At 68.2% G+C, this 57,671-nt stretch carries 40 protein-coding genes (1 of these 40 running past the window's edge); 28 read left to right on the top strand and 12 right to left on the bottom strand.

Annotated elements, in window-relative coordinates; translation table 11 throughout:
- The 11 genes from LZ199_RS02935 to mxcL all read left to right on the top strand — a co-directional run.
- A protein-coding gene (locus LZ199_RS02935) for a (2,3-dihydroxybenzoyl)adenylate synthase (RefSeq protein ID WP_253992105.1) crosses the window boundary here: on the top strand, positions 1-625 show its final stretch. Its footprint begins 1,007 nt before the window's first position; only the last 625 of its 1,632 coding nucleotides appear in the window; its start codon lies beyond the left edge, outside the window; its stop codon occupies positions 623-625.
- 45 nt (positions 626-670) lie between these two features.
- Entirely contained in the window at positions 671-1,597 is a 927-nt protein-coding gene (locus LZ199_RS02930; protein WP_253992104.1) for an isochorismatase family protein, read from the top strand.
- Between the two features lie 67 nt (positions 1,598-1,664).
- A complete protein-coding gene (mxcG, locus tag LZ199_RS02925; protein WP_253992103.1) occupies positions 1,665-6,035 on the top strand; it encodes a myxochelin non-ribosomal peptide synthetase MxcG in 4,371 nt (1,456 codons plus the stop codon).
- Entirely contained in the window at positions 6,032-7,414 is a 1,383-nt protein-coding gene (locus tag LZ199_RS02920) for a class II 3-deoxy-7-phosphoheptulonate synthase (RefSeq protein WP_253992102.1), read from the top strand. Before mxcG ends, LZ199_RS02920 begins: the two co-directional genes overlap by 4 nt.
- A gap of 115 nt (positions 7,415-7,529) precedes the next feature.
- Positions 7,530-10,088, top strand: coding sequence for a TonB-dependent siderophore myxochelin receptor MxcH (mxcH, locus tag LZ199_RS02915; RefSeq protein ID WP_253992101.1), 2,559 nt, complete (start codon positions 7,530-7,532; stop codon positions 10,086-10,088).
- 41 nt (positions 10,089-10,129) lie between these two features.
- Positions 10,130-11,389, top strand: a complete 1,260-nt coding sequence (locus tag LZ199_RS02910) for a hypothetical protein (RefSeq protein ID WP_253992100.1) — start codon at positions 10,130-10,132, stop codon at positions 11,387-11,389.
- Positions 11,390-11,521: 132 nt separating this feature from the next.
- Positions 11,522-12,211: a MotA/TolQ/ExbB proton channel family protein gene (locus tag LZ199_RS02905; RefSeq protein WP_253992099.1), complete on the top strand. Its 690-nt coding sequence runs from the start codon at positions 11,522-11,524 to the stop codon at positions 12,209-12,211.
- A 2-nt stretch (positions 12,212-12,213) separates the two neighbouring features.
- Entirely contained in the window at positions 12,214-12,669 is a 456-nt protein-coding gene (locus LZ199_RS02900) for an ExbD/TolR family protein (RefSeq protein WP_253992098.1), read from the top strand.
- On the top strand, positions 12,656-13,492 hold the full coding sequence (locus LZ199_RS02895; RefSeq protein WP_253992097.1) for a TonB family protein: 837 nt from the start codon (positions 12,656-12,658) through the stop codon (positions 13,490-13,492). Before LZ199_RS02900 ends, LZ199_RS02895 begins: the two co-directional genes overlap by 14 nt.
- Before the next feature lie 38 nt (positions 13,493-13,530).
- Positions 13,531-14,763: a myxochelin export MFS transporter MxcK gene (mxcK, locus tag LZ199_RS02890; RefSeq protein WP_253992096.1), complete on the top strand. Its 1,233-nt coding sequence runs from the start codon at positions 13,531-13,533 to the stop codon at positions 14,761-14,763.
- Positions 14,764-14,830: 67 nt separating this feature from the next.
- Positions 14,831-16,099, top strand: coding sequence for a myxochelin B biosynthesis transaminase MxcL (gene mxcL / locus LZ199_RS02885; protein ID WP_253992095.1), 1,269 nt, complete (start codon positions 14,831-14,833; stop codon positions 16,097-16,099).
- Between the two features lie 57 nt (positions 16,100-16,156).
- On the opposite strand, the gene LZ199_RS02880 is transcribed toward mxcL, so the two are convergent.
- Complete coding sequence (locus tag LZ199_RS02880; protein WP_253992094.1) at positions 16,157-16,978, bottom strand: siderophore-interacting protein; 822 nt, start codon at positions 16,976-16,978, stop codon at positions 16,157-16,159.
- A gap of 294 nt (positions 16,979-17,272) precedes the next feature.
- Here LZ199_RS02880 and LZ199_RS02875 point away from each other — a divergent pair, with 294 nt between their 5' ends.
- The 3 genes from LZ199_RS02875 to LZ199_RS02865 all read left to right on the top strand — a co-directional run bounded on the left by LZ199_RS02875 (position 17,273) and on the right by LZ199_RS02865 (position 21,498).
- A complete protein-coding gene (locus LZ199_RS02875; RefSeq protein ID WP_253992093.1) occupies positions 17,273-18,970 on the top strand; it encodes an alpha/beta hydrolase in 1,698 nt (565 codons plus the stop codon).
- Positions 18,971-19,033: 63 nt separating this feature from the next.
- Positions 19,034-19,852 (top strand): DUF481 domain-containing protein, encoded by an 819-nt coding sequence (locus LZ199_RS02870; protein WP_253992092.1) that lies wholly within the window; start codon positions 19,034-19,036, stop codon positions 19,850-19,852.
- A 71-nt stretch (positions 19,853-19,923) separates the two neighbouring features.
- Positions 19,924-21,498 carry an AbgT family transporter gene (locus LZ199_RS02865; RefSeq protein ID WP_253992091.1) on the top strand — a complete coding sequence of 525 codons (1,575 nt, stop codon included), beginning with the start codon at positions 19,924-19,926 and terminating at the stop codon, positions 21,496-21,498.
- A gap of 4 nt (positions 21,499-21,502) precedes the next feature.
- Here LZ199_RS02865 and LZ199_RS02860 read toward each other — a convergent pair whose 3' ends face one another.
- A complete protein-coding gene (locus tag LZ199_RS02860) occupies positions 21,503-22,831 on the bottom strand; it encodes a DUF2254 domain-containing protein (protein ID WP_253992090.1) in 1,329 nt (442 codons plus the stop codon).
- Between the two features lie 95 nt (positions 22,832-22,926).
- The gene (locus LZ199_RS02855; protein ID WP_253992089.1) at positions 22,927-23,286 is read right to left on the bottom strand and encodes a hypothetical protein; all 360 of its coding nucleotides are present in this window, start codon (positions 23,284-23,286) and stop codon (positions 22,927-22,929) included.
- Positions 23,287-23,402: 116 nt separating this feature from the next.
- On the opposite strand from LZ199_RS02855, the gene LZ199_RS02850 reads away from it, so the two are divergent.
- Positions 23,403-24,845, top strand: coding sequence for a hypothetical protein (locus LZ199_RS02850; protein ID WP_253992088.1), 1,443 nt, complete (start codon positions 23,403-23,405; stop codon positions 24,843-24,845).
- An 18-nt stretch (positions 24,846-24,863) separates the two neighbouring features.
- On the opposite strand, the gene LZ199_RS02845 is transcribed toward LZ199_RS02850, so the two are convergent.
- Positions 24,864-26,231 (bottom strand): MFS transporter, encoded by a 1,368-nt coding sequence (locus LZ199_RS02845; RefSeq protein ID WP_253992087.1) that lies wholly within the window; start codon positions 26,229-26,231, stop codon positions 24,864-24,866.
- A 233-nt stretch (positions 26,232-26,464) separates the two neighbouring features.
- On the opposite strand from LZ199_RS02845, the gene LZ199_RS02840 reads away from it, so the two are divergent.
- The 7 genes from LZ199_RS02840 (at position 26,465) to LZ199_RS02810 (ending at position 38,754) form a co-directional block, all read left to right on the top strand.
- Positions 26,465-27,508, top strand: coding sequence for an LLM class flavin-dependent oxidoreductase (locus tag LZ199_RS02840; protein WP_253992086.1), 1,044 nt, complete (start codon positions 26,465-26,467; stop codon positions 27,506-27,508).
- 199 nt (positions 27,509-27,707) lie between these two features.
- On the top strand, positions 27,708-32,312 hold the full coding sequence (locus tag LZ199_RS02835; protein ID WP_253992085.1) for a type I polyketide synthase: 4,605 nt from the start codon (positions 27,708-27,710) through the stop codon (positions 32,310-32,312).
- 15 nt (positions 32,313-32,327) lie between these two features.
- Entirely contained in the window at positions 32,328-35,408 is a 3,081-nt protein-coding gene (locus tag LZ199_RS02830) for a type I polyketide synthase (protein ID WP_253992084.1), read from the top strand.
- A 32-nt stretch (positions 35,409-35,440) separates the two neighbouring features.
- Positions 35,441-36,748, top strand: coding sequence for a glycosyltransferase family 4 protein (locus tag LZ199_RS02825; protein ID WP_253992083.1), 1,308 nt, complete (start codon positions 35,441-35,443; stop codon positions 36,746-36,748).
- Positions 36,745-37,533 (top strand): thioesterase II family protein, encoded by a 789-nt coding sequence (locus LZ199_RS02820; protein WP_253992082.1) that lies wholly within the window; start codon positions 36,745-36,747, stop codon positions 37,531-37,533. The genes LZ199_RS02825 and LZ199_RS02820 overlap by 4 nt, the downstream gene beginning before the upstream one ends.
- Entirely contained in the window at positions 37,530-37,862 is a 333-nt protein-coding gene (locus LZ199_RS02815; protein ID WP_253992081.1) for a hypothetical protein, read from the top strand. Before LZ199_RS02820 ends, LZ199_RS02815 begins: the two co-directional genes overlap by 4 nt.
- 22 nt (positions 37,863-37,884) lie before the next feature.
- Complete coding sequence (locus LZ199_RS02810) at positions 37,885-38,754, top strand: cupin-like domain-containing protein (protein ID WP_253992080.1); 870 nt, start codon at positions 37,885-37,887, stop codon at positions 38,752-38,754.
- Between the two features lie 16 nt (positions 38,755-38,770).
- Here the strand turns inward: LZ199_RS02810 and LZ199_RS02805 are convergent, their stop codons facing one another.
- Complete coding sequence (locus tag LZ199_RS02805) at positions 38,771-40,210, bottom strand: hypothetical protein (protein WP_253992079.1); 1,440 nt, start codon at positions 40,208-40,210, stop codon at positions 38,771-38,773.
- Between the two features lie 55 nt (positions 40,211-40,265).
- The gene (locus tag LZ199_RS02800) at positions 40,266-42,569 is read right to left on the bottom strand and encodes a lantibiotic dehydratase (protein ID WP_253992078.1); all 2,304 of its coding nucleotides are present in this window, start codon (positions 42,567-42,569) and stop codon (positions 40,266-40,268) included.
- A 104-nt stretch (positions 42,570-42,673) separates the two neighbouring features.
- Between LZ199_RS02800 and LZ199_RS02795 the strand changes: the two genes are divergently transcribed.
- From LZ199_RS02795 to LZ199_RS02785, 3 genes are read left to right on the top strand one after another with little or no spacing between them, the layout of a single operon-like run.
- Complete coding sequence (locus tag LZ199_RS02795; protein ID WP_253992077.1) at positions 42,674-43,360, top strand: glutathione S-transferase; 687 nt, start codon at positions 42,674-42,676, stop codon at positions 43,358-43,360.
- Between the two features lie 31 nt (positions 43,361-43,391).
- Positions 43,392-44,633 (top strand): GNAT family N-acetyltransferase, encoded by a 1,242-nt coding sequence (locus LZ199_RS02790; RefSeq protein ID WP_253992076.1) that lies wholly within the window; start codon positions 43,392-43,394, stop codon positions 44,631-44,633.
- Positions 44,634-44,682: 49 nt separating this feature from the next.
- Positions 44,683-46,026: a glycosyltransferase family 87 protein gene (locus tag LZ199_RS02785; protein WP_253992075.1), complete on the top strand. Its 1,344-nt coding sequence runs from the start codon at positions 44,683-44,685 to the stop codon at positions 46,024-46,026.
- Between the two features lie 27 nt (positions 46,027-46,053).
- Here the strand turns inward: LZ199_RS02785 and LZ199_RS02780 are convergent, their stop codons facing one another.
- On the bottom strand, positions 46,054-47,175 hold the full coding sequence (locus LZ199_RS02780; RefSeq protein WP_253992074.1) for a hypothetical protein: 1,122 nt from the start codon (positions 47,173-47,175) through the stop codon (positions 46,054-46,056).
- A 119-nt stretch (positions 47,176-47,294) separates the two neighbouring features.
- Between LZ199_RS02780 and LZ199_RS02775 the strand changes: the two genes are divergently transcribed.
- Positions 47,295-47,912: an LURP-one-related/scramblase family protein gene (locus LZ199_RS02775; protein ID WP_253992073.1), complete on the top strand. Its 618-nt coding sequence runs from the start codon at positions 47,295-47,297 to the stop codon at positions 47,910-47,912.
- Between the two features lie 38 nt (positions 47,913-47,950).
- Here LZ199_RS02775 and LZ199_RS02770 read toward each other — a convergent pair whose 3' ends face one another.
- From LZ199_RS02770 to LZ199_RS02760, 3 genes are all read right to left on the bottom strand, one after another.
- Positions 47,951-49,027 (bottom strand): ATP-binding response regulator, encoded by a 1,077-nt coding sequence (locus LZ199_RS02770; protein WP_253992072.1) that lies wholly within the window; start codon positions 49,025-49,027, stop codon positions 47,951-47,953.
- Complete coding sequence (locus tag LZ199_RS02765) at positions 49,024-50,490, bottom strand: ATPase domain-containing protein (RefSeq protein WP_253992071.1); 1,467 nt, start codon at positions 50,488-50,490, stop codon at positions 49,024-49,026. The genes LZ199_RS02770 and LZ199_RS02765 overlap by 4 nt, the downstream gene beginning before the upstream one ends.
- Positions 50,491-50,718: 228 nt before the next feature.
- Complete coding sequence (locus LZ199_RS02760; RefSeq protein ID WP_253992070.1) at positions 50,719-52,227, bottom strand: hypothetical protein; 1,509 nt, start codon at positions 52,225-52,227, stop codon at positions 50,719-50,721.
- Between the two features lie 338 nt (positions 52,228-52,565).
- Here LZ199_RS02760 and LZ199_RS02755 point away from each other — a divergent pair, with 338 nt between their 5' ends.
- Together LZ199_RS02755 and LZ199_RS02750 are read left to right on the top strand one after the other, a co-directional pair.
- Complete coding sequence (locus LZ199_RS02755) at positions 52,566-53,261, top strand: hypothetical protein (RefSeq protein WP_253992069.1); 696 nt, start codon at positions 52,566-52,568, stop codon at positions 53,259-53,261.
- A 2-nt stretch (positions 53,262-53,263) separates the two neighbouring features.
- Positions 53,264-54,280, top strand: a complete 1,017-nt coding sequence (locus LZ199_RS02750; protein WP_253992068.1) for a hypothetical protein — start codon at positions 53,264-53,266, stop codon at positions 54,278-54,280.
- Positions 54,281-55,849: 1,569 nt separating this feature from the next.
- Here the strand turns inward: LZ199_RS02750 and LZ199_RS02745 are convergent.
- Complete coding sequence (locus LZ199_RS02745) at positions 55,850-57,025, bottom strand: DNA methyltransferase (RefSeq protein WP_253992067.1); 1,176 nt, start codon at positions 57,023-57,025, stop codon at positions 55,850-55,852.
- 1 nt (position 57,026) lies between these two features.
- Positions 57,027-57,557, bottom strand: a complete 531-nt coding sequence (locus LZ199_RS02740) for a hypothetical protein (RefSeq protein ID WP_253992066.1) — start codon at positions 57,555-57,557, stop codon at positions 57,027-57,029.
- Positions 57,558-57,671: the final 114 nt, after the last annotated feature.

Below are 57,671 nucleotides of genomic sequence, written 5' to 3'. Positions count from 1 at the left end.
CTTCGGCATGGCCGAGGGCCTGGTCAACTACACGCGCCTGGACGACTCCGAGGAGCGCATCGTCAACACCCAGGGCCGCCCCATCAGCGCCGACGACGAGCTTCGCATCGTCGACGAGGACGGCCACGACGTGGCGACGGGCGAGACGGGCCAGCTGCTCACGCGCGGGCCGTACACCATCCGCGGCTACTACAAGGCGGAGGCGCACAACGCGCGGGCCTTCACCTCGGACGGCTTCTACTGCACCGGAGACCTGGTGCGGATGACCGCGGACGGCTACCTCGTGGTGGAGGGCCGGGCGAAGGATCAGATCAACCGGGGCGGCGACAAGGTCGCGGCCGAGGAAGTGGAGAACCACCTCCTGGCTCACCCGGAGGTCCACGACGCCGCCGTCGTCTCCATGCCGGACGCCTTCCTGGGCGAGCGCACCTGCGCGTTCGTCATCCCCCGGGGCACGCCTCCCGCCGCCACGTCGCTGACCTCGTTCCTGCGGGAGCGGGGCCTGGCGGCCTTCAAGATTCCGGACCGGGTCGAGTTCGTCGAGACGTTCCCCAAGACGGGCGTCGGCAAGGTCAGCAAGAAGGCGCTCCGCGAGACGCTGAGCCGCCCCACCGCTCCCCGCTGACACGCACCCTCCCCCCTCTCCTTCGCTCCAGAAAAGGACCCCCTCATGGCGCTCCCCGCCATCACCCCCTACGCGATGCCCGGTGCCGCCGACCTGCCGAAGAACAAGGTCGCGTGGACGCCCGACCCCAAGCGGGCCGTGATGCTCATCCACGACATGCAGCGCTACTTCGTGGACGCGTTCACCCCTGGCCAGTCCCCCGTGAAGGAGCTGGTCCCCAACATCCAGCGCCTGCGCGCGCACTGCCTCTCGCTGGGAATCCCCATCGTCTACTCCGCGCAGCCGGGCGGCCAGACGCCGGAGCAGCGCGGCCTGCTGCTCGACTTCTGGGGCGGCGGCATCAACGGCGGTCCGCTCCAGAAGCAGATCATCGACGCGCTCACGCCCGGCGAAGGTGACATCCAGCTCACCAAGTGGACCTACAGCGCGTTCCGTCGCACGGACCTGATGGAGGTGATGCGCGCGCGCGGCAAGGACCAGCTCATCATCTGCGGCATCTATGCGCACATCGGCTGCCTGCAGACGGCCAGCGATGGCTTCATGAGCAACATCCAGCCCTTCCTCGTCGCGGATGCGCTGGGCGACTTCTCCCTGGCGCACCACCAGCTCGCGCTCAGCTACGCGTCGCAGCTGTGCGCCGTCACCACCACCACGCAGCAGGTCATCGACTCGCTGGGCGTGCCCGCCGTCAAGGGCGCTCCCGGCCTGAGCCAGCACCAGGTGCGCGCGGATGTCGCGGAGCTGATGCAGCAGTCCGTGCTGGAGCTCAACGAGGACGCGAACCTGCTCGAGCTGGGCCTCGACTCCATCCGGCTGATGAGCCTGGTGGAGCGCTGGCGGAGCGCGGGCGCCGAGGTCACCTTCGTGGAGCTGGCGGAGCGGCCGACCCTCACGGAGTGGTACGCGCTGCTGCGCGCCATGCCCCTTCCTCCGCCGGACGCGAACCCCGTCCACGCGGCCCTCCAGCGCTGAGCGCTGCCCTCGGAGCGAGGCGCCCCCACCTCGCTCCGGTTCGATGCCCCCTCACGAAGGACCTGCGATGCCCGAATCACACGACGCACGCTGGCCGCTCTCCGCGGCGCAGCACGGAATCTGGGTCGGTCAACAGCTCGACCTCGCGAGTGCCATCTACAACGCAGGTGAGTGCATCGAGCTTCGTGGCGCCATCGTCCCCGAGCACTTCGAGGCCGCCGTCCGTCAGACGGTCGACGAGGCGGAGGCCCTCCACGCGCGCTTCGAGTCCACGCCGGAAGGCCCCTCGCAGCAAGTGAATCCCCGCGTGGAGTGGGCGCTCCAGCACGTGGACGTCTCCACCGCCACGGACCCGTGGGCCGCGGCCCAGGCGTGGATGAAGGAGGACCTGAAGCGCACGGTGGACCTCACCCGAGGCCCGCTCTTCGCGCAGGTGCTCTTCAAGGCCGGAGCGGAGCGGTACTTCTGGTTCCAGCGCGTGCACCACATCGCCATGGACGGGTACGGCTTCTCGCTGCTCACCCGGCGCGTGGCGGACCTCTACACCTCCCTCGTGACGGGCAAGGCCGCGCCCGCGGGCTTCGGGCCGCTGCGCCCCGTGCTGGACGAGGACGCGGCCTATCGCGCGGGCCCCCAGTTCGAGAAGGACCGTGACTTCTGGGTGGGTCGCCTCACCGACGCGCCGCTGCCCGTGACGCTGGCCCCGCCCGCGCCCATGTCCGCGTCGTTCGTCCGCTCCACCCGGATGCTCGCGGGCACGGACGTGGAGCGGATGCAGGCCGTGGCGAAGCAAATCGGGGTGACGTGGCCGGACCTGGTGCTCGCGGCGGCGGCGGCGTGGCTGCACCTGCGCACGGGGGCGCCGGAAGTCGTCCTCGGCCTCCCGGTGATGACGCGCCTGGGCTCGGCGGCACTGCGCGTGCCGTGCATGGCCATGAACATCGTGCCGCTGCGCGTGCCCGTCTCTCCCGGGGCCACCCTGGCCTCGCTGGCTCGCCATGTCTCCGCGGAGATGCGCGCCTCCAGGCCGCACCTGCGCTACCGCTACGAGCAGCTCCGCCGCGACCTGCGCCGCGTGGGTGGGCAGCGCAAGCTGTTCGGCCCCGTGGTCAACATCATGCCGTTCGACTACGGCGTGCGCTTCGCGGGTCTGCCCGGCATCGCCCACAACATCTCCGCCGGCCCCGTCGAGGACCTCTCCATCGGCATGTACGCGCGCTCGGACGGCGGCGGTCTGCGCGTCGACTTCGACGCGAACCCCGTCTGCTACGACGAGGGCGCCGTGGACTCCCACCAGCGCGAGTTCCTCCAGCACCTGGACACGTGGCTCGGCGCGCCCGAGCAGGCCGTGCGTGAGCAGGCCAGTGCCTCCGGGGACAACGCCTCCGTGCTGGATGGCGGTCCACTTCCCACGTCCGCCACGCCCGTCCTGGAGTTGATTGAGCGACAGGTCCGTGAGCAGCCCGACGTCATCGCCGTGGAGCATGGCGAGCACCGCCTGACCTACGGCGAGCTGTGGCGGTCCGCTGGCTCACTCGCGGAGCGCCTCGTCGCCGAAGGCGTCGAGACCGACACGCCCGTGGCGGTGAAGGTGCCGCGTGGGCTCGACGCCATCGTCGCGTCGCTGGGCATCCTGCGCGCGGGCGCGGGCTATCTCCCGCTGGACCCCAACGGCCCCGCCTCCCGCACCGCCGCCATCCTGGAGGACGCCGCGCCCGCGCTGATGGTCCTCCCGTCGGAGTCCCTCTCCGCCACGGACGCCTATCCCCGCGCGGCCGGCCAGTTGACCGTCCTGAAGCGCGACGTCGCGGCGGCCGAGACCAGTGCGCCCCGCTCCGAAAGCGCGCGGCTCGCATACGTCATCTACACGTCCGGTTCGACGGGCCAGCCCAACGGCGTCCAGATTCCTCACGAGTCGCTGGCGCACTTCGTCGCGGGCGCGACGCACCGCTACGCCATCACCCGAGAGGACCGCATCCTCCAGTTCGCGCCGCTGCACTTCGACGCGAGCGTGGAGGAGGTCTTCCTGGCGCTGACGTCGGGCGCGCGACTGGTGCTGCGCACCGACGAGATGCTCCAGTCCGTGCCCCGACTGCTCGAGTCCTGCGCGGCCCTGGGCATCACCCTCCTCGACCTGCCCACCGCGTTCTGGCACGAGCTGGCCTACGCCGTGTCCACGGGCGCGGCGCGGCTGCCGTCCTCCCTGCGCACCGTCATCATCGGCGGCGAGGCGGCCCTGCCGGAGCGAGTCGCCCGCTGGCGCGCCACCGTCGGTCCGAGCGTGCAGCTGCTCAACACCTACGGCCCCACGGAGGCCACGGTGGTGGCGACCGTGGCGTCACTCACGGACGCCGGAGGGCCGGAGTCCGAGCGTGACGAGGTTCCCATCGGCGTCCCGCTGCCGGGCGTCCGCGCGGCGGTCGTCGATGCGCAGGGCCGGCTCGTGGCGCGAGGCTCCGAGGGCGAGCTGTGCCTGCTGGGCGGCGCGCTCGCGCGGGGCTATCTGGGCCGTCCGGAGCTGGACAAGGCTCGTTTCATCTCCCTGGCCGCGCTGCCCGGCCAGCCCCGCGCCTACCGCACCGGCGACAAGGTCCGGATGCGAGAGGACGGCCAGTTCGTGTTCGTCGGTCGCGTGGACGACGAGCTGAAGATCAGCGGACACCGTATCGACCCGGCCGAGGTGGAGACGGTGCTGCTCGGCCACCCCGGAGTGCGTGAGGCCGCGGTGGTGGGACAGGTGCTTCCCGGCGGCGCCCGCCGGCTCTGCGCGCACATCGTCGCGGAGGCCCCCGCGCCTTCCGCCGCCGACCTGCGCAAGCACCTGCTCGCGAACCTGCCCGCGCCCATGGTGCCGGGCGCCATCGTGTTCGCCGAACGACTGCCTCGCACCAGCACGGGGAAGATCGACCGCGCGGAGCTGCGCAAGGCCGTCACCACCGACGCCTCCTCCTCCGTGGCGCAGGCCACCACGGAGCTGGAGCGCGTGGTGCTCGGCATCTGGGAGGAGGTCCTCGGCGCCACGGGCCTCACCGCGCAGGACGACTTCTTCGACCGCGGGGGCCAGTCCCTCCAGAGCATCCAGGTGGCCAACCGCCTCGGCATCGCCCTGGGCCGGGAGGTCCCCGTCGCCACGGTGTTCCGCTACCCGACGGCCGCCGCGCTGGCCCAGGCGCTGGAGCACGGCGAGCCCCCCAGCACCGAAGCCAGCGGCCCGAGCACCACGATGCTCGCCGACGCGGAGCTGTCCGAGGACATCGTCCCCCGTCCGAGCACCGCCGCGCCCCAGGGCGTGGGCGGCAGCTTCGAGACGCGCTTCCCTGAAGCCCGCCAGGTGCTGCTCACGGGCGCCACCGGCTTCGTCGGCGCGCACCTGCTCCACCAGCTCCTGCGCCAGACGCGCGCCCGCGTCGTCTGTCTCGTGCGCGCCAGCGACGAGTCCCAGGCGATGGAGCGCATCCGCGCCGCGCTGACGTCCCAGCAGCTTCCGACCTCGGGCCTCTCCGAGCGGGTGCTCGCGCTGCCGTCGGACCTCACCCAGCCGATGCTCGGGCTGGACAGCGCGCGCTTCCACGGCCTGGCCGCGGAGTGCGACGTCATCCTGCACAACGCCGCCGTGGTGAGCGTGGTGCGCGAGTACGGCAGCGTCCAGGCCGTCAACGTCAAGGGCACGCGCGAGCTGTTGCGCCTGGCCGCCGCCGTGCGCCTCAAGCCCTTCCACTACGTGTCCACGCTGGCCGTGGCGCCCCAGGCCAACGTGAGCCCGGAGGTGCCCGAGGACTTCGTGCCGGCGCACGCCGGACTGCGCGACGGCTACCAGCAGAGCAAGTGGGTCGCGGAGCGGCTGGTGCAGCACGCCTCCGAGCGCGGCCTCCCCGTCGCCGTCTACCGGCTGGGCCGCGTCGTCGGCGCGACGGACACCGCCATCGTCAATCCTCAAGACCTGGTCTGGCGCATCCTCCTCGCGGGCATTCCCTCCGGCTCGCTCCCGCTGCTCGACGTGGGAGAGACCTGGACCCCCGTGGACTACGTGGCGAGCGCCATCGTCAAGCTCACCCGCGTCGCCACGCCCGGCACGGTGTTCAACGTGACGCCCGTGCCCGACGTGCGACTGCCGGAGCTGTTCCGCTGGGTGGGCGAGTACGGCTACCCCGTGGACCTGCTCCCCGTCCCCGCCTGGCGCGCCCGAGTCGCGGAGCGCGCCGGCACCGCGGACAACACCACCACCCTGGCCTTCTTCGACCTGCGCTCCGGTGACTCGGCGCCCGCGTTCGGCCTGGGCCCCATTCGCTGTCAGCGGTTGCATGAAGCCCTGGAGGGCACTGGCATCACCTGCCCTCCGGCGGATCGCGACCTCTTCTTCCGCTACCTCGCCTGGTGCGTCACGCGTGGCCTGCTGCCCGCGGCACCCGGCTCCCTCAAGGAAACGGCCCTCTCGTGATGAACCGACTCTGGAACCCCCGCACCTGGCGGGAGAAGCCCGTGAAGTACATCCCGGATGACTATCCGGACATGCGCGCCCTTCACCGAGTGGAGGAGGAGCTGTCGCGGCTGCCTCCGCTGGTCCACGCCTCGGAGACGCGGCGGCTCACCGCCTCGCTCGCGCAGGTGGCGCAGGGCAAGGCCATCCTGCTGCAGGGCGGCGACTGCGCGGAGAGCTTCAAGGAGTTCACCACCGACAACATCCGCGACACCTTCCGGCTCATCCTCCAGATGGCCGTGGTGCTCACCTTCGCGGGCGGACGTCCCGTGGTGAAGGTCGGCCGCATCGCCGGCCAGTTCGCCAAGCCGCGCTCCAGCCCCGTGGAGACGCTCGACGGCGTCACCCTCCCCGCGTACCGGGGCGACATCATCAACGGCATGGACTTCGACGCCGCCGAGCGCGTGCCGGACCCCAAGCGCCTCCTCAAGGCCTATCACCAGTCCTCCGCCACGCTGAACCTGCTGCGCGCCTACTCGCAGAGCGGTTACGCGGACCTGTGCAACCTGCACCGGTGGACGCTCGACGGCGTCGCCGGCTCACCGCAGGGAGACCAGTACCGCAAGCTCGCGGACACCATCTTCGAGTCCCTCTGCTTCATGAGCGCCCTGAACCCGGCCCCGGAGCACACGGCCGCCCCCACGCCCACGCCCGTGGACCTCTTCACCAGCCACGAGGCTTTGCTCCTCAACTTCGAGGAGTCGATGACGCGCCTGGATGCGGGCACCGGCCACTGGTTCGACGCGTCCGCCCACATGCTGTGGATTGGCGAGCGCACGCGCCAGCTCGACGGCGGCCACGTGGAGTTCATGCGCGGCATCCGTAACCCCATTGGCGTCAAGTGCGGGCCCACCATGGAGCCCGACGATTTGCTGCGGTTGATGGACATCCTCAACCCGGAGGCCATCCCCGGGCGCCTCACGCTCATCGGCCGCTTCGGCTCCGACAAGGTCGCGGAGTGTCTGCCGCGCCTGATGGCCGCCACCCGTCGCGACGGCCGCCCCGTCATCTGGTCCATCGACCCGATGCACGGCAACACCCACAAGGCCAGCAACGGCTACAAGACGCGCTCCTTCGACCGCATCCTCTCCGAGGTGAAGTCCTTCCTGGAGGTCGCCGCCGCCGAGGGCGTCCACCCCGGCGGCATGCATCTGGAGATGACCGGCCAGAACGTCACCGAGTGCCTGGGCGGCCCGCTGGCCGTGACGGAGGACGACCTCCACAGCCGCTACCACACCCACTGCGACCCTCGCCTGAACGCGGACCAGGCACTCCAGCTCTCCTTCATGGTCGCGGAAAAGCTCCAGGCCCTGAAGGTTCCCCACGCCCGGGCAGCCTGAGTCATCCCCCAACTCTTGACAGCACCGGGTCTTCAGGAATACACGCCCCTCCAAAGTGAAAATGAGAACCATTTTCATAATCAACCGTTCATGCGAACGAGAGGTCCTGGGTCGGATGCGCTGGAGCGTGGCGGTGGTGGCGTGGCTCGCGTTCGCCCTTCCGGCGCGGGCCCAGGTGGCGGGCGAGGCCCAGGTGCCCGTGGAGACGGCGCCGAGCGCTCCGGCGCCCGTGCCGTCCGTCATCCCGCCGAAGCTGGTGACGTTCGTGGACGCGCCCTACCCGGCCGAGGCGGAGCAGGCCCGGCTGGAGGCCACGGTGCGGCTGAAGCTGACGCTGGATGAGCAGGGCCTCGTCACGGCGGCGGAGGTCATGGAGCCGCGGGGACACGGCTTCGACGAGGCGGCGAGGCAGGCGGCGCTGGGCTTCCGCTTCGAGCCCGCCCGGCGTGACGGCGTCGCCGTGGCCTCGCGCATCGCGTACAGCTACGAGTTCCGCCTCCCCGTGGAGCCGCAGCCCGTCGTCCCCGCCCCCATGGCGCAGACGCCCGCTCCCGCGCCCGTGGCCGAAGCCCCCGCCCAGCCCCTTCCGCCCCCTGGGCCCGTCGTCACCGCGGCGCCGGTCGACGTGAGCCAGGAGGCCATCGACGTCACCGTCGAGGGTGAGTCCGTGGCCAACCGCAAGCGGCGCTCCGCCGAGGCGGTGAAGGTCATCGAGACGGAGAACCTGCAGCGCGAGGCCGTGGACATGGGCCAGGCGCTGGCACGCACCGAGGGCGTCGGCGTGCGCCGCGCGGGAGGCCTGGGCAGCCGGGCGCGCTTCTCGCTGGTGGGACTCGCGGATGACCAGGTCCGCTTCTTCATCGACGGCGTGCCGCTGGAGCTGGCCGGTTACGGCCCGGACTTCGCGAACGTGCCCGTCAACCTGGTGCAGCGCATGGAGCTGTACCAGGGCGTGGTGCCGGTGCGCTTCGGCGCGGACGCGCTGGGCGGCGCGGTGCAGATCGTCACCACGGAGAACCTCCAGGGCAGCGGCGCCTCCGCGTCCTACGAGATTGGCTCATTCGAGACCCACCGCGTCGCCGCGAGCGCGCAGCACGTCGCCAGCGCCTCCGGCCTGTTCGTCCGCGCCAGCGGCTTCTTCGACACCAGTCCCAATGACTACCGCGTCGACGTCCGGGTGGAGAACGGCTCGGGCCAGCTCAGCGACGCGCGGCTGCCGCGCTTCAATGACGCGTTCCGCGCGGGCGGCGGCGGCGTGGAGGTCGGCGTCCTGGACAAGCCCTGGGCCCGTCGCCTCATCCTGCGTGGCTTCGCCTCGGCGTCCACCCAGGAGATTCAACACGACACGACGATGAAGGTGCCCTACGGCGAGGTCGACTCGGGCAACCGGTCCGGCGGCGCCACGCTCCGCTTCGAGCACACCTATGGCAACGGCCTCATCGCCGATGCCGTCGGCGGCTATGTCTTCCGCCAGGCCCGGCTGAGCGATTTGGGCCGCTGCGCCTATGACTGGTTCGGCCGCTGCGTCGCGGAGCTCCCGCAGGCTGGAGAGATGGAGAGCCGCGCCGTCGACCGGCACGTGGGGCAGCACACGGGCTTCGCGCGCATCAACCTGGGCTGGAGCCTCACCCCCAACCAGATGCTGCGGCTCGCGGTGGCGCCCACCTGGGTGAGGCGCACGGGTGAGGACCGCGCCCTGCGGACCACGGGCCTCGTGGACCCGCTCAGCGCCCGCCGTGGCCTCTACACCCAGGTGACCGGGCTGGAGCACGAGTTGGACGCGCTCGACGAGCGGCTGGAGAACATCGCCTTCGTGAAGAGCTACGTGCAGCTGGCCCGCGCGGACCGGCTGCTGCCCGACAACAGCTTCATGGCCGTGGACCGGGACACCTTCACCTTCGGCATCGGTGACTCGCTCCGCTACCGGCTGTCGTCCCTGTTCACCGCCAAGGCCTCCTACGAGTGGGCCACGCGCCTGCCCCGGCCCGACGAGCTGTTCGGCGATGGCATCCTCATCGACGCGAACCTCGAGTTGGAGCCGGAGACCAGCCACAACCTCAACCTGGAGCTGACGCTCGACACGCGCGAGACGCGGCACGGCGCGTTCCGGGGCGGCGTCATGGGCTTCGCGCGCCTGGCGGACCAGCTCATCATCCCCCAGGGTCGCGAGGGCTACTTCACGTACCAGAACGTCTTCGCGGCGCGCAGCCTGGGCGCCACCGGCGCGGCCGGGTGGACGTCTCCGGCCCAGTACTTCTCGCTGGACGGCAACCTCACCTGGCAGGACGTCCGCAACGCCTCCAGTGAGGGGGCCTTCGGCATCTTCAAAGGGCAGCGCCTGCCCAACCGGCCGCACCTGCTGGCCAACGGCAGCGCGCGATTCCAGTTGAGCGGCGTGGCCTCGTCTCGCGACGAGCTGTCGCTGACCTGGCACACCCGGTACATCCACTCGTTCTATCGAGGCTGGGAGAAGCTGGGCACCCAGGCCTCGAAGCAGGACATCGACGCGCAGCTCCTGCACTCGCTGGCCCTCACCTATGTCACCCGGACCGCGCGCGCGACCTTCAGCTGGACGGTCGACGTGCAGAACCTGACCGACGCCACCGCCATGGACTTCATGGGCGTGCAGCGTCCCGGCCGAAGTGTCTCCGCCAAGGTGGTCGCGGAGCTCTGAGTCATCAACACGCAGTCACCGTCTCCGAAAGGCATCCCCCCATGAAGCTTGGTTCGTTCCTCCCCTTCTCCCGTATCGCCGCCGCGGCGCTGGCGCTGGCGCTGTTCTCCGGCTGCGGTGATGACGACAAGGACCCGACGCCGGACCCGGACATCGAAGACGGTCCCGTCTATGCGGCCATCACCCAGGTCAGCGCCGACGGTGAGTCGCAGAGCTACATCGTCCTGACCGACAAGGTCGACGTCACCACGCCGCTCGTCCTCGACAACGCCATCGAAGTCCCGGGCCGCGCGCTGGGCTCCGGCATCGCGAAGAATGGCCTGCTCTACGTGAGCAGCAGCGAGGGCGCGGTCGTCACCCGCTACAAGCTGACGGCGAACGGCACGCTGGAGAAGGACAAGGACTCGCAGGGCCGCGACGCCGAGGTCAGCTTCCAGGGAAGCGGCGTCAGCTCCATCGGTGAGTACCAGCACCAGTTCCAGTACGTGTCGGAGACGAAGGCCTATTACATCGACGGCCGCTCCGGGAAGGTCATCGTCTGGAACCCCACCGCGATGACGGTCACCAACGCCATCACCCTGAACGGGCTGACCGTGGAGGGCGCGCTGAGCACCTTCGCGACGATGCCGGTGCGCGTCGGCACCAAGATCATCATCCCCATCGGCTGGCGTCCGAGCGCGGGCATCGGCATCACCAAGCAGGCCGGCGTCGTCGTGGTGGACACCGCGACGGACACGGCGAAGATCGTGACGGACAACCGCTGCGGCTACGTGCGTGACGGCGTCGTCGGTCCGGACGGCCTCGTGTACCTGGCCACCGAGGCGTATGGCGCGGCCGTCTATCGCACGGCGGGCGCGGAGACCACGCCGGTGCCCTGCCTGCTGCGCTTCAACACGCAGACGGAGACCTATGACCCCGACTTCTTCCGAGACCTGGGCGACCTGACCAACGGCAACGCCACGGGCTCCCTGCTGCGCGGCCCCAACGGCACCGCGTACCTGCGCGTCCTGGACGAGACGTCCTACACCGTGGCTCCGGGCGTGCACCCCCGCGCCGTGGCCAGCGCGTCCGCGTGGCGCTTCTGGCAGCTCAACCTCAGCACCTTCGTGGCCACGCAGATCACCACGCTCCCCGCATCCACGGGCAGCACGTTCCTGTATGACGTGACGGACAGCCGCACGCTCTTCACGGAGTTCACCAACAACTCCTCCGTGACGAACTTCCGCGACCTGACCAGCCAGAACGGCGCGGTCGCCTTCAGCACGCAGGGCCTGGTCTTCTCCTTCCTGCAGCTGCGCTAGTCCCATTCATTCTTCCGTGGCGCCGGATGCCAAGGTCGCATCCGGCGTCATGGAAGCTGGCTTCAACGCAACCCGAAACACCCGACGCGGCGATGACGAGCGGTCATCACGACGACGCCTGAGAGACCGACCATGCACATCGTGGAAATCGTCAAGGATGTCTTCGTGCAGTGGGGCGCCAACTGGGTGCTCTGGCTGCTGTTCGCCCTGTCGCTGGTGAGCATTGGCATCATCATCGAGCGGTGGATTGTCTTCCGCAGCAAGCAGGACCTGGTGCGCGAGCTGTCCGGCGCGCTGGAGGAGACGCTGGCGAGCGGCGACTTCCCCTCCGCCATCTCCAAGCTGGAGAAGCGCACGTCCGTGGGCGCCACGGTGGCCCGCGCCGGGCTCCGGCTGGCGCCGCAGGGCATGACGGCGGCGGAGAAGGGCATGCAGAGCGCGCTCGCCATTGAGCGCTCCACGCTGGAGAACCGGCTGGCCTTCCTGGGCACGCTGGGCAACAACGCGCCCTTCATCGGGCTGTTCGGCACCGTCATCGGCGTGCTCCTGGCCTTCGAGGCGCTGAGCGAGACGACGGCCGGCGCGGTGGTGGGAAAGACGAGCCAGGTCGCCTCCAACGCGGTGATGGGCAGCATCGCCGAGGCGCTGGTCGCCACGGCCGTGGGCATCGGCGTGGCCCTGCCCGCCGTGGCCGCCTACAACTACTTCCAGCGGCGCATCGCGAGCATCCTGTCGGACGCCGAGGCCCTCACCAACCTGGTGCTGGCCTATGTCTCCGCGCGTGAGCGGGCGACGGCGCGCTCCTCCACCGGAGGCGCCTGAACATGGCGGGCGGAACGCAGCCCCGCGGCGGCCTGATTGAAGGCATCAACGTCACGCCGCTCGTGGACATCATGCTGGTGCTGCTCATCATCTTCATGGTGACCGCCCGGCTGGTGGACAGCCCCGCCGTGCCCCTGGACCTGCCCAAGGCCTCGCAGAGCGAGGACGTGCAGACGGTGTTCGCCGTCTCCATCACCGCCGCGGGCCAGCTCCTGGTGAACGGCGAGGGAATCACGGAGGCCGCGCTGCGAGACAGCGCCAGGCGCGCGCTGGTGAAGGACCCCGAGCTGCGCGCGGTCATCCAGGCGGATGGCGCCGTGCCGCACCGGCAGGTCATCGCCGTGTTGGACCAGCTGAAGGAAGCCGGGCTCACGAAGGTGGCCTTCGGCACCGTGCGTCCCGCCGAGCCGGCGACGCCCGAGACTCCCGCGACGGAGGATGGGCGTGTCACCCCCTGACCCCACGTCGCGCCCCGACGCGAGCATCGCGAGCATCATCCTGGGCCCGCCGCCTCCCCGGCGGCGCACCGGGCTGCTCTGGGCCATGGTGGCCACCGCGTCGCTGCACGGCTTCGCGGGCGTGCTCGCGTACCAGGCCTGGCGCAAGGGCGAGTCCCCCGCGCCCAAGCCCGCTCAGCAGAAGAAGCAGACGCTTCAAATCGACCATGTGGTGGACCTGAAGCCTCCCCCGCTCCCGCCCGAGCCCCCGCCTCCCCCACCCCAGCGCGTCGCCAGGGCGGACCCTCCGCCGCCGCGCGTGAAGACGCCGAGCCCCGCGCCCCACGAGTCGTCACGTCCCGCGCAGGCCGAGCCCGCGCAGGCGGGAGCCGTGGTCGCCGCGAAGGAGCCGGCGGCGCCGCTCGACTTCACGGACTTCGAGATGACGAGCGGGGATGCGCCTCGCTACGCGGGAGGCGTGACGGCGTCCACCGGTCGCTCGGCGACGGCGGTCGACACCGTGCCCGCGGGTGACACGCGTGGCCAGGGCACCGGTGGAAGCCGGGCGCGCTCCATCCAGCTCGCGGCACGAAGCTGGAGCTGCCCGTGGCCGAAGGAAGCCGATGCCCTGCGCATCGACGACCAGCTCGTCGTGCTGCGCGTCGCCGTGGACGCCGACGGCGAGGTGACGTCGACCGAGCTGCTGTCGGACCCGGGGCATGGCTTCGGCCAGGCGGCCCTGGCTTGTGCGCGCAAGGCGCGCTTCGACACCGCGCTGGACCGCGACGGTCGTCCCTACGCGGCGACCTCGCCCCCGATTCGGGTCCGGTTCGTCCGCCCTTGAGCCTCGCGGCCTCCGCCGCGCGATATCTGGAGTCCTACGTGAACGCCGCATCTCAGCCCCGACAGGCTCGGCAGGAGAGAGTGCTGACCCTGCTGCTCGCCGGGGTTCAGTTCAGCCACCTCCTGGACTTCATGATCATCATGCCGCTGGGGCCGGAGTTCATCCGCCGCTTCGGCCTCACGACGGCGCAGTTCGGGGCGATGGTCTCCTCGTACACCCTGGCCTCCGCGGCCATGGGCGTGCTGGGCCTGTTCTGGTTGGACCGGTTCGACCGCAAGCGCACGCTGCTCGCCATCTACGCGGGCTTCATCCTCTCCACGTTGGCGTGTGGCGCGGCCACCGGCTACGTGTCGATGCTGGTGGCGCGCTCACTGGCGGGCGCCTGCGCGGGGCTGATGGGCGCGGTCATCATGGCCATCATCGCGGACGTCGTTCCTCCCGAGCGACGGGGCCGCGCCATCGGCACGGTGATGTCCACCATCGGCCTGTCCGCCGTCGCGGGCGTGCCGCTGGGGCTCGCCCTGGCGAACCTGCTGGGCTGGCGCGCGCCGTTCTGGGCCATCTGCGCGCTGGCCGGGGTGCTGTGGCTGGGGCTGTTGAAGGTGTTGCCGCGGCTGGACCAGCACCTCTCCCGGAGCGCCGAGGAGACGCGCAAGAATCCCCTGTCGATGCTGGCCGCGCCGGGCCTCGCGCTGGGCTGGCTTTTGACGTTCAGCGTGGCGTTCGCCAGCTTCCTGCTCATCCCCTACCTGGGCACGTACATGGTCGGGAACCTGGGCCTCGCGCAGACGGACCTGCCGTGGGTGTATCTGGCCGGCGGCGCGGGGACGCTCGTGTCGGCGAAGCTGGTGGGCCGCTTCACGGACCGGCTCGGCCCGGGACGGATGCTCGCGCTGCTCCTGGTGGGCACCGTGGGCCCGCATCTGCTCTTCACGCACCTGTCGCCCTCGCCGCTGCCCGTCGTCATGGGCGCGTTCGTGATGTTCATGGCGCTCACGTCCACCCGGGCCATTCCCACCATCGCCCTGGTGACGGCGCGCGTGCCGCCCACGCTGCGCGGCCGGTTCCTCGCGGTGAACATGGCCGCGAGCGACGGCGCCTCCGGCCTCTCCGCCTGGGTGAGCGGCCTGCTCATCGCGACGTCACCGGAGGGCGCGCTCATCGGCTTCGGGCAGGTGGGCTGGATTGCCGTGGCGGTGACGACGCTCTCGCTGTGCCTGCTCTGGACGTTGGGCCGAAGCGCCATGGCGCTGAAGGCCGCGACGACCTGAGCCCCTGCTTCTTCCCTGAAATCCGAAACGCAGTACGCGACCCCCGAATCACATCAAAGGAAGCCTCATGGACATGCCCGTCAGGAAGCACCCCTCCCTTCCTCGCCCCATCCTGGGTGAGCTGAAGCTGGAGCGCTCGAACCAGCTGCTCGCCGAGGCGCGCAAGACGGTCCCCGGCGTCACCCAGTCGATGATGAAGAAGCCGGAGTTCTTCGCGCCCGGCTCCTTCCCCGTGTTCCTCGCCAAGGGCCAGGGCGCCCTGGTGGAGGACGTGGACGGTCAGGAGTACATCGACTTCATCAGCGGCCTTGGCGCCAACATGCTGGGCCACAACCACCCCGCGGTGGTGGACACCATCCGCAAGCACCTGGAGGAAGGCGTCCTCCACTCGCTGCCCACGCCCGTGGAAGTGACTTCCATCCAGACGCTGCTGGAGCTGGTCCCCGGCGCGGAGCAGGCGCGGTTCTTCAAGACGGGCGCGGACGCGACGTCGGCGGCGGTGCGCCTGTCGCGCTACGTCACCGGCAAGGAGCGCATCATCACGGTCGGCTACAACGGCTGGCACGACCACTTCATGTTCGACACACCGGGAGTCCCGGCCGCGCACGCGGGCCTGACGACGCGCCTGCCGCTCTTCACGCCTCCGGACGAGGCGGTGCTGCTGTCCACCATCGAGAAGCAGGCCAGCCAGCTGGCGGCGGTGATTCTCTCCATCCCCTACAACCGCGTGCTCACGTCCGAGTTCATGAAGCAGGTGCGCGCGACGTGTACGGCGAACGGCGTCCTGCTGGTGATGGACGAGGTCGTCACCGGCTTCCGTCTGGCCATGGGCGGCGCGCAGGAGTTCTTCGGCGTGCAGGCGGACATCGTCTGCATGTCCAAGGGCATCGCCGCGGGCATGCCGCTGTCGGCCATCTCCGGCCCGGCGAAGTACCTGAGCAAGCTGGCCGACCTCCAGGTGTCCACCACCTTCGGCGGTGAGCTGCTGACCCTGGCCGTGACTGAAGCCGTCCTGAAGTTCTACAAGAACGGCAATCACATCCAGCACGTGGCGAAGCTGGGCCGCAAGCTGCGCGAGGGCATCAACGCCCACGCGGAGGCGGTGGGCTCGCCGCTGCGCGTGCTCGGCTACGACTCGATTCCCTTCTTCCGCTACTCCACGGACATGGTGGAGCACGCGAAGCTGATGACGCCGTTCCAGGGCGGCATGGCGCGCCGGGGCGTCCTCCTGCGTCGTGACGTGAACTTCCCCGGGGCCGCGCACACCGAGGAGCAGATCGACTACACGGTGGAGATGGCGGGCGAAGTGCTGCGCTCGCTCGCGAAGCCCGCGTAGCCTTCGTCGCGAGTCCCAGGGAGGTCGAGGTGCTTTCGACCTCCCCGGGGCGACGACTCAGTTCTGCGAGTCGTGGTGGTGGTCCGACAGGCCGCGCTTCCAGTAGCCGGTGACGCGGACCCAGCTCTTCTTCGTGCCCCGCTCGTTGAGCAGGTGGTCGCGGATGGGGCGCATGGAGAGCGACTCACCCGACACCCAGGCGAAGTAGTCGCCGGGCGGGAAGTCGAGCCCGCGAATCGCCTGGTTCAGCAAGTCCGTCGTCCCGGCCTCCGCGCCATTGCGGTGCAGCCAGGTGAGCGTCACGTTCGCCTTGGTGTCGAACTTCTGCTCCTCGCTGGCGTCCGACACCTCGATGAAGACGATGGCGCGAGCCCCCGCGGGCAGCTCCTCCAGCCGGCGGCCGATGGCGGGGATGGCCGTCTCGTCGCCCGCGAGCAGGTACCAGTCGAAGTCGTTGGAGACGAACAGCGAGCCCTTGGGGCCGCCCACGCCGAGGAAGTCCCCCGGCTTCGCCTTCGCTGCCCAGGACGACGCGGGCCCGGAGCCGTGGAGGACGAAGTCGATGTCCAGCTCGCCCGCCACCGCGTCATGGCGCCGGGGCGTGTAGTCGCGCGAGTCCGGCTTCTTCTCACCCGGCGGCAGCACCGGACCGTTGGGCCCCATGGTGGGGATGACCGGCTTGAGCTTCCCCTCCTCGGGGAACAGCAGCTTCACGTGGTCGTCGGCACCCTCGCTGTTGAAGCCCTGGATGTCCTCGCCCCCAAAGGTGATGCGCACCACATGCGGGGTGATGCGAGCAACGCGCAGCACCTCCAGCAGTCGGAACTTCACGGGGAAGGGTCCCCGACGGAACACTTTCTCGCTCACGCTCGTCGTCACGCCGCGCTCCTCTTCTCTTCACGCTGTCTTCAGGCCCGCCCCGAGGAACGGTCCGACAGCCAGGACTACGATATTGACTCGCAATATCGTTACCACAAGCGGACAGGTTCGTCTCCCGTGTTGAGGGCCTGACGGGCGGGAAGCTGGAGGAAAGGCCGGAGGCAGGCTGGGGGCACCCCAGGCGGGCAGGCGCGCGTCCGCCGTCTCCCGCCGCGCCTTGCGTCCCGCCCTACCCTCCTTGCAGCACGACGGGTGAGGTGCGGGTCCGCGAGAGGGCCTTCCCTGGGGGGTCACATGGAGCGCCTTCTTGATCGCGCCGCGCCGCATCCGTCGGCGCGGGGTGTCTGGCGTGGGAGTCGGACTGCCTCCCGGTGGCTCCACTACACGCTGCCGGGGGCCTGGGTAGCGCTCGTGTTCGCGTGCCTCTCCTTCACCCCGTCCCTGCTGCCACGCAGCGGTCCCTTCCAGGGGCTGGTCAGTGGCATCAGCGCGGTCATCGGCTATGGGCTGGGAGTGCTTGGCGCGTGGCTCTGGCGCGAGTTCGCCAACCGTCCCGCGCGCGTCCCGAGTCGACGTGCCTGGCTCGGCTACTTCGTGGTGGGAGGCGTGGCCCTGGTCGGCGCGCTGGCGCTGGGCTGGCATTGGCAGGCGAGCATCCGCGAGCGGATGGGGATGCCCCACCCGGGCCGCGCCGGCTACCTGTTCGCGCCCTTCGTCGCGGCGCTCCTCTTCTTCCTGTTCATCGCGGCGGCACGGGGGCTGCGCGCCCTCTATCGTCGCCTGGACGCCCGGCTCGCGCGACACATCGGCCCGCGTGCGGCGCGCGCGACGAGCGGCCTGGTGGTGGCGGCGCTCACCGTCCTGTTCGCCAGCGGCGTGTTGTGGGACGGACTCATCTCACTGGCGGACCGCACGTTGGCCCTCCAGGACACGACGACCGCGGAGGGCGTGTATCCCCCGCGCAGCGCATTGCGTTCCGGTGGCCCCGGCTCGCACGTGGGCTGGGAGACGCTGGGCCGCGAGGGACGCAACTTCGTGGGCCGGGGTCCCTCCGTGGAAGAGCTGTCGGCGCTCACCGGCGCCCCCGCGAAGGAGCCCATCCGCGTGTATGCCGGCTACGCGTCCGCACCGGATGCGGAGGCGCGCGCGGAGCTGGCCGTCGAAGATTTGGAACGCGCCGGTGGGTTCGAGCGCGAGTACCTGCTCGTGGTGACGACGACGGGCAGCGGCTGGGTGGTGCCGGAGTCCGTGGCCGCCTTCGAGTATCTGACGGGCGGCGACTCGGCCATCGTCTCCATGCAGTACTCGCATCTGTGGTCGTGGCTCTCCGTGCTGGTGGACCAGCAGCGGGCCCGCGAGGCAGGCAGGGCGCTCTTCGACGCCGTCTACGAGCGGTGGTCGCGGCTGCCCGAGGGCCAGCGTCCGAAGCTGCTCGTGTTCGGTGAGAGCCTGGGCTCGTACGGCGGCGAGACGGCGTTCAGTGGCGAGCGGGACCTGGCCAACCGGACGAACGGCGCGCTCTTCGTCGGCCCGCCTCACTTCAACACGCTGTATCGCGAGTTCACCGACCAGCGCGATGAGGGCAGCCCGGAGGTGGAGCCCATCTACCGCGACGGGCGCATCGTGCGCTTCAGCCGTCGTCCGGGTGAGGAGATTCCGCCGGAGTCCGCGCCGTGGGGCGACTCCCGCGTGTTGTATCTCCTCCATCCGTCGGACCCGATTACGTGGTGGAGCCCGCAGCTGCTCTTGCAGCGCCCGGACTGGTTGCGAGAGCCGCGGGGCGACGATGTCTTGAGCGCGATGGTGTGGCTGCCCTTCGTGACGTTCTGGCAGGTGACAGCCGACCTGCCGCTCGGGATGGCGGTCCCCCCGGGCTACGGACACGTCTACACGGGCGAGCACGTGGACGGCTGGCTCGCGCTGCTGCGACCCGAGGGTTGGACGCGGGAGAAGACGGCGCGACTGAGGGAGCGATTGCGGCCCGAGCCATGACCAGTTGACTGCCCTCCCGTTCCATTGCGTGCCCCGTCACCCATGCCGAGTGTTTGACGGAACATGAATCCGCTCCTCCTCCTCCTCGCTGTCCTGGCTCAAACGCCCACGCCGTCCTCCGACGCGGCGCCGGAGGACGCGCCGGCGCGCCCCTGCACCGAGGACGAAGAGGAGGACATTCCTCCCTGGACCGGATCCTTCGGCGTCGGCTTCTCGTTCCTCTCGGGCAACAGCCGCTCCTACACGCTGACGGCGAACGCGCTGGCCGAGTACGAGTCGCCCAAGTGGGCGCTCACGCTGGAAGCCGATGGGGCCTATGGGAAGGCCGCCTCGGCGGATGAAGGCGAGCGGGAGCTCATCGCGGAAGCGCTCGGGGCGTGGGTGCGCGGAGAGTACCGGACCACGCCCCTGCTCAGCGCGTACACGTACCTGGGAGCGGAGACCGACCACCTGTCCAGCCTGGAGCTGCGCGCGGAAGCCGAGCTGGGGATTGGCTTCACCCTGTTGGAGCGCGAGAAGCGCAAGTCGGACGAGTTGTTCCTGCGGGCCTACCTTGGCGCGCACTACGCCCATGACCGCAGGTTCCAGTACGTGCCCACGCGCAAGGACCTCCCCAGCGTGGACCTGTGGTCGCCCTCCGTCGGGGTGATGTTCCGCTATGACATCAACGAGCGGGTGGAGCTTCGGGAGTACGCCATGCTGCTCCCGGATGTCTTTGGCGACACGCGCGTGCTGCTGACGTCCACCACGAAGCTCTCCGTGAACCTGACGGGTCGCCTCGCGCTCACCACGTTCTTCGACGTACGGCATGACAGCTCGCCCGCGGAGGGGAAAGCCTCCACGGACACCGCGCTCACGGTGGGCGGTGAGCTGACGCTCTGAAGCAGGGGGCTCGCGCATCGTCGCGGGAATGAGCGGCAGCGTGTCCCCGGAAGGAAAGGATCGGGACGACCATGAAGGCAGCTCACTTCAACGATTCGATGCCGGAGCGACAGTCGGAGACACCGCCCAAGAAGAAGGGACTGGAGCGGATCCTCGACACCGTCGAGCGGGTGGGAAACAAGGTCCCCCACCCCGCGGTCATCTTCGTCGCGCTGATTGGCATCGTCATCCTGCTCTCCCATGTCTTCTACATGATGGGAATCAGCGTCACCTACCAGACCATCAATCCGGAGACCCACGTCCCGGAGGAGACGACCGCCGCGGCGAAGAGCCTGCTGACGGGGGAAGGCCTTCGCTTCATGTTCGAGGGCGTCGTCCAGAACTTCATGAACTTCAACGCGGTGGGCGTCATCATCGTCGCCATGCTCGGCGTCGGTGTCGCGGACGCCGCGGGCCTGGTGGCGGCGCTGATTCGCAAGCTGGTGGCCGTCGCGCCCAGCAAGGCGCTGACGTACATCCTCGTCTTCGTCGGCATCCTGTCGAGCATCGCCGCCGACGCCGGGTATCTGGTCCTGATTCCCCTCGCGGCGGCGGCCTTCCTCACCGTGGGACGTCACCCCCTGGCGGGTCTGGCGGCGTCCTTCGCGGGCGTGGCGGCGGTGTTCACCGTCAACATCCTCATCAAGCCGCTCGACGGCATCCTGACGGAGATCACCAACGACGCCATCCACATCCTCAATCCCGAGCGCTCCATCGACCTGACGGCGAACTTCTGGTTCTCCGTCGCGTCGGTCATCATGCTGACCTTCATCGTCTCGTTCATCACCGACAAGGTCATCTCCCCCCGGCTGGGTGAGTACAAGGGCGAGAAGCCGGACGCGGCGGGTGCGACGATGAGCGCGGACGAGTCGCGCGGGCTCAAGTTCGCGGGGTTGGGGGTGCTGGCGGTCCTGGTGTTGTTCGGGCTGCTGACGCTGCCGCCGGGGGCGCCGCTGCGCAATCCGGAGACGGGCGCCATCGTGGGCGACTCGCCGTTCATGAACGGCCTGATTGTCGCAATCACCCTGCTGTTCCTCGTGGCGGGCGCGGCCTACGGCATCGGCGCGAAGACCATCCGGAGCAGCGTGGACGTCATCAAGGCGATGGAGAAGGCGGTGGCGGGGCTGGGCTCGCTCATCTTCCTGCTCTTCATCATCAGCCAGTTCATCGCCCTGTTCACCTACACCAACATGGCGACGCTCGCGGCCGTGAAGATGGGCGACTTCCTCGAGGACGCGGGGCTCGGGGCGCTGCCGTTGCTCGTCGGCTTCGTCGGCGTCGTCGCGGTGCTGGACCTCATCATGACGGGCGCCATTCCGAAGTGGGCCATCTTCGCCCCTGTCTTCGTGCCGCTGCTGATGCGGCTGAACGTGGACCCGGAGGCCGTGCTGGCCGCGTACCGCGTGGGTGACGGTCCGTTCAACGCCATCTCCCCGCTGAACGCCTACTTCGCGTTGATTGTCACCTTCGCCCAGAAGTACCAGAAGGAAGCAGGGGTGGGCACCATCGTGGCGCTGATGTTGCCCTACGTCGTGGTCGTCTTCATCGCGTGGATCCTCCTCCTGGTGGCCTGGCAGGTGCTGGGGTTGCCGTGGGGCCTCGGGTGAGGACTCAGTGAGCGTCGTCCCCGCGCGGCGGGTCCAGCGCGAATGATGCGCGGACCCGCCGCGCTTCCGTGAGCAGGCGGTGGAGGCGCTCGCGCGCTGGAGGCTCCTGCGTGGCGGCCTCCGAGAGCACGCGAGTCACCAATGCCTGGGCCGCGCCACGGTCCTCCTCGTCATCGGCCGTCATGCCCACGGCGAGGGCGATCTGCAGCACCTCCTCGATGACCTCGGGACTGCCCATGGCGTGGTGGAGGGGGCCATCGACCGCGAGGAAGAGATAGTCGCGCAGGCGCATGCCCGCGACGGACGCGCGCACCCGACCGTCGGGGTCGACCACGTTCCAGTCCCCCAGCGGCAGGTGCCCCAGTCGACGCAGCACCGAGCGGACCTGTTGCAGCGCCTGCCGGGCCGTATAGGCGTCATTCGAAGAGGAAGAGAGGGCCCGGTTGGCGACGTCGACCAGGATGCGAATCCCCAGCGCGGGGTCACAATCGGGCTCGCGCACCGGGGAGAGGATGAGAGAGGTGGCCAGGTCATGCATCGCGCGAGGGTCCAGCTGTCCTGGGGCCTCCGGCACCACCCAGCCGACCACCGAACCCGCGTCGACATAGTCCCCCACCAGGGCGTCGATGCGGGTCCGCACGCTCCACTCCCGTGCGAGTCGGGTGAGCCGTCGCAGGTCGACCTCGGTGAGGTAGCCCGAGGACCGCACCGTGAGCGCGAGGGACTCGGGAGGCAGCATCAGCGTCGCGATGGGGTCCAGGAGGAGCCCACGCAGTCGCGCCCGGATGCGTTGCTCCGCCGCGGAGACCACCAGGTCCTGGACGAGGCCGAGGACCCGCTCCACGCGCATGTAGCGGAACGTGCGAATCAGGCACAGCACCAGGGCCATGAGCGCGCAGAAGACCAGGATGAAGGCCGCTGAGAGGACGGGGCGTGGCCGCACCGCCTCGTCGGCAATCAAGCCCAGCTCGCGCACGGACACGATGATGTAGCCGCTGGAGAGACAGAACAGGGGAATGGCCCGGCGCAGCGGCGCGCTCTTCAAATAGAGGGGGACGAGCCGGGGCGAGTACTGGTTCGCCGCGGATTGGATGACCGGGGCATTCAGGGACAGGACGACGGTGAGGACGGTGATCTGCAGTCCGAACAGCGCCGTGAGCGCGGAGCGCGTCTCACTGGGGTCGCCTCGCCACGCCTGGCCGAAGAAGGCCGAGGCGGTGTCCCACTGGATGCGCGCCAGCTCCAGGCCAAGCAAGCCTCCGGCGAGAAGCGCGGCGAGGAGCAGCAGCCAATACGGGTCCCGGATGAGCCTGCGGAGACGGCGGGCGACCATGCGAACTCCCTCTCGCTCAAAAGGAAAAGGTGGCCCTGCCTGACGCGGCACGCAGCAGACGCACGGCCGGGCCACAGTCCGCGCTCTCGGGCGCCCTACCCCGCGTCCGCTTCGAGCAGCGCCGCGAGGAACAGCGAGTAGGTCAGCTCCGCCACGGGCCGCTTCTCGCGGCGAGCCTGGGTGCGCAGCGCCTTGGGCAGCGAGCACGGCTTGCCGCGCTCTCCATCCCGGAGCTGGACGTAGCCCCGCTCGGAGTACCCAAGCACCTGCCAGCCGCGCTGACACAGGGCCTGGGCCAGGTCATCCGTGAGCTGGTGGTGGATGGCCTTCGCCAACGGATGCTGGCCGAAGATTTCACTCGACCACTGGCCCTCGTCTTCACGCCAGCCGCGCGCCCGCAGGTAGTTGGCCTTCCTCGCGAGGGAGAGCCCTCCGACATGGCGCTCGAGTTTCATGGCTTCCGCCGGAGAGGATGACTCAAACCCCGCTCCGCGTAAGCAACTGCTTTACTTGCGCACAGCGACAGAGTGCAATTGCGTGAATTTCTTGGAGTGGAGCTTTCGAGATGTCCATGAAGCCGGAGTCGGTCCCCACCTCGATGTTCTCCGAGGAGACGCGCGCGCTGCACGGTGAGCTGTCCGCCGCGGCGGTGGCGTTCCTCAAGTTCGCGGAGCGGACTCCGGAGGCCTTCGAGAAGCACCGGTTCGGCAAGTTCGAAGAGTCGCCGCTCATGTATTACGAGCTGCACCGCTGGCCCATCCTCATCGACGAGCGCCGCAACCGGGAGCTGGAAGACGTCTCGGTGAACCTCAGCCGGCTCGTCAAGCGCGGGCCACGCCTGCTGCTCGGGGGCGACCCTGCCCGTGTCTCCGAATACTACGGCCTCCCGCAGGAGCGGGCCCGCGTGGCAATCGAAGCCCTGGCCCTCACGGAGGACGCGCGCGGCGTGCTCAGCAGGGGAGACTTCATCGACTCGGCGGACGGGCTCAAGTGCCTCGAGGTCAACATGATGGCGGGCCTGGGTGGCTGGGAGACGGCGCTCAAGGCCCAGGTGGTGATGGACCAGCCGGTGCTCCAGCGCTTCACCCAGGAGCAGGGCCTGCGCATCCAGCTCCAGGACACGCTGCGCGCCTTCCTCGCCCACGTCCTCGACGACGTGCGCCGCACCGTGAAATGGGAGGGCGAGTGCAACCTGGCCGTGCTCTTCCCGGACAACGAGCTGCCGGACCCGGTGGGCGTCGAGATGGCGACCCTGCTGCTCAACACCACGTTCGGCGAGCTGCTCGAAGCGGAAGGCGCCAAAGGTGAGGTGCTCATCGGCACCTATGGCGAGGTCCACGACGCGGACGGCCACGGCTTCACCATGCGCGGCCGGCGCGTGCACGCCATGCAGGAGCACGACGCGAGGGACAGGCTCGAAGTGGTGGGCCTGCCGTTCGATGCCCGCGTCCGCGCCGCGCTCGCCGCGCGCACCCTCTGCCTCTACAACGGCCCCGCGCAGGAGCTGCTCGACGACAAGCTCAACATCGCGCTGCTGTCGGAGAACGAGGACGCCCCCACTCTCTCCAACGAAGAGAGAGCGCTCATCCGCCGGCACATCCCCTGGACGCGGCGCCTCCTTCGCACCCACGCCCTTCGCGGGGGTGAGCGCGTGTGGCTGCCCGACCAGGTCACCGCCGACAAGCGCGAGGGGCTGGTGCTGAAGGCGGGCCGCGCCTACGGCGGCAAGTCGGTCCTCATCGGCCGCTCGATGACGGCCGAGGCCTGGGACGCGGCCGTCCAGGAGGCGCTCGACAGCGGAGGGTGGATCATCCAGGAGCGCGTCGAGCCCCGCCCCTACCACTTCATGCGGGACGACGGCTCGGTGGGCCCCCACATCCTCATCTGGGGCTCCTTCGTCTTCGGCGAGCGCTACGGCGGGACGATGGTGCGGATGAACCCGATGGGTCGGGGCAAGGACGTGGTCAACGCGACGCAGGGCGCGCTGATGTGCGCGCTCGTCGTCGTCGAGTAACGGCTCCGGCGCCCCTGCTCACGCCGAGGTCGGCGTCGGCTGGGGCCCCACGCTCGCGGTCGGCTCGCGCAGGACGTCCGGCAGCTCCAGCTCCACGTTCCTGACGCGCGGGGACAGCCACGCCACCAGCACGTTCACCGCGCACAGCACGCCCAGCACCAGGTAGAGCAACGCGATGCCTCGCCCCGGGCCCACGCCGAGCATGGGGCCCAGCCGCCCCGACAGCGCGCCACCTTGCGCCATCCAGGGCTCGAAGAGGCCGTCCGCCAGCGGCCCCGACACCAGCGCAGCCACAGGAGGCGTGGACAGGGCAATCATCCGCCGCACGGCGAAGACCCGCCCCTGCAGCTCCGAGGGCACCTTGCTCTGCCAGATGGACTGCGAGCACCCCATCACCCCTGGGGTGGTGAACATGAAGACGAACGCCGCACCCGCCACCACCGTCGCGGACGCAGGCAGCGCCGCCGCGAACAGGGCCAGCCCCGCCAGCAGCTCGAAGCCGAGCACCCCGAGGATGCGCCGCCGCGGCCCACCCCACACGCTCATCAAGAGCGCCCCCATCAACACGCCCATGCCTGAACACGAGGCAATCCAGCCCAGGGTCGCTGCGTCAGCGAAGCTCAAGACCATGGGTGTGATGAGCACCGTCACCAGGCTCACGAACAGGTTGGCCACGGCGATACATGTGAGCAGTCCCAGCAAGCCGGGTCTCTTCTGGATGAAACCCCACCCCACCGCCACCTGCTCCAGCAGGGAGGCCCGGACCGCGTGCGCGGCGCTTCGCGCGGGCTGCGGGAACCCCACGCACAACAGCACCAGCGCCGACAGGAAGAAGGACCCCAGGTTGATGAGCAGCACCCCCTGCAGCCCGATTCGCACCACCAGGAGCCCCGCCAGCGCGGGCCCCCCGAGCTGACCGATTCCCAGGGCCAGCTCAATCAGCCCGTTGGCCCGCCCCAGGTGCTGCTTGGGCACCATCAGCGCCGTGGAGGCCGAGTAGGCCAGGGCCCGGAACGTCCCCGCCGCCGAGCACACGGCGATGGGCAGGTACAGGTGCCAGCTGCGCAGGGCCCAGAGCCCCGCCCCATCCGCCATCAGCATGAGCCACATCAGGAGCATGGTGAGCCCCGCCCCCACGTCCGCCAGCATCATGATGCGGCGCCGGTCCCACCGGTCCACGACGGCTCCCGCCACGGGCGAAATCAACACCATCGGCAGGAACGAGAAGAACGACGCGAGCGAGTACTCGGTGATGGAGTCGCTGCTCCGATACACGTGGACCATCACCGAGAAGCCAGCCAGCGCCGAGCCCAGCGACGAGACCAACTGCGCGAACCAGGTGAGCCCGAAGACCGCGGGCGGGTGCGTGATGACGCGTTGGTACATGGGGGCGCTGATATCAGGTCGCGACGCGGGAGATGGAGGAACCCGCGAGTCCACGAGCCCTCCAGGTTGTCACATTTTCTCGGACTTCAATCAAAATCAGCCAAGCCACATTTATCTTGGCTGACAGTGCTACTATAGTGCTCACCCCCAACGAAACGCGGTCAACCCGACCCCTCGGCCCGTGGTGTCAGCGGCCTCCGAGGCAGTCGCTTGCCCGGGGAGAAACGCTCGCCGTGAAGCTCAGTGTTCTTGATCATTCCATCGTCGCCCGAGGCAGCACGACACATGAGGCCTTCCGGAACACGGTAGAGCTGGCCCGGACGGCCGAGCAGCTCGGCTATCACCGCTTCTGGGTGGCGGAGCACCACGGCTCGGGACACTTCGCCGGGGTGGCGCCTGAAATCATGGTGGCGCACGTGGCCGCGGCGACGTCGCGCATCCGCGTGGGCACCGGCGGCGTGCTGCTGACGAACTACAGCCCCTTCAAGGTCGCCGAGGTCTTCCGGCTGCTGGAGGCGCTGCACCCGGGCCGCATCGACCTGGGCATCGGCCGGACCTCCGGCAGCGCGGACCTGGTGGCCAAGGCGCTGGCCTACGGCGTGCCCGCGAGCAACGAGAGCTTCCCGACGAAGCTCGAGGACCTGATTGCCTTCCTCTCCGGGAGCGCACCCGCGTCGGCGGAGTTCCAGGCGCTGAGCCTGAAGACCATGGCGAAGGGGATGCCGCAGCTGTGGGCGCTGGGCTCGGGAGAGCAGAGCTCCGTGCTCGCGGCGCGGCTGGGAATCTCCTTCTGCTTCGCCCACTTCTTCAACCCCATCCACGGCGGCCCCGTGACGCGGGGCTACCGCGCGAAGTTCCAGCCGTCGCACGTGCAATCGGCGCCGCGCTCCTCCGTCAGTGTGTACGTCATCTGTGCCCCGACAGAGCAGGAGGCCCGGCGAATCGCCAGAAGCAGCGACCTGCTGACCATCAACACGCGCAAGGGGCGCAACGAGGAGCCGATTCCCTCCGTCGAGGAGGCGGAGGCGTACGCCTACACGCCCGAGGACCAGGCCACGCTGGAGTTCGACCGCAAGCGCGTCGTCTGCGGAAGCCCGGCCCAGGTGAAGGAGACGCTGCTGGGCATGGCCGCGGACTTCCAGGCCGACGAGCTGCTCATCACGACCATCTGCCACGACCACCAGGCCCGGCTGCGCTCCTACGCGCTGCTCGCCGACGCGTTCTCCCTCACAAACACCCGTGAGGAAGCCCCACCCCCCGTCCGCACGGGGACGTGAGTCGCGCCCGGGGGTGACGTCTCCGGATGAGTTCTCGTCGGTGAAGGCCACCGCGCTTTCACCGCGAGCACCTCACGCTTGAAACCGTCAACCCGCGTCATCCGTATATTTCCATAAATTGCGAAGCCCCCGTGACTCCGGGTTCGGCGCGCAAGCCCCAGCTCAACCACTCTTCCTCGATGTGAGTTCTTCGACTGCCATGAGCGATGCCAACCTGAATGAAGGCGATGCCCTGGCCATTGCCATCGTCGGCATGGCGGGCCGCTTCCCGGGCTCCCCCGACGTGGCGACGTACTGGCGCAACCTCTGCGACGGCGTGGAGGGCATCCGCTTCTTCACGGACGACGAGCTGCGTGCGCGAGGCGTCCCCGAGGAGCGCCTCAAGCAGCCGGGCTTCGTGAGGGCCGGGGCGGTGTTGGACAACGTGGACGCGTTCGACGCGGGCTTCTTCGGCTACTCGCCTCGCGAGGCGGCGCTGATGGACCCGCAGCACCGCATCTTCCTGGAGTGCGCCTGGGAGGCGATGGAGCACGCGGCCCACGGGCTGGACACGGAGACGCGCTCGGTGGGCGTGTTCGCCGGAACGAGCCTGAGCACGTACCTGCTCTTCAACCTGCACACCCACCCGGAGCTGCTCGAATCGGGCGACAGCTTCCAGGTGATGATCGGCAACGACAAGGACTTCCTCGCGACGCGGCTCGCGTACCACCTGGACCTCAAGGGCCCGAGCCTGGACGTGCAGACAGGATGTTCCACGTCGCTGGTCGCCACGCACCTGGCCTGTCAGGCGCTGCTCGGCTTCCAGTGTGACGTGGCCCTCGCGGGCGGCGTGTCCGTGGATATGCCCCAGCGAACCGGTTACGTGCACCAGCCCGGCGGTATCGCGTCACCGGACGGGCACTGTCGCCCCTTCGACGCTGAGGCCCAGGGCACCCTCTTCGGCAGCGGCGTGGGCGTGGTGGTGCTCAAGCGGCTGGAGGATGCGCTCGCGGACGGCAGCCACATCCACGCCGTCATTCGCGCCACCGCCGTCAACAACGACGGCGCCTCGAAGCTCGGCTTCACCGCCCCCAGCGCCGAGGGCCAGGCGGAGGTCATCGCCCGCACCCACGCCCTGGCGGGTGTGACGCCGGACATCGTGGGCTTCGTGGAGACGCACGGCACCGGCACGCTGCTGGGAGACCCCGTGGAGGTCTCCGCGCTGACGAGCGCTTTCCGCGCGGGCACCGAGGCGAAGGGCTTCTGCGCGCTCGGCTCCGTGAAGTCGAACATTGGCCACCTGGACGCGGCGGCGGGCGTGGCCGGGCTCATCAAGGCGGCGCTGACGGTGGAGCACGGGCGAATCCCTCCCACCCTGCACTGCCGCACGCCCAACCCCAACATCGACTGGGCCCACAGCCCCTTCTATGTGAACGCCACCCTGAAGGACTGGCAGCCCAAGGGCCACCGGCGCCACGCGGGTGTGAGCTCCTTCGGCATTGGCGGCACCAACGCGCACGCGCTGCTGGAGGCGCCGCCTCCGCCTCCTCCGTCCGGTCCCTCGCGGTCCTGGAAGCTGGTGGCGCTCTCCGCGAAGAAGCCGGGCACGCTGGACACGCTCGGGCAGAACCTGGCCACGCACCTGGGCGCGCATCCCGAGCAGGACCTGGCGGACGTGGCCTACACGCTCCAGCTGGGCCGCAAGGCGTTCGCGCACCGGCGGGTGATGGTCTGCGAGAGCGGCCAGGACGCGGTCACCGTGCTGACGGATGGAGCCCCCGAGCGGGTCTTCACCGGCCAGGCGAAAGATGGCGGACGTCCCGTCGTGTTTCTCTTCCCCGGCGGCGGCGCCCAGCACATGCGCATGGGGCAGGAGCTGTACGAGAAGGAGCCCGCCTTCCGCGAGGCCTTCGACGCGTGCGCGGCCCTGCACCAGCGCCGAGGGGGGCCGTCGCTGCGCGCGGTGCTCTATCCGCCGGGTGAGTCGGACGCCTCGGCGCCCCTGCCCCGCCCGTCCGTGGGCCTGCCCGCGCTCTTCACGGTGGAGTACGCACTGGCGAAGCTGTGGGAGTCCTGGGGCGTTCAGCCCGAGGCGATGATCGGCCACAGCATGGGCGAGTACGTCGCCGCCTGCCTCGCGGGCGTCTTCTCGCTGGAGGACGCGCTGGCGCTGGTGACGGAGCGCGGTCGCCTCTTCGAGCAGCTCCCCTCGGGAGCGATGGTGAGCGTGGCCCTGTCCGAGCAGGAGCTGCTGCCCCTTTTGAACGAGCGCCTGTCCGTGGCCGCCGTCAACGGCCCCACGCAGTGCGTGGTGGCGGGCGACACCGCCTCGGTCGACGCGCTCTCGGCGGAGCTGGCCGCGCGGGGCATCGAGCATCGGCGCGTCCACATCGACGTGGCGGCGCACTCGCACCTCATCGACTCCATCCTGCCAGCGTTCTCCTCCTTCGTCGGTCGACTGAAGCTGCAGCCCCCGAAGCTGCCCTTCGTGTCCGGCGTGACGGGGACGTGGGTGACCGACGAGGAGGCGACGAACCCGAGCTACTGGGTGCGCCACCTCCGCCAGACGGTGCGCTTTGGCCCCGGGCTGCGCTGCCTGATGGAGGACCCCTCGCGAGTGCTGCTGGAGGTGGGCCCCGGTCGGACGCTGGGCTCGCTGGCGCGCCTGCAGCTGGAGCGCGATCAACAAGCGGTGGTGCTCACGTCGATGCGCGCGCCTCGCGAGCCCGGCTCGGACCTGCGCTTCGTGCTCACCACGCTGGGACGCCTCTGGGTGGCGGGGGTGCCGGTGGACTGGAAGCGGCTGCATGCCGGCGAGAAGCGTCGGCGCGTGGTGCTCCCCACCTACCCCTTCGAGCGCAAGCGGCACTGGTTGGAGCCGAAGCCGAGGAGCGCCATGGTGAGCGCGGAGGCTTCGCTCGCGCGTCACAAGGACGCCTCCGACTGGTTCTACCTGCCGTCGTGGAAGCGAACGCTGGCCCCGCGCCCGCCCGCCGCCACGCTGGGACACTGGCTGCTCTTCGTCGACGAGCGAGGCCTGGGCGATGCGCTGGCCGCGCGGCTCATGGAGACCGGTGGCCGCGTCACCCGCGTGAAGCAGGGCCCCGACTTCCGCCGACTGGAAGACGGAGACTACGAGGTGAACCCGGGCCGCGCTGACACCTACGCGGCGCTGATGGCCGCGCTCGCCGAGGACGGGACGAAGCCCGAGCGCATCATCCACCTGTGGAGCACGGAGGCCGCCGTCTCGGGACTGGCCGGCATCGAGCGCGCCCAGGACACCGGCTTCCTCAGCCTGCTCTTCCTCGCGCAGTCGCTGGGTGGACAGGGCACTCCCGGACAGGTGCACCTCACCGTGGTCTCCACGGGGGTGCAGGCCGTCAGCGGGCACGAGTCGCTCGCGCCCTCGAAGGCCACGCTGCTGGGCGCATGTCGCGTGCTGCCCAACGAGGTCCCGGGGCTCACGTGTCGCACCATCGACGTGGAGCTGCCCGAAGGACCGAAGGACCTCCAGGCGTTGGCGGCACGGCTGGCCGGCGAGGTGTGCGCGGCCTCCTCCAACGGCGCGGTCGCGCTGCGAGGCGCCCAGCGCTGGGAGCAGGCGCTCGAGGCCGCCCGCCTCACGCCTCACGAGCCGGGGACTCCGACGCGGCTGCGCTCGGGGGGCACGTACCTCATCACCGGTGGCCTGGGTGGCATCGGCCTGGTGCTCGCGGAATCGCTCGCGCGGAAGGTGCAGGCGAAGCTGGTGCTGGTGGGCCACCGCGCGCTGCCGGAGCGCGCGGCCTGGGACGCGTGGCTGGCCACGCACGACGCGCAGGACACGGTGAGCCAGCGCATCCGCCGGGTCCTCGTGTTGGAGGCGCTCGGGTCGGAGGTCCTGGTGCTCCAGGCGGACGTGGGTGACCTGGGGCAGATGGCGGAGGTGCTGCGCCGCACGCGAGAGACCTTTGGCGCCCTCCACGGCGTCATCCACGCGGCGGGTGTTCCCGCGGGCGGCCTTGCGCAGCTTCGTGGCCGGAAGGCAGTGGAAGACGTCCTGCGTCCCAAGGTCCAGGGCACGTGGGTGCTGAACGAACTCTTGAGCGGCATGCCGCTCGACTTCCTGATGCTCTGCTCGTCCCGCACCGCGTTCACCGCCGAGCCCGGGCAGATTGACCATTGCGCGGCCTGTGCCTTCCAGGACGCCTTCGCCCACCACGCCTCCGTCACAGGTGGCCTGCCGGTGGTCTCACTGGGTTGGGACACCTGGCGCGAGGTGGGCCAGGCCGTCACCACGCAGCTCCCCGACGGGGCCAGCGCGCTGCGCGAGGCGATGCTCGCCCACGCCCTGTCACCCACCGAGGGCGTGGACGTGTTCGAGCGCGTCCTCGCGCAAATGCCCACGCATGTCGTGGTGTCCACGCAGGACCTGCGGGCGGCCATGGCTCGCAGCGCGTCGTTCCTCCAGGAGTTGATGGGCCCGGCCCAGACGGATGACTCGGCCCCGGTGGAGCGCGCGGTGCTCGCCACCATGGACGAGGCGGAGCGCGAGCTGGCGGACATCTGGCGGCGCTTCCTGGGCGTGGAGAGCGTGTCGCTGCACGAGAACTTCTTCGAGCTGGGCGGCAACTCGCTGATTGGCCTCAAGGTCATCAACGAGGTGAAGCGCCGCTTCGGCACGGACGTCCCTGTCGTCGCCCTCTTCGAGAATCCGACGTTGAGCGCCATGGCACGGCTGCTGACCCGGGGGCAGGAGCAGGCCCCGACGACGAACACCAGCGACCGGAGGAGCCGTGGGGCGCGGCGCCGGGAGCAGATGCAGCGCCGCCAGTCCGGTCATTGAGGGGGAGGATTCAGCGTGTCGGAAGGCAACACGGGCATGGAGATCGCAATCACCGGCATGGCCGGACGCTTCCCGGGCGCGCGCAGCCTCGAGGAGCTGTGGCGCAACCTGTGCGACGGCGTGGAGGCCATCGAGCCGCTCTCGGACGAAGCCGTCCTGAAGGCGGGCTTGCCCCCGGAGGTGCTCAAGGATCCGCACTTCATCAAGGTGGCCTCGCGATTGGAGGACGTGACGGGTTTCGACGCGGCCTTCTTCGGCTACACGCCGCGCGAGGCGGAGGTGATGGACCCGCAGCAGCGCCTCTTCCTGGAGTGCGCGCTGGAGGCGTTGGAGGACGCGGGCCAGGGAGCGCCGGCCCAGGACGTCCTGGTGGGCGTCTTCGGCGGCCAGGCGCTGAGCACCTATCTGCTGCTCAACCTGATGGGGAACTCGGAGCTGCTCCGCACCACGGACCCGCTCCAGCTCAACCTGGGGAACGCGGGCAGCTTCCTCACCACGCGCGTCTCCTACAAGCTGGACCTGCGAGGCCCCAGCTTCAACGTGGAGAGCGCGTGCTCCACGTCGCTCGTCGCCGTCCACGTCGCGTGCCAGAGCCTGCTCAACCATGAGTGCGATGTGGCGCTCGCGGGAGGCGTGTCCATCAACCTCCAGCTCCAGGGCGGCTACCGCTTCATGGAAGGTGGAATCCTCTCGCCGGATGGTCGATGTCGCACCTTCGACGCGCAGGCGAAGGGCATCGTCTTCGGCAGCGGCGCGGGCGTGGTGGCGCTGCGACGGCTGGAGGACGCGCTGGCGGACGGCAGCCCCATCTACGCCGTCATCAAGGGCTCCGCGGTGAACAACGACGGCGCCGCGCGCGTGGGCTACACCGCGCCGGGCGTCGAGGGACAGGCCGCCGTCATCTCCGAGGCCCTGGGCACCGCGGGCGTGTCCGCCGCGAGCATCGGCTACGTGGAGGCGCACGGCACCGGCACCGCGCTGGGAGACCCGATTGAAGTGCAGGCCCTCACCCGGGCCTTCGGCGACGAAGCGGCGGGACCGCGCACGTGCGCCATCGGCTCGCTGAAGCCGAACGTGGGCCATCTGGACGCGGCGGCGGGCGTGGCGGGCCTCATCAAGACGGCGCTGTCACTCAAGCACCGCAAGCTGACGCCCAGCCTCAACTTCGAGACGCCCAACCCCAACATTCCCTGGGACGACAGCCCCTTCTACGTCAACACCGCGCTGCGCGAGTGGAAGGCCTCGGCCCACGGTCCCCGGCGCGCGGGCGTGAGCAGCTTCGGCATGGGCGGCACCAACGCCCACGTCATCCTGGAGGAGCCGCCGGCTCGCGCGCCCGTCAAGGCCACTCGCGCGCATCAACTCCTGCTGCTCTCCGCACGCAGCTCCACGGCGCTCAACGCACAGGCGCAGCGACTGGCGGAGCACCTCCGCGCGAACCCGGGTCTGGAGCCCGCGGACGCGGCGTACACCCTCCAGGTGGGCAGGCGTCGCCACACGCAGCGTCGCGCCATCGTCTGTCAGGGACGCGAGGACGCGCTCGCGGCGCTGCTCGACCCGACGAGGCACCTGTCCGTCACCGAGGAGCGCGCGAGCCGCTCCACCGTGTTCATGTTCCCCGGCCAGGGCGCGCAGTACGCCGGAATGGCCCAGGGCCTCTACGAGAGCGAGCGTGCCTTCCGCGCGGTGGTGGATGACTGCGCCACCCGGCTCAAGCCCGAGCTGGGCCTGGACCTGCGCGACGTCCTCTTCCCCGCCGCCGAGCGCGCCGAAGAAGCCCAGCGCCAGTTGCAGCAGACGCGGCTGGCCCAGCCCGCCCTCTTCACCATCGAGTACGCGCTGGCGAAGCTGTGGATGAGCTGGGGCGTGAAGCCCGAGGCGATGATTGGCCACAGCATCGGTGAGTACGTGGCCGCGTGCCTCGCGGGCGTCTTCAGTCTGCCGGATGCCCTGGCGCTGGTGGCCGCGCGCGGGAAGCTCATGCAGGAGCTGCCGCCGGGGACCATGCTCTCCGTCGTGCTCTCGCAGGAGGCGCTGACGCCCCTGCTGGATGCACGGGTGTCCGTGGCAGCGGTGAACGCACCGTCGCTCACGGTGGTCGCCGGCCCCGAGGACGCGGTGGATGCGCTGAAGGCCCGCCTCGAGGAGCGCGGCATCCAGTGCCGCAAGCTGCACACCTCGCACGCATTCCACTCGGCGATGATGGACCCCATCCTCGCGCCGTTCACCGAGCGCGTGCGCAAGGTCAAGCTGTCCGCGCCCCAGGTGCCCTACATCTCCAACGTCACCGGCACGTGGGTGACGGCCGCCGAGGCGACGGACCCGGGCTACTGGGCCCGTCACCTGCGCCAGCCCGTGCGCTTCGCCGCGGGGCTTTCGCTGCTGCGGCCCGCGCAGGTGTTGCTGGAGGTCGGTCCCGGCCGCGCGCTGTCCACCTTCGCGGCGCAGCCCGGTGCGCTCCCGCAGGTCCCCACCACCATCACCTCGCTGCGCCACCCGGACACGCGGCAGCCGGACGCGGCCGTGTTGCTGGGCGCGCTGGGACAGGTGTGGATGGCGGGCGTGGACGTGGACTGGGAGGCCTTCCACGGGGGAGAGCGACGCCTGCGCGTGCCGCTGCCCGCCTACCCCTTCGAGCGCAAGCGCTACTGGGTGTCGCCGGACGGACACCGTGCGCTGGCCGCGTCCCTGTCGCCGGAGCGAGCGCCCGAGGCCCGGGAGCACGAAGAGGCGGCGTCCGCGGGCTACACGCGCCCCGCGCTGGCCACGCCGTACGTTTCGCCCGACACCGAGGACGCACGGACGGTGGCGCGCATCTGGGAGGACGTCCTGGGCGTGCGCCCGGTGGGCCTCAACGACGACTTCTTCGCATTGGGCGGACACTCGCTGCTGGCGACCACGGTGGTGGGACGGCTGCGCGACACCTTCGGCTTCACCGTGCCGCTGCAGTCGCTGTTCGAGGCGCCGACGGTCGCCCGCCTCGCGTCACTGGTGGCCGAGCAGCGCCAGAGCCCTGGCCACGATGACCCGGAAGTCGAAGCCCTGCTGAGGATGCTGACGGAGCTCACCCCCGAAGAGGTCGCGGTCAGTCGCTAGTCGCGCTCCACACCCCTTTCGAGAAACAGCCGATGGCACCCCCCAACCTCACCCCCCTGAAGGTCCTCATCCTGGCCATGGAGTACACGCCGAACGTGGCCGGAGGCGTGGGCACCTACGTCTACGAACTGGCCCGAGGGCTGGCTCGTGGCGGATGCAAGGTCACCGTCGTGGCGTACACGCCGGGCGAGCCGGCCGTGCTTCGCGAGCCACAGCTCACCGTGCACATGGTCCCTCCGAGCCGGGGCAGCCTCTCGCAGGCGGCGCAGCTCACGCTCGTGGGCGGCATCCGCCTCTTCAACGAGGACCTGCTGCACCACGGCCGTGAGCGCATCCGCGAGGAGCAGCCGGACCTCATCCACTTCCACCAGTGGCACACGCACCGCGCCGCGCGGGAGCTGGGCCGCGAGGCCGGCGTGCCCGTGCTGGGCACCAGCCACTACATCTCCGAGCCCGCCGAGCGCTGGTGGGGCCAGACGCCCGACCCCGAGATTCTCGAGGAGGAGCGCAGCTTCTACGACGGCTCCACGCCGGTCATCTCGGTGAGCGAGTCCATGAGCGAGCTCATCCGGGAGACCTACGGCCTGTCGGCGTCACTGCTGCACACCATCCACTGCGGCATGGACGCGGGGCCGTTCCTCCAGCCCTCGCACACGCCCGAGCAGTACGCCCGGCTGCGCGCCACGGTGGCCACGCCCAAGGACCCGGTCGTCCTCTACACGGGCAGGCTGCATCCGCAGAAGGGCATCACCGCCATCTTCGCCGCCGCCGAGCGCGTGCTCGCCAAACGCCCCGAGGTGCGCTTCCTCCTGGCGGGCGGCACCGACTCGCGCGAGTCCACGCAGATGGTCCAGGGGTTGAGCCAGCGCTACGCGCACCTGCGCCATCGCATCAAGCTCTTGGGCAAGCTGCCGCGCCGTCAGCTGGGCCTGCTGCACCGCATCTCCGACCTGGCGCTGGTGCCGTCGCTCTATGAGCCCTTCGGCTACACGGCCATCGAGGCCATGGCGTCCGGCCTTCCCCTCGTGGCGACGCGCTCCGGTGGCCCGTCCGAGATTGTCGAGCACGAGAAGACGGGGATGCTCGTCCCGGTGTTGCCCGGCGAGCCCGGAGGCCCGCGCGAGGTGGATATCGAGGCGCTCGCCAACGCGCAGCTCGCCCTGCTGGAAGACCGTGAGCGCGCGAAGCGAATGGGTCAGGCCGGGCAGCAGCGCGTGGTGGAGCTCTTCGGCCTGCCGCGCATGGTGGCCGCCAACCGCGTCGTGTACCAGAAGCTCATCGACCTGCCCGCCCACCCGCACGCCGAGGCCCGCGTCGCCCGGCGCGAGGTGCTCTCATGACGTCGCAAGTGTCGTCGACCTCGGCGATGGCCGCGGTGGAGTGGCTGGCCTTCCACGTCCCGCAGCCGACCGCCTGGGCGCGGCTGTTCTGCCTGCCTCACGCGGGCGGAAGCGCCTCGCTGTTCCGCACCTGGCAGGCGGAGCTGGGACAGGATATCGAGGTCTGTCCGGTGCAGCTCCCAGGCCGGGAGAACCGGTTGCGCGAGCCGCCCCTGCGCGAGCTGCCGGCGGTCGTCGACTTCCTGGTGCAGGTGGTGGCGCGGCACGCGGACAAGCCCTTCGCCCTCTTCGGTCACAGCATGGGCGCGCTGCTCGCCTACGAGCTGACGCGGGCCCTGCGCGAGCGGGGACTCCCCACGCCGCTGCACCTCTTCGTCGCCAGCTACCGGGCGCCCCAGACACTCAAGGCCCACCCACCGACGGCGATTACCCACGACATCGACGCGTCCGAGGCGCGGCGCATGGGCGAGGCCATCTCCGTGTCGGGTGACATGGCCGAAGAGCTGCTGAAGCTGATTCGCACCACCCTCCTGGCGGACACCGCCGTGTGCGAGGGCTACACGTGGAAGCCGGGCCCCGCCCTGGCCTGCCCGCTGTCCGCCTTCCGAGGGTTCGACGACTACGTCCCCGAGGACTCGACGGAGGCGTGGCGTCAGCTCACCTCGAGCGCGTTCTCCACGCAGACGTTCCTGGGGGACCACTTCTTCCTGCGGCAGACGCCTCGCGGCCTGTTGCAGAACATCCGCCGAAGCCTCGCCAGACTTTCCCAAGGAGCTGCCAGATGAAGTACCTCATCTACGTCAAGGACCGTACGTCGGGCCCCGTGCCCCCCGACCCCATCGCCCTCAACCGCGCCGTCCGCGACTGGGTGGGCGCCCGCCTCCAGGACGGCACCATGGACTGTGCCTATTACGTCCTCCCGAAGATGGGGCTGTGTATCGTCAACGCGGACTCGCACGAATCGCTGCTGACGCTGCTGCGCGCGTGGCCGTCGTTCGCGTTCCAGGAGTTCGAAATCCACATGCTGGCGGACGTGCGCCACGGCATCGACAACAACTTCGAGCGCCTGAAGCGAGAGGGCCCTCCGGCCAAGGCCGAAGACACCGCGGCGTGACGCGCCACCCAGGAGAGCAGTCATGAGCACCGCGACCGTCCAGAAGGATGTCGTTCCCCAGGTCCCAGAGCGGATGGCGCTCGACAACCGCCGGGCCTTCTACGAGGGCCTGGAAGCCAACAACAAGCCCATCATCTTCACCGATGCCATGAAGGGCTGGCCCGCCGCGGAGCGGTGGTCCTTCGACTGGTTCACCCAGCAGTACGGCGACGTGAGCGTCCCCGTGGAGTGGCTGCGCTACAACGCCCGCCCCGCTGGCGACGTGGAGCGCGTGGGCCGCGTGCGGAAGATGACGATGAAGGACTACGTCGCGTCCCTGAAGGTGAAGGACGGCGACGAGACACCTGGCTACCTCATCGGCAACGACTTGTTCCGCACCCTCCCCGCCCTGCACCGCGACGTGCGCTTCGACGAGTACGCCGTCCAGCGGCGCCTCACCGAGCAGCTCTTCTTCATGGGGCCGAAGGGGACATTCACCCAGCTCCACTTCGACCGCGCGCACAACCTGCACGCCGTCATGGTGGGCCGCAAGCAGTGGCAGTTGTACGCGCCGTCACGCGACATGGAGCTGAAGCCGGCGAAGCTCAGCCACCCCTGGTCGGTGATGAGCTCGCATGACCTGACGCCGCACGGTGGTCAGCCGGACCAGCTCCCCGCGGGCAAGCTCCCGGACTACGACTTCGTCCTGGAGGCCGGAGAGATTCTCTACCTGCCCTATGGCTGGTGGCACCGCGTGTACACGGTGGAGGACGCCATCGCCACCAACTACTGGTGGTGGACGTGGTCCATGCTGGCCCGCATCGGCCCGCGGCTCATCCCCTCCATCGCGGTGAGCGCGGTGAAGAAGATGAGGAAGCAGCAGACGCTCGGTCGCGAGTTCCGCGAGCAGTGACGCGGAAGCCGGCGGCTCACTCCAGCTCGATGAGGGCGGCGAACATCGCGCCCTGCGTGACATTGACGACGCCGGTGCCCTTTCCCATGGGGCTCAGGCGCAGCGAGTGGCCGCCGTAGGTCTCACCGAGGACGAAGAGCCCCCAGATGACGATGTGGGGCATCACCCCGCCGGCGGGCCCCGGGTAATGGAAGGGAGCGGGCCGCACCCGCTCCTGTACCACCCAGCCGCCGCCGTCGAGCGCCTTGCGCACGGCCTCGTCCCACGCCGGCGCGGGCGTCGACTCCCCGAGCAGCACAGAGGCACCTCCGTAGTCCCGCCCCGCCTTGAGCACCAGCTCCTCGCGTCGGGAGGACAGCAGCTCCGGCAGGAAGACGCGCTCGCCTGCGCGCTCGACGTGGGTCCGCTCGACGCGGCGGGACCAGGGCACGTGGGTGCGCACCAGGGCCTGCTCCTCGGCGGACAGCAGAGGCGACGTCACGTGCTCCGACAGGAGCGCGAGGTTGCGCTTGTCGTCGAGCACGTCCTGCGCGGGGCCGTTGAAGAGGCTGAGGGCGCGGGCGGAGATGGCGGCCTGGGCGTTCGCGATGAACTCCGGGCCCGCCATCAGAAGGCGATCTCGCGCTTCGTATTCGACGACGGCATGCAGCCGCTTGCCCTGGGTGGTGAGGCGGTGTCCCTCCGCGCTCTTCACCGCGTCGTAGGTCGTCATCAGGACCTCGCCCCGCGCGCCCTCGGAGCGGAGGATTTCGAGGAGCTGACCGGTGAAGAGTCGGCACGCCTGCTCCGCGAGCGCCGTCGGAGGAAGAGTGCTCGGCGTGAAGAGGATGCCGATGTTGACCTCACCCTCCCACTCGGTGTCGCGGCGCACGCAGTCCACGATGTTGGCGAAGAAGTCGCGCAGCGTCCGGGGCTGGCGGATGCGCAGCCCCTGCTCGGTGGCGAAGCGGTGCATCGCCGGCTGCGACATGATCTGCTGGACGTGGATGGCCGTCTCCCAGCCGCCGACGCCCGCCGTCAGGTTGAACTCCAGGCACTTCAGGGCCGTGCCGTCGTGGATGAAGTCACCCCGGCTGATGGCGCCACGCGCGTCGTCCGTACGCGCGAGTGCATCCAGCGCCAGGCGGGCCCGCTCCTCCGGGAGCCCGTAGTAGTCCGCCGCGCGAGCCGCGTCCCCAAGCAGACGCCGTGGCGCGCGCTTGATGAGTCGGCACAGCCCCGTTGCCATCTCCCGCATCGTCCGCGCCGCCGCGCCGTCGATGAAGGTGGGCCAGGCATGCAGCTCGTAGGGGAAGAGCGGCGAGGCCTCGCTCGCCAGGAAGTGGTGCCGTGCGAAGGTCTCCGGGACGCGTTCGGCGAACTCCAGGAACTTCGCGCCCGTGGAGGACAGTCCCCCGTGCAGCGCCTTGATGTCGGGAGGGAACTTTCCGCCGGGAATCGGCTCGGGCACGCTCATTCCGTCCTGCTCCTTCATGGGTAGAAGTGAACCACGTCGACCGCGTGGGAGTGGCTCAAGACAGCTCGCAGACCACGCGAAGCTCGCTCGTGTACCTGTGCTGCGCCGCGTCCGTGAGCCAGAGGTGGTCCGGGTCCGGCACCATCTCCGAGAAGCTGACCCGTGAAGACGGAGCTTCTTCCACCGCCCGCCGCACGAGCTTCGCCATCATCTCGACCAGGAGCGGACTGTCGAAGTCCACGAAGCAGGGCTTGCGCTCCGTCTCCACCTTGAAGAACGCGAAGCGCGGGATGCCGAGTCCGCGCTGCCAGCGCCGCGCCCCCAGCCACTGATCCAGCGCCTCCGTGACACCGGCGAAGCCCAGGCTGGCCGCAGGCACGCTCCACCGCTCGCGAGCGACGATGACTCCGTCCACCGTCAGTCGCGGCGAGTAGTCCTCGCCCAGCGCCAGGTCGAAGGCGCTCGCGCAGCGGTGCTCCAGGTAGACGGCCAGGAAGTCCATCAGCCCGAAGCGACGACCGCTCACACGGTCGACGACCTCCAGCGCGCCGTCACGCCGCTCCACCATCAGGTCACCCACGCGCAGCGCCCGCGCGTCCGGATTCGGCGACGGCTCCTGCCCGGAGAGGTAGTGGAGGCTGCCGCGAGGAAAGAGGCACGGCAGCGTCCGCTGGCTCCACTCGGACTTGGGGAACACCGGGACGATGTCCGCCTCGGAGGCACAGCGCTCCGCGAGCGCGAACAGCTCCGAGGGCGCGGGATGCTGCTCCACGAACAGCGACGAGAGGCTGTTGCACAGGTGCAGCTCGCCCAGCACGAGCTGGTAGTCACCGGCACGGACGGCCTCGGCGCTCGCCGCGTCAATCATCACGTCCGGTGACGCGTGCCAGCGGGGCTTCCACCCTGCCCCGCGCGTGACGAAGGCCTCACTCACGAGAGGCTGCAGCGACTCGACGGTGCGCGTCTGCCTGCGCACGCCCGGTTCGAGCGCGAAGAGCTCACGCCATCGCCGACGGTGCTCCGCGACAATCTCGTTGATGGGCATCAGTGCCCCAGAGGACGCCGGGTCCTGGATGCCCTGGACGAAGGCGAGCTGGAGCGTGGTGAGCTCCACGGGCGCGCCCCCATGGGACAGCTTGTCGAACAGCGCCTCCAGCCCCACGCCGGTGCGCCGGGTCACCTCGCCCACCAGCCAGCGAGCCCCTGTCAGCAAAAGCTCCAGCACAGGCCCAAGTCGCGCGAGCAGCGGAGCGCCCAGCTCCAGTGCACCGTCCCGCACGCAGTCCTCGTAGATGAGCGTCCGCGAGGCGTACGTCTTGCCCGCCGCACGTGTCGGAAGAGCTCCCGTCACTTCCTTGAACACGCCCTCCAACTCCGCGAGCGCCACATCCAGCGCCTCGGGAGAACCCGCCGCGGCCTCGACTCCGGCACGCGCGCGCTCCAGCCGCTCCAGCGGGGCCAGCGCGCGAGCCCGGGCGTCCGCATCGGGAATCGCCATCAGGGCGCCGCGCAGCACCGCCTCGGGTCGCACCAGCAACGGCACGTCCCAGCCCCAGGCGAGGACACCCATGCCGCTCGCCTGGTCCAGCGCGGCGTAGACGTCGTCCACGTTCGCGAAGGAGGGCGCATCACCCCGCGTGAGTTCCTCCGCGATGGCCACGGCGCTGACCGAACCATCACACCGCGCGAGCACCGCCGCCTGCGACGGCAACAACTCCACGGGCTCGGGCATGGGGCCGTGCAGCACGTGCCCCTCCAGGCGGAAGTACGGCAACAGTCGGGGCTGTGCCCAGCGGCGCAGGGACGCGTCCTGGGCGAGCGCGGCGCCGAGCGTGTCCATGCACCATGCCTCGAAGTAGACCGCGCGCCGCGAGACGAGGTTCTCTCCAGGGAGAAGACTCAAGGCGTCGCTCGACTGAGTGAGCCGCGCCCAACCCACCGGGCCAAAGAAGCCGATGGTGTCGTTCTTCGTGCTGTATCGCTGGACGTAGGAGGCCACCAGGCGCTCACGCTGCCGGGCCTTGCTGTTACGCGCCGTGGCGGGGAGCGCCGCGAGCGGCTCGACCCCCGTCTTGTAGGCATGGCGGTTCTGCCAGAGGAGGGCCTCGCGCAGTCGTGTTTCACCCGCCAGTGAGCGCAGCGCGGCGCTGATGCTCAGCATGTCCGTATCGAATGCGGCACGCAGCGCGTCACCGGGTGTATCAACCCCCGTCGCGAGCCAGGCCTCGGCGGCTGCAGCGGCCGTGGGAGCCGCGAGCCGGAGCACATCCTCCGCGGGGAATCCGGCGCCGCGCAGCGCGGCCCAGGGCCACAGCGCCATGCCAGGAGCAAGCGGGACAAGCGAGGGTGAAGCGGACATCGTGAATTCCAGAGGCTCGGGTACAGCGGTCAAGGAAGTCTGCCCCTTCCGGATTGTCCGCCTACTCTAGTATACAGCCCGTCCCTCTCAACGGCGTTCCCTGTATGAGCGATCAATCATCATTGCCGCGTCTTTCGTATTTCACGGGCCGAGGTGTCGCGGAGAAGATCCGCCTGGCGCTGGCCGAGTCCGCAACGGAGTACGAGGACATCGACCTGGGCAAGTTCGACGTGAAGGCGAAGGAGAAGACGCCTCCGTTCGAGGAGCTGAAGCGCGCCGGAAAGCTGGCCTTCGACAAGGTGCCCTTGTGGGAGGAGCCGGACGGGTTCCGCGTCGTCCAGAGCCTGGCCATCCTGCGCCACGTCGCGCGCACCCGGGGCCTCTACGGCGCCAATCCGCGTGAGAGCGCCGCGTGCGACATGATCATCGAAGGCGTCGAGGAGGTCACCGCGCGCGCGCGCAGCCTGACGTCACTCAGCCCGGACCAACTGGGCGAGCAGCTCCCCATCATCCTGGGCGAGGAGCTGCCCCAGTGGCTGGGCCACTTCGAGCGGGTGCTCACGAACAACGGCAGCGGCGACGGCTTCTTCGTCGGCACCGCGGTGAGCGTGGCGGACACCAGCGTCTTCGGCTTCCTGGAGCTGCTCGTCGACAACGGGCTCATGGAGGTGCTGGAGAACAACTACCCGCGCCTGCGCGCGTTCTTCGAGCGGATGAGCCAGCGCCCCAACCTCGCGCGCTACATCGCCTCCCCGAAGCGCAACCCGCCCGTCCAGCTTCTCAACGGCTGAGCGGACCCCTGGCATCCGAAGCCCTCCGGCCATGACGCTCACCCTGAAGTTCCACGCCTCCGTCAGCCACCTGAGCGATGAGGCGCTGGATGTCCTCACGTCCGAGTCGAGTGTGTTCTTCGGCCGGCGCTGGCTCCGGATGCTGGACGCGGTCGACCTCCCCTTCATGGTCCGGGGGGAGCTGTCGCTTCGGTATGCCATTGTCAGCCAGGGCGACGTCCCCGTCGCGCTGGCGCCGTGTTTCATCACCCGCAGCAAGAACATCTACACCCCCTACGCCCTGGAGAGCTTCTTCTTCAGCAGTTGGAAGAAGGGCTTCGCCAACGCGGGGGGTCTGAGTCGGGTGGCTGTCTCGGTGGCGGACCTCTACCACTCGATGGCGCGGCTCACGGGGGCTGGCATTGACGGAGGTGTCTTCGTCACCAGCCCGCTCAGCATGCGCAGCGGCATCATCTGCTCACCCCAGTCACCGGACCTGGCGCGCCAGGCTCGGGAGCTCATCCTCCAGGGCCTGCGTGAGCTGGCCACGAGCGAGCGGCTCCCCGTCTACTTCTACGGAGTGGATGGCGACGATGCAGCGCTGCGAGAGGCGCTCACCACGGCGTCGTTCCAAGAGGTCTTCATCTACGACGACAACGTCATCGACGTGCCGCCGGGTGAGAACCTCGACGCGTACCTGGGCCAGTTCAAGAGCGACGCCCGGAGGTTCATCAAGAAGGAGATGGCGAACGTCCGGGACGCGGGTGTGAGCTTCGAGCGCGTCTCGCGAATGGGCGAGCTGAGCGAGCTGCTGGAGCGGTTCTACGAGGTGACGTACTCGAAGTACGGCAGCGAGCACCTCCGCCACCCGCCCGCGTTCTGGTCCGCGCTGGAGCAGCACGTCACTCCCGAGGCCGAGGTCGTGGTGGGCTACCAGGGCGGCGAGCCCATCGGGTTCTCCCTGCTGCTGCAGAAGCACGACGAGGTGTGGTTCTACCGCGTCGGTCGCGCCGAGGCCGGTGCCTCCGAGACGCCGCTGTACTTCAACCTGGGCTTCTACGAGCCGCTGCGTCGGGCCTACGAGCTGGGCGCCCGGAAGCTCTGGCTCGGACCCAGCGCGTACGAGACGAAGCGCCGCCGGGGCGCGCGACGACATCCGCTCTACAGCTACCTGTGGATTCCGGGACGCTGGCCTCGCGCCGTTCTCCAGCCCTACGTGTCTGCCTATTCGCGGGTGAGCAAGGCCATGGCGACGGGCAGCCCTCAAAAGAACCGGATGCGCAAGACTCCCTGACCCGGAGGGAAGCAGTCGAAGTCGGGTGACAACGACGGGGGGACCCCACATGTCTGCCATTCAGAAGGCCGTGACTGGTTCGAGCGCCGCGCAGCCGTTCCTCCCGACCTGGGTCCTGGTGCTGTCGTTCGTCGCCTTCGTCGGGCTCGCCTTCACCGTGCGAGCGTTCGTCTTTCCGAAGGATGCGCTGGATATCGACTTCACGTCGTACTGGGCGGCGGCCCGGACGGCCTGGAGTGACGACGTCTCGCCCTACGGCACCGAGGCGCCCCGGCTCGCGAAGGAGCGCTGGCTGCCCGACTTGAAGGAGCCGGTGCCTCCCTTCATCTACACGCCGGCCGCGCTGATGCTGTTCGGCGCGGTGCAGTGGATGGAGCCGCCCACGGCCTCCCGGGCGATGATGGGACTGAGCCTGCTGGCGTTCGCGGCGATGATGCTGTTCCTCGTGCGCACGCTCGACCTGGGCCGCTCGCGCCGGGTCGCCTGGGCCAGTGGCCTCTACACCCTGCTCTTCGTTCCCGTGTACGAGTCCATCGGGCTCGGACAGGTCAATCTGGTGCTGACGCTGCTGCTGCTCTGCGTCTGGCACAGCCACCGGACCGAGCGAGCCCCGGTGACGGGTGGCTTCGCCGCCGCCCTGGCCGTCTTCCTGAAGCTGCACCTGGGTGTCCTGCTATTGCCCGTGCTGCTGCGCCGACGTCTGTCATTGCTGGGGATGTTCGCCGGCTCGCTCGTGGCAGGCGTGGGGCTCTCCGCGGCGGTGTTGCCTTCGAGTGTCTGGAGTGACTGGCTTCAGCACGTGGTGCGCGCCAGCTCCATCGTCCAGCTTCCGCCAGGAGTGCCGCCCATCGACGTGACGCGGAACCTGAGCATCCCGGGGATGACGGCGCGTTTCCTCGCCCCGAGCGGCCGGAGCCCGCTCTTTGACGCGCCGCCGTGGCTCGCGTCCACGGTGCCCGCGGTGCTGTGCGGCCTGGTGCTGGCGTGGACGGCCGTGGTGCTGTGGCGCTCCAGTCGCCTGCCCCAGTCACCTGAGCGCGCGGACGCGGAGATCTGCCTCATGCTGGCCGCGTCCTTCGCCATCTCACCGCTGTCCTGGGGACACCACCTGGTGTTCATCCTCCCCGTGCTGCTCCTGCTGCTGCGGCGCACGCTCCTGGCGCCGGGAACTCCGCGCCTGACTCGAGTCCTCCTGGGGCTCGCCCTCTTCCTCCTGCTGCTCCACCCGTACCTCCTCGGTCCGGTGGGACGCCCGGTGGCCATCGCGGTGGCCACCCTGCGCTCGCTCGCGGCGATCGGGGTGTGGGCCGCCGCGAGCACCTGGGCGTTGAGCCTGGCGCGGACGGAGACACGTTCCACGGAGGCCCTGGTGAGCGCCCCACCCTCTGTTTGAGGTGAGGCACCCAGGAGGACGTCTGGCTCAGCTGTCGAGCTGCTCCGGCGTGACGCAGGCCGCGCCGAGGTCCAGGTCTTCCAGCGGGATGCGCTGGATGTGCTCGCGAGGCTCGTACTTGGAATTGAGGCCGTCGCGGTACTTGTGCGAGCCGCTCTCGTACGTCACCCACAGCTCGCCATCGATGATGTTCACGCCCTGGGCATACGGGTCGATCAACCCGTTGCCGATGTCCACCCGCTTGTCGATGTTGGCCGTGAAGGAGTCCTCACTGGCCTCGAACGGCTGGTAGATGAGCTTCTGGTCGCCCGTGGTGAAGATGATCGCGCCGTCGACCACCGTCATGCCCTGCGCGCGGTCCGGCGCGCGGATGGGGCCCTGCCGCGAGTCCTTGATGAGCTCGCCGGTCTTCTCGTCGATCTTGTAACGCCAGACAGCGCCCGCCTTGCCATCGCCATCCTTGCTGTACCCGCCGATGTACGCGTAGCCGTCCTTCACCGTCATGAAGCTGCCAGCGGAGACCAGGTCCATGCCGGTGGCGGGGTCCTTCACGCCCTCGGGGAAGGGGACTTCCATCACCTGGGAGGCCTGGGCCACCGTCCCCGTCTTCGCCGCCCGCTCCAGCTCCTCGCGCGTGTAGACGTAGATGCCCCGGGTGTCGGAGACGTAGACGAAGTCGCCGTCCGTGGAGACACCACCGCCGTGCGTGGGCTTGCCCTCCTCGGGGTGCTTGGGGTCCGTCCCGCCGAGCTGGACCTGGAGCGACTCACTGCCCGAGTTCTTGTCCTGCACGGACAGCAACACGTCGTGGTCGTCGGAGTAGTACGTCGTGAGGACTTCACCGCGCTTCGCGTCGTACCCCTGGCCCTGGGGCGTCCAGCCCGCGTCCAGGTGCAGCAGCTCCGGACCGACGGGCGCCGAGCCGCTCGTGGAAGCCGCGGCAGTCGCCACTCGCGCGGAATCCGCGACTGGGGGCTGGGTGCTGATGCCCGTGAGATTGACGGGGCTGGGCCTGGCGGCGTCCAGGCCGTCCTTGAAGAAGGGCGTGGGGGCGGCTGGAGGCGTCGCGGGAACTTCGGCCGTCGGCGCCTTCGTGGCGTCCGTCTGGGCCGTGGTGGGGGCGACGCGGCGAGTAATCGAGGGGATCAAGAGCAGGCCTCCAGCCGGCGGGTCTTCCATTCTCTCAGAAAGGGGCCCGGGAGTTGCGTCCGCGCACCCTGCCCCGGTGGGCTTGGGCCCTCGGCCCCGGAGTTTGCTATGGGGGCCCCATGTCCTCCGCACTCCAAACCCGTTCCCCCAGCACGCTGGCCCCCGGCCGTTTCGGCCAGACGCGCTACATGATTCGCCGGAAGTTCTTCAAGCTGTTCGGCGGCGCCTTCCACGTCTACGACGAGGCGGGCAACCTCGCGTTCTACTCCAAGATGAAGGCCTTCAAGCTGAAGGAGGACCTGCGCATCTACGGCGATGAGGACATGCGCGAGGAGCTGCTCACCATCAAGGCCCGAGGCATCCTCGACTTCGGGATGACGTACGACGTGACGGACGCCATCTCAGGTGAGCGCGTGGGCGCGCTGCGCCGCAAGGGCCTGCGCTCCCTCCTCCGAGACCAGTGGCTCGTCCTGGACACGAACGACCAGGAGGTGGGGAAGATTGAAGAGGACAGCATGATGCTGGCGCTGGTGCGCCGCCTGCTCACCAACCTGGTGCCCCAGTCCTTCTCCGGCACCATGGGCACCACGCAGGTCCTCGCCTTCCACCAGCGGTTCAACCCGTTCATCCAGAAGATCGACCTGGACTTCTCGATGGACGACCGGCACGCGCTGGACCGGCGGCTCGGCATCGCCGCGGCGGTCCTGATGTGCGCCATCGAAGGCCGTCAGCAGTAGTCCCCAGGAGGGGGCTCGGGCGCGCGTCCTGGCCCCCTTCAAGAGCGCAGGGGCAGGCGGAGGGTGAAGGTGGAGCCCTCCCCCATCGAGGAGCGGGCGGACAGCGAGCCGCCATGCAGCCGCGCGAGCGACGAGGCGATGAACAGGCCCAGTCCATGGCCTCGTCCCTGTTGGTTGTCCGCCCTTCGGAAGCGGTCGAAGACGTGGGGCAACGCGACGGCGGAGATTCCCACGCCGTGGTCTCTCACGTGGATGAGGACCGCGCCGGGGTCCAACGACGTGCGGATGTCCACCTCGCGAGAGTCGCCGCGATACTTCACCGCATTCGACAGCAGGTTGTTGAGGATCTGCCGCGTCCGCTCCGCGTCGAAAGACAGCCGCTCCGGGGGCTCCTGCGCATCCAGGCGGAAGCTCACCTCCGGCTGGGCCTCGGTCCAGTCCTGGACGACCTCCTCGAGAAAGGGAACCAGCGGCGCGCGCACGCGCTGGAGCTCCAGCCTCCCGTCCACCAGTTGCGAGGCGTCCAGGATGGACGTCACCAATCCGTTCATCTGATGGAGCTGCCGCATCACGGACTCCACGGAGCGCTGCTCGTCGTCGGCGGCTCCGCGCTTGATGAGCTTGCGCAGCAGGAGCTGGACGTTGAGCGTGGCGGAGCTCAGCGGCGTCTTCAGCTCGTGCGCGACCCAGTTGAGCATCTCCTCGCGCGCGACTCCCACTGCGGCGGAATCACGGGGAGGCGGAGGGATGGTCGCCATGGCCCGCTCGTGACGGGACAGCGCGGTGCTGACGGTCCTCTCGAAGGTGGCCAGGTCCACCGGCTTGGCCAGGAATGTCTCCGCCTCTTCGCGCCCCGGTGGGCGCGCGGCGCTGAGCAGCACGAACGGCACGTCCGCCAGGGCGGGATCCGCGCGCATCGCATAGAACAGCTGCATCCCCGTGCGTCGGGGCATCATGTGGTCGCTGATGACCAGGTCCGGAGGCTCCGTGCGCGCGAGCATCAGGGCCTCCTCGCCATTGGTCGCTCGCACGACGCGGTGGCCCAGGTCTTCCAGCACCTCGGAGAACACTTCCAGGAGCGCCTCCTCGTCCTCGGCGATGAGGACCAGGCTCATGACTCGCTCCCTCCGATGGTCGACCCCACCGGACGGGCCTGGCCCGTGAGCAACCCCTGAGAGGAACGCACGGGGGCGAGCACCCTCAGGCCCGTGTCGGCCACCTCGAACTCGCGCAGGGTGTTGTCGTACTTGCTGTCCCGCATCTTGAGGATGGACAAGATGCGGTGCAGACGGCCGTGCAGCTCCACGAAGCGCAGGAGCAGCACGTTCTCCGCCAGGATGGCCACGGGCGCATCGTTGAAATCCAGCTCGGCGCCCACCACCTTGGAGACCTCGCGGGTGAACACCGACGTCACGCCCAGTTGTCGCAGGCGCAGCGCCAGTGCCGCCAGGAACACGCGGCGTCGCCCGCTCTCCATGATGGACAGCTCCAGCTCCGCCAGCCCATCCAGCACCACCCGCTTCACTCCGCGCTCCTCGATATGTTGCAGGATGCGCCGGACGAGGATGTCTGCCTCGGCTTCAGCGGGCAGCTCCTGGATGACTTCCAGCATTCCGGACTCGAATGCGGGCTGCATGTCCAGCCCCACCCGCCTGGCGCGGGCGATCACCCGCTGGGGCGAGTCGAAGAAGGAGACGATGAGGGATCTCTCCCCGCGACGCGCGCCGTCGAGCGCGAAGTACGACGCCATCAGCGTCTTGCCAATGCCCATGCTGCCGGCGATCAACGTGGTGCTGTTGGAAGGAAAGCCGCCGTACATCATGGCGTCCAGCTCCGGGAGCCCGAAGCCCATGCGCTCGTTTTCGAGAGGGGCGTCCTCCACGTCTGGCAGCGTCGCCTCCAGGCGAGGCAGGAAGTCCACGCCATCCGTGGTGATGCGCATGACGTGCTCGCCCAGCAGGTGCGGACGGCCGCGCAGCTTCATCACCTCCACGCGGCGCAGGCGCCGCGAGCCCTGGGCCTGGATGGACAGCCCCACGATGCCATCCATGGTGGTGGCTTCCGGCAGCTCCATCAAGCGAGGAAGCGGATACTCCGTGGTGAACAAGCCAATGCAGTTGAGCGCCGCCAGGCCGATGCCCAGCTCATAGAGGAACTCGCGCAACCGGGCCTCGTCCTGCCAGAGGTCGCGAATGGAGCGCAGGCCGTCGATGAAGAGCAGCCGCGCGCCGCGCTCGCGCACCGTCTGGAGGAGCAGGTCCCTGGCCTCCTTGGCGCCCCGCTTCAGCGCCGAGTAGGCGCTGATGAGGAACATCATGTCGCCCAAGAGCTCGGGCCGGTGGAAGGAGAAGCCCGACAGCGCGTCCATCAGCTTGTCATGGGGCTCCGAGGTGACGGTGGCGACCACGACGGGAATGCCGCGCGCCGCGGCCGCGAAGGCGACCTGGCTGCACAACACCGTCTTGCCGCTGCCAGGCGTGCCGGTGACGATGATGGACTGGCGAGCAGGCAGCCCGCCTGCCAGGAGCACGTTGAGACTCGGGATGCCGGTGTCGAAGTTCTGCGGCGGACTGGCCATTCAGGAATTCCGGGGAACGTGGGAGCACAGGCGTGGAGGGCCCGGGCCAGAAGATGTGCGCACGAGAGCGCTACGCGCAACCTGAGGGTGACCGGGGCGACTTGCAGCCTGAAAAACCGTTCGAGGATTCCGAATTGTTCACCAGTCAGCACCCACCTGCCCTCCAGGGCCGGGCACCGAGCCGGCGAACAGTGGGACGACACGCCATCCCGCCCCCTGGCCGCGGGATCAATCGTTCAATCCGAGTTCTCGGTTCTCCAGGGACGTCAACCGGGCGGCGTCGTAGATGCTGCGCAGGAGCGGATTGGAGATCTGCTCGCCGAAGAGGCGGTGGAAGGGAATGGCGTCCTTCGGGTCGTCGGGGTGCTCCTTCAGTGCATCCACGACCCACTTCTCGATCTGGTCGATGGTGAGGTCCTGGAGCTTCCCGGCTCCGGGGAGTTTCGAGCTGGGGAGCAGCTCCTTGAGCTTGAAGAGCAGGCCCACGAGGCCCTCGACGGCCTCGTTGCGCTTGTCGAGTTCCTCGACGGCGAGCAGGAAGCCGCCCTCGATTGCGCCGACGAGGCTGCCCATGGCCCGGGCCAGGCGCTGTGTCTCCTGTGACGGAGGGTTGGCCTGGGCCTGTGTCTCCAGCGTCTTCTGCATCTCGCTCAGCTTGCCCGTGACGAACGCGTGGAACGCCTCCTGGCCTTCGAAGCCAGGCTCCGTGAAGAGCGTGCGGGTGAAGAACTCGGAGAGCTTTCCGGCGCCCTGGCTGCCGATGGAGCCGGAGGCGTCATCCACCGCGGAGAGGATCGCGTCCGCGTTGCGTTGGAAGAAGCGGGCCGCCGCGGCGCGGGAGTCGGAGTTCTGTCCCAGGTAGCTGATGCTCTCCATGAATACCTGGAGGGACTGCTCGGTGGGAGGCTGGATGGCGCTGGCCGCGTCCAGGAGCTTGCCGAGCGCGGAGCCACCGCCCATGACGATGGGGTCGTCGAGGTTCTTGAGCAAGAGCGGAACGATGTCCGGGTGGCGTTCCAGGGACTTCTGGAGCTCGGCCGGGGGAAGCCCCGCGAGGGCCGTGGCGATGGCGACGGCGCGCGCCGGGTCCTCGGCGTTGCCGGCCGTCATGATCTCCAGTTCGCGCTCCACGTAGGCGTTGATGAGCTCGGGGTTTCCCGTTCCGGCGATGATGTTGGCCAGGGTCTCGTGGGTCTCTCCAGGCCAGGACCCGTTGCCAGGGGAGCCGACCGCCTCCGTCAATTCGTCGAGGGTGAGCGCGCCCGAGCGGTAGGCGGCGTCCACGGCCTTGGAGAGGAGCTTCTGGTCTTCAGGGCGCAGCTTCCCCGCCTTGTCGAGGAGGTTGCCGGCCGGAGCGCCGTATTCGAAGAGCATGTCCATGAAGGCCGCTTGCTGCGCGGGGTCTGGATGGGCCTTCAGCCACTCGGTGATGTAGGACGGGTCCTCGCGGTTCGTTGCGTTTTCGAGGGCCTTCCTCGCCGCGGCTTCTTCCTCGCGGCTCAGGACTGGGGCGGGTGTCGCGGCGACCTGGTTCGCGGCTGCAGTTGGATTGCCGAGGCTGGCCAGTGCACGCTGGGTCAGTGGGGCCCCCAGAAAGGCATCCACGGCGGCGCCTTTCAGGAGCGACCGCTCCGCGACGCTGTTCCCGGAAGTGCTCTTGGCCGCGGTGGACGCAGGCTCCTGCTTCTGGGTCGCCCCCACGTTCGTGCGAGGGTTTCGGTCGATGCGGGTGGACATGGCCAGCTCGCTCTCAGTGGCGAATGAATGCACTGCCACCGGAGTTGTCGACCCAGGGCGCGGACTTGTTTCCTCTCGCTGTCTGCCTTGCGGTGACAGGCTGTCCGGATGACGCAAGTCGTCAGACAATCATCCGAGCTGGTGGACAGCTTCGAGCTCGTTCCCGTCGGGGTCAGCAGTCCCGAGAGGGCTACTCCAGCCTTCACAGGCGAAGGACCGATCCTGCCGCGACCGGTATAGGGACACGACCCTCCATAGCTATAACTACCGCTGCGGGCGTATCGTCCTATCGTCCCTAAAAGCGGCAGCTAGTAGCGCCAGTGACTGAAAGAGGGTCCATGGCAGGTAACAGGCAAGAAGCCAGGAAGCGGTCGGTCGATAATCTTCAGCGGTTGTACACCGTCGCCATCAGCCTCGCCGTAACAGAGAGTCTTCGCCGAGTCATTACAGACCCCTCCGGGATGGTAGCAAGACCAGAGACCCAGCAGGTCCTCATGTTCTTGTGTCTCATCTCTACAGTCGTACCGTTCTACCACGGCGCAAACCGATATCTGGATGCAACATATGTGACGGGCGAGCGAACCGCCAAGGATGCCGCCCTTATGATCGACTTTCTTTTTCTTTTCATTGAAGGCCTCGCCTTCTTTGGACTTGCCCTTCTCATCAATCGTCCAGAGCCCTTCTTTACGACTCTTGCGGCACTATTGATCTTCGACGCCATTTGGATCGGGGTAACAAACCTGACGGCCAAGTCTGCAGCCGACAAGATGCTGGACTACCGCTCATGGGCAACAATTAACATTTTGGCTGCATTCCTCATCGCAATGCTTACATGGTCCAATGTGATCGACCCTCTATTCTGGAAGGCAACAGCCGCACGAGACGTAATACTCACCCTTATCGTCATCCTTCGCACAATCTACGACTACCACAAAGTATGGAACTTCTATTTCCCAGAACAGGAGACTGGTAATCCTCCGGACTTAGCTCTGATACCCGCTGCACCGATCACCACCACAGACAAACCAGGATAGCAATGCATTCTCTCGCCATCACAGTCAACACAATCAAGATAAACGAGATAGCCAACCTGCTACGCAATACAGCCATCGCAGGCGAGGAGGAGTCGGGCGAACATCGATTCCAATGGACGAAAAACTCCGAAACGCTCGCAAACGCCTACCTTGCCATCGTGGCGATCTGCCATCAAACAAGTCCATTGGGTGAGCGCAGACTTGAGGGCCACATCCACAATCAACCAAAATACGGATGGGACTACCTCAAAGAGAAGTTCCTCCTTTCGGCATTGGACGACGCTCGTTGGCACACCCCCTCGGGCTGGCAGTTAATCACTCCGGCCGATCTCTCCATGCTGTTTTCAGACTCAACCTCCGGCCTGACACTGAACCGCATTAACGAACGAGCCTATTTACTCAACAACCTGGGCGATCAACTCTCTACGATTGGGCTCGATAGCATCACTCAGCTTTTTGAGGACTGCGGCAGGCATCTCGCTGGAGACAACGGGCTTTTTGCAGTACTCAGGCGAACGGATGCCTATCGCGATCCAGCAGCCAAGAAGGCTCAATTTTTCCTCTCTATTGCAATCCAGGAGTGCGGGTGGCATCCCGTCGACCAGATCAGTCTTGCATCACCAGTCGACTACCATGAACTACGTGGACACCTAAGGATTGGCACGGTAGAAATTTCAGACACCTCACTGCGTGCGAAGATCGAACGCGGACTTACTTTGTCGGAAGAAGAGGATTCGGCGCTCAGGCTTGCCGTACAGGATGCAAACGGCCGCATAGCCAGTGCCACACGCACAACAACCAGCTCACTCCACTACCTGCTCTGGAATACCTTTCGCAACTGCTGCCCACGAGGCTCTTTAGCAACCCACTGCCAAGCATGCCCTCCGAGTTGTAACCTCCCCTCTCGGTATAAAGAAGCGAAGCCCGACCCACAGAAATGCATATTCTCTAGTCACTGCGACTCAGCCAACAAAATCAGTAAGCCGAATGAACCGCCCTACATGGGACACTACTACTAGCGCCGAGTTCAGTTGAGTTGAGGGATAGGCAATGGCGAAACTAAGCGGCGAGCTTCGCAAGCAGGGTGGCCGCGCGCAGCCACCGCACTGCTCTGACCAGCTCGTCGAGGGCGCGAGAGGCAAGCTTGCGCAGCTGCCTCTTCAGGTCGGCCCGGTGAACGTCAAGGTCGATGTCGCGTGAGCGGGTTCAGTCGATGCGCTTCAGCTTCTGTATCGCTGAGGCGAGGTTTGTCGAGGAAGACCAGACGCCGGACGCCCGTGACGATCATGTGCACGCAGAGGGCCAAATCACGAACTTCAAGCTTCAGTTGTATGGCCACACCAACGTAGACTTACTGCGTTGTCGAGTACCATACATCGTCTGAACCTACAGTCCACACGAAGTGAGGGAGAGCCACGGAAGCGGGGGACTCTCATTTCCTGCGACATCGCTTGAGAGACGACCAAGAGTCATCGCTCCTCGTGAAACGGGCATAAGCGAGACTCACAGTTGGCACAGGCTGCTCTGCTGCAGGGGTCAGCGCGAGCAAGTCTGTTCGATTTAGAACCAAAGACATACAAGGCTTGCTGAACAAGTCGAGGTGAATAACTCGGGAGGTCTGAACGAAATCTCTTGAGATCGATGGCGGTGGCCTGCGTGCGCACCCACTGAACATGAGACTCGTAACTGCTAGCGCTTTGAGGTCCACGGAGGCGCTGGATTGCTCGGGCCACATTGGTGTCGACAACTACTAAGTCTGAGCCATTAAAGTCAGGGAACCAGGGGGTCAGACCGGGAGCTAGAGCTGGCGTTGTTAGAGCGCTCACGAACATTGTGGCGAGTTTTCGGCCTACTCTGTAGACTGCGCTGAGTTGCGCCACCAGCCTCTCGGCGCGCGTTTGGGCGTTGGCCTCTTCCCTTTGCACCTCTGCTTTGATTGATGCAAATCCACCTGGCTTTATGAGATGGAGCCATGCAGATGTGGGTAATTTACCCATGTCCCCCATCCGCCTTAGCGTTTTCGAAGCTTCCTTGACGTGACAAGGTGAATTTGGGTGTGCATTACATGTAAACTCATCATCTGTTTTCCGGACACTGCACCAGCGGTCAAATGCGTCTGCAGATGAAATATGCTCACATGACGAGCTCCCAATAAGCGCACGAAGCTTACTCGACGAAATGAGACTCCTCGCGATTGCACTCGCCATTGTTCGTTGCTGCTCCATGATGACGACATCCCTACGTGCTTGGAACATCGCCATGGCAACGAAAAGGCGAAACAACGCTGGGTCTCTACCTGCCGCAAGGCTTCTTACGTCTACGGCGAAGCTGCCTACGCGCCCAGGGTCACAGTAATACGGAGTGGTGTTTGGGCCTTCCCAGCGACCATAGACATGCGCGAAGTACCAAGAAACAACCCTTAGAACTGCTTGAGCTGCGGGCGAGGTTGTCTCTGTAGATTTTCTGCTCACTATGGAATGCTCCTCGCTCCGGGCGTGAATTCGGGACTAGATCGTGAGCGACCAAGTCTTGCCCCTTTCTAAACTCACTGCACGAGCCGGCTAGTGGGGGCGGTCACTAGCTCTATCTCAGCCTGCCTTTGCTTTCCGGGAGTCGGCACCAGTAGAGCCCAAGCGACTGCTTACCTTGCGCTGCGCGCGACGCCTAAGAATAAGGACTCGGTCGAGCGGAGTAGCTCGCCCCTTTTTTTCTTCGCCCCATATCCGGGTCGTCTTTGATTTCTCATCGAAATTGTCTTGGTCGATGCGGACGAGGTCGAAAGGGACAACGCCCGAAACCTCCTCCCATACGCGCTCTGCGAGAGGAAGATGATTGCCATATTCCACTACATCGCCAATGACCAGCGCAACAGCCCCACTGGGCTTCACTACTTGCCCGGCGGAAAGCAAGAAGCTAGTCATGAATGAGAGGTACCGATCCAGCGAATCCGTGCCATCAAGGGCGCGATCCACAGCGATTGGCTCAAATCCTAGGAACCAGAGACGGAGCCAATTGAAGGCACCGTAGCGAAGTACCCCGAGATAGGGAGGGGACGTAACCACTGCGTCAACCTGGGAAATCCTGGCCGTCTCGAGGAGAACGGGAAGGCTAGTCGCGTTTCCCTGAAGTATGGTGGCTCGAGGACTCTCGGGAATTGGGCCCCCACGAAACAGCCAAACCACTCGTTCGCGAAGCTGGTGAAAGACGTCCACTGGAGGTTGTTTCAATCCATGTTTTCGAACGAACTTCTGGACGTACCCGACCGACATACTGAAGGTATTTGGCATATCGATGGACAGATATGCTGTACCACCGCCTTTCCGGAACTTGCCATGCATGATTCCCAACAGAGCGCCTCGCAAGAACAGGTCCTCCGGCGAATCACCAAGCTGTTCTTTCACGTAGACGAGCTGGGCTAGGGTCCTGGGATGGAAAAATGTATGGACTGCCTCTGGAACCGACTCCATATCGGCGCCTCCAGGATATTCAGAGGCAAGTTCACGCAGTCGCGTAAGAACATCCCGGGCCTCCACTGGCTGCGTCTTCGCCCGTGCCAGGGTAACTGCAAGCGGGTTTAGGTCAACTCCGACGCATGGGCGCTCAAGGAGCAACGCTTCAACTAAGCTAGTACCGCTGCCGCAGAAAGGGTCCAGGACAAGGTCTCCGCGGCGGGTAAGCGCTTGCAAAGCCTGTCTCGGAACCCTTGGTGGGAAACACCCAAGATAGCTACACATGCTGTGAAACGCGTGCTTCTTCTCGCCCATCCTATTCCTCGTCTTCCTCGCCCATCCGGCTTGAAGCACTGATGCTGTGAACCACGGTTTGAGCCAGCCGATCCAATTCTTTCTGCTGATAATCGTCGAAATCCTTCCCCTGAAAAGGGGGCGGCTGGCTTTGTTCTGAAAAGTATTTCGCCCAGGCGTAGAAGGCCACATACAGGAGAAAGTTGTTGCGCATCCTCTTCAGACCAATTTCTTGGTATCCGCCCCGCTCAAGGAGGTTGTCGAGGTGGCGATTGTTCATGTTTACGAATACCTTGGGATCCTTACCGTCGTCTTTGACTTCGGCAACCGAGTTTTCGCCCCAGCCGTACTCAGGCCACTGGTCCTTAAAGACAGCAATTGGGTCCGGAACCTGGACTTTCCCCTTGTTCTCGGTCCCTGTGGTCGGCTGTTCTTCTGCCTTCTCCACCTTGAGGGTGACTTTTGCACTGAGCTGGCGCTCATCTGGGGTAAAGAGGAATACGGTCAGCGTACCCTCATCACCAGCCTTGGCCTTAGCCGCAATGCCGTTCACTTTAGGAACGGACGCGACGTAGGGGCCTGCGGGAGCGTGCTCGACGGACCGGGCGGGGACGCTTCCGTGGGTAGCTGCTCATCTTGATTTTCACCGCACGCGGATACCGTCTGT

It is taken from the genome of Myxococcus qinghaiensis, assembly GCF_024198215.1.
GTDB classification, from domain to species: Bacteria; Myxococcota; Myxococcia; order Myxococcales; family Myxococcaceae; genus Myxococcus; species Myxococcus qinghaiensis.
Note: the sequence above shows the minus strand (reverse complement) of the source record. Positions and strands in the feature narration are given on the sequence as shown.

What these genes read in the sequence shown, in the direction of transcription:
- LZ199_RS02930 (WP_253992104.1), top strand. Translation starts at nt 671, where the DNA reads ATGGCGCTCCCCGCCATCACCCCCTACGCGATGCCCGGTGCCGCCGAC.
- mxcG (WP_253992103.1), top strand. Translation starts at nt 1,665, where the DNA reads ATGCCCGAATCACACGACGCACGCTGGCCGCTCTCCGCGGCGCAGCAC.
- mxcH (WP_253992101.1), top strand. Translation starts at nt 7,530, where the DNA reads ATGCGCTGGAGCGTGGCGGTGGTGGCGTGGCTCGCGTTCGCCCTTCCG.
- LZ199_RS02910 (WP_253992100.1), top strand. Translation starts at nt 10,130, where the DNA reads ATGAAGCTTGGTTCGTTCCTCCCCTTCTCCCGTATCGCCGCCGCGGCG.
- LZ199_RS02905 (WP_253992099.1), top strand. Translation starts at nt 11,522, where the DNA reads ATGCACATCGTGGAAATCGTCAAGGATGTCTTCGTGCAGTGGGGCGCC.
- LZ199_RS02900 (WP_253992098.1), top strand. Translation starts at nt 12,214, where the DNA reads ATGGCGGGCGGAACGCAGCCCCGCGGCGGCCTGATTGAAGGCATCAAC.
- mxcL (WP_253992095.1), top strand. Translation starts at nt 14,831, where the DNA reads ATGGACATGCCCGTCAGGAAGCACCCCTCCCTTCCTCGCCCCATCCTG.
- LZ199_RS02875 (WP_253992093.1), top strand. Translation starts at nt 17,273, where the DNA reads ATGGAGCGCCTTCTTGATCGCGCCGCGCCGCATCCGTCGGCGCGGGGT.
- LZ199_RS02870 (WP_253992092.1), top strand. Translation starts at nt 19,034, where the DNA reads ATGAATCCGCTCCTCCTCCTCCTCGCTGTCCTGGCTCAAACGCCCACG.
- LZ199_RS02865 (WP_253992091.1), top strand. Translation starts at nt 19,924, where the DNA reads ATGAAGGCAGCTCACTTCAACGATTCGATGCCGGAGCGACAGTCGGAG.
- LZ199_RS02860 (WP_253992090.1), bottom strand. Translation starts at nt 22,831, where the DNA reads ATGGTCGCCCGCCGTCTCCGCAGGCTCATCCGGGACCCGTATTGGCTG.
- LZ199_RS02855 (WP_253992089.1), bottom strand. Translation starts at nt 23,286, where the DNA reads ATGAAACTCGAGCGCCATGTCGGAGGGCTCTCCCTCGCGAGGAAGGCC.
- LZ199_RS02850 (WP_253992088.1), top strand. Translation starts at nt 23,403, where the DNA reads ATGAAGCCGGAGTCGGTCCCCACCTCGATGTTCTCCGAGGAGACGCGC.
- LZ199_RS02845 (WP_253992087.1), bottom strand. Translation starts at nt 26,231, where the DNA reads ATGTACCAACGCGTCATCACGCACCCGCCCGCGGTCTTCGGGCTCACC.
- LZ199_RS02835 (WP_253992085.1), top strand. Translation starts at nt 27,708, where the DNA reads ATGAGCGATGCCAACCTGAATGAAGGCGATGCCCTGGCCATTGCCATC.
- LZ199_RS02825 (WP_253992083.1), top strand. Translation starts at nt 35,441, where the DNA reads ATGGCACCCCCCAACCTCACCCCCCTGAAGGTCCTCATCCTGGCCATG.
- LZ199_RS02820 (WP_253992082.1), top strand. Translation starts at nt 36,745, where the DNA reads ATGACGTCGCAAGTGTCGTCGACCTCGGCGATGGCCGCGGTGGAGTGG.
- LZ199_RS02815 (WP_253992081.1), top strand. Translation starts at nt 37,530, where the DNA reads ATGAAGTACCTCATCTACGTCAAGGACCGTACGTCGGGCCCCGTGCCC.
- LZ199_RS02810 (WP_253992080.1), top strand. Translation starts at nt 37,885, where the DNA reads ATGAGCACCGCGACCGTCCAGAAGGATGTCGTTCCCCAGGTCCCAGAG.
- LZ199_RS02805 (WP_253992079.1), bottom strand. Translation starts at nt 40,210, where the DNA reads ATGAGCGTGCCCGAGCCGATTCCCGGCGGAAAGTTCCCTCCCGACATC.
- LZ199_RS02800 (WP_253992078.1), bottom strand. Translation starts at nt 42,569, where the DNA reads ATGTCCGCTTCACCCTCGCTTGTCCCGCTTGCTCCTGGCATGGCGCTG.
- LZ199_RS02795 (WP_253992077.1), top strand. Translation starts at nt 42,674, where the DNA reads ATGAGCGATCAATCATCATTGCCGCGTCTTTCGTATTTCACGGGCCGA.
- LZ199_RS02790 (WP_253992076.1), top strand. Translation starts at nt 43,392, where the DNA reads ATGACGCTCACCCTGAAGTTCCACGCCTCCGTCAGCCACCTGAGCGAT.
- LZ199_RS02785 (WP_253992075.1), top strand. Translation starts at nt 44,683, where the DNA reads ATGTCTGCCATTCAGAAGGCCGTGACTGGTTCGAGCGCCGCGCAGCCG.
- LZ199_RS02775 (WP_253992073.1), top strand. Translation starts at nt 47,295, where the DNA reads ATGTCCTCCGCACTCCAAACCCGTTCCCCCAGCACGCTGGCCCCCGGC.
- LZ199_RS02770 (WP_253992072.1), bottom strand. Translation starts at nt 49,027, where the DNA reads ATGAGCCTGGTCCTCATCGCCGAGGACGAGGAGGCGCTCCTGGAAGTG.
- LZ199_RS02765 (WP_253992071.1), bottom strand. Translation starts at nt 50,490, where the DNA reads ATGGCCAGTCCGCCGCAGAACTTCGACACCGGCATCCCGAGTCTCAAC.
- LZ199_RS02760 (WP_253992070.1), bottom strand. Translation starts at nt 52,227, where the DNA reads ATGTCCACCCGCATCGACCGAAACCCTCGCACGAACGTGGGGGCGACC.
- LZ199_RS02755 (WP_253992069.1), top strand. Translation starts at nt 52,566, where the DNA reads ATGGCAGGTAACAGGCAAGAAGCCAGGAAGCGGTCGGTCGATAATCTT.
- LZ199_RS02750 (WP_253992068.1), top strand. Translation starts at nt 53,264, where the DNA reads ATGCATTCTCTCGCCATCACAGTCAACACAATCAAGATAAACGAGATA.
- LZ199_RS02745 (WP_253992067.1), bottom strand. Translation starts at nt 57,025, where the DNA reads ATGGGCGAGAAGAAGCACGCGTTTCACAGCATGTGTAGCTATCTTGGG.